Source organism: Rhodopila sp. (genome assembly GCF_965276935.1).
GTDB lineage: Bacteria > Pseudomonadota > Alphaproteobacteria > Acetobacterales > Acetobacteraceae > Rhodopila.
The window spans coordinates 1899434-1957104 of the sequence record NZ_CBDIBS010000004.1; the positions used below are offsets into that span (position 1 = coordinate 1899434).

Sequence of the window (57671 nt, forward strand, 5' to 3'; positions counted from 1 at the left end):
CCTGAAGACGGTTCGACTGGTGAAAGTTTGGTTAAAGGATGCGCAAGAAGCTACCGACCGGGACATTCCCGCGTGCCTTCGGCAGCATTGTCCTTGATGCTGGCTGGAAACCGTCAATCGGAGGCGTGGAGAGTGTGTCGTTGAGGCATGCGGACCGGCAGCGGCAACCGATTAAGAAGCCTCCGCTGCTACCGCAAACCCCGCAAAGGCACAAGTGATGTTTCAGCCTGAGTCCCATCACTCCGCGGTATGATAACCGCCTCGCGTGCCGCGATAGCCAGAAGCTTCGCGTGCATGCCGCGTAGCATTTCCATGACCCAGGGGGATGTCTGGTAGTCTGGCCGAACGTGCCAGACTTTCGCAGCGCGTGGTGTGAACAATCTCCCGTCCGGGTATGGTGGTACCAGGGCCGCCTGGTATTGGCCGGCGATATGCGCCTGCAGTTGCGCGAGACCGGGCACTGCATCATCAAGCGGGATCGCATCGACTTCGCATTTCATCTGCTTGATCAGCCAGAACAGCGGCAAGCTGTCTTTCGCGTCCAGGTAAAACGGGTACAAGACACATTTGCCGTCTCGTGCGCGGGTCCATTCCAGGGCATTCAAGGCGCGGATGATCTCCGTATCCATCATGTCGTTCGAGACGTTGACCCGACCGAGGCCGGGCGATGGCGGATCAGGCCAGTTCAGGAAGTGGCGGCAAAAATGGGTCAGCAGGTCATCGTCTGTTTCCAGCACGCCGTTGTAGGACACGATCCGAAGAGAGTCGTGTCCGAACACCGCAGCGTAGCGGGCCAGCACAAGCTCGAAATTAAGCGTTGGGCAAGTCCATGGATCCTGCAGGCACGACAGGGCAAATTCCGGCAGGGTTCGGAACGAGCCCTGCTTTACCATCTCGTGCCAGCACGATGGGATCAACTCGGACCAGCGCCGGCAATAGAACACAATCGTGGTTGGTTGTCCCGAGAGCAGGCCATGCAATCGCCGTATTTCCGCATCATTGGCATAGGAGAGCGTTTCCGACGAAAGCAGAATTGTCTCCGCGCCGGCATGGTTAAATTCGCTAAACATCGTTGAAAGAGCGCCATCGGTGCCTGATGCAAGCGCCATGGCCAAATCGTGATGTCCGCCGTAGCTGCCCCAGAGATCCGGATAGTTGATGCCGCGCGACGCCAACAGGGCGCGCAGTGCATAGAAGGCTCGCTGCAGGTAGGTCGTGCCGGTCTTGTGCGGGCCGATATGAATCAGATAGCGTGGCACGCTTCCTCCCGCGGGTCGTCGTCCCGGCCGCCGCTTCGGATTGTCCCATTAGCGTTCGGCAAACACTTCACTTGACGTCGGTGCGAACGCTTGATGTTTGACCTCCTGCCGCAAGCAATAGGGACATTAGAGCGATGAGGGTCCGCAAAACCATCAAAACAATTGCATCCGGCGGGCATCATGCGGATATTTGGAAGGAACGCAGAATTCCGCGGCGGGCCGTCTCAAACAGGGTCATGCCAGTGACTTCGTGAACCGCTTGCCCAGGCCGAAACCGGTTTGAACTTCATTGCCTGCTGATCGAATTGAAACGCTCCACGCCTGACAACACGGCTGCCGCCTTTAGATCCGATTGAAGCATTCCAGTTCATGGTCGTCGCGGACAAGAATTCATTCGCACGGTGGTTGTCCACAGCTTTCTCAGACTTGACGCGATTCGGACGTTGCCGTGCGCATACGCAATGGATACTGTATCTAGTAGTTAGTGTCTCTGGGGGGCCAGGATATGGTATGGAGCGACGAAACTATCCAACACCTGAGGGAACTTTGGGAGCAAGGACATTCCACGGCCGAAATTGGCCGCAGGCTGGCGGTCTCAAAGAACGCGATCGTCGGCAAGGCGCATCGCCTTGACCTCACCGCGCGTCCCTCGCCGATTCGACGCGATGCAGCCGATCGGTTGAGTGACCAGTCTCCGGCGCCGCTTCGGATGGAGGGTCCGACGTTGCCGCCGCTGGCCAGCGCGAGGGTGCAAACCGCGCCTTGGCCCGCCAGGGTCCAACCGCTGCGTTCGCCGCCAGTGGTGGAAGCGGACCCGCTCATTCGCCCAACATCCGAGTCTGTGACGGCTCGCCCGGCCACTCCAGCGTCGGTTCGTGTCGTGCTGCCGGTGCACGCGGTCCAGCATCACCGGTCAACGCCATCCTGCTGCTGGCCAATTGGCGAACCCGGCAAAAAGGATTTTCGGTTCTGTGATGACGCTTCCATTCCGGGCAAGCCGTATTGCCAGGACCACGCTCGTCTGGCGTATGTGAAGGTGCGTGACCGGAAGGAAGATGCCGCCTGAGAAATGGCCGTTCGACAACGGCTTGGCGCGGCGGCATGCACACCGCTATAAGGTGCGCCATCGCTTCAGCCGGGTTCGATGATGGCCATCCAAACGACAGCACTGCAGACGAGTAATCCTGGGGCCGAGATGTTCGCCGCGTCCCGCGCGTGCATGGTGAACAGCCAAATTCGTCCGAACAAGGTCAACGACAGCCGCATTTTGACGGCGATGCGGCGCATTCCGCGTGAAGCTTTCCTTCCTGTCCCCGTTGTCCCGCTGGCCTATCTGGACGAGGACATTCCCCTCGGCAACGGGCGCTTCATGATGGAGCCAATGGTGCTGGCCCGCCTACTTCAGGCGGCACTGCTGCAGGAAAACGAACGCGTGCTCGTCGTCGGCGCTGGCCCTGGCTACGGCGCCGCGGTTCTGGCCCACTGTGGCTGCCGGGTTACGGCGCTGGAGGAAGAGCCGGCGCTGATCGCGCTGGCGCGGGCCGTGCTACCGGCGGAAGCGCCAGGTGTGACGCTGGTGACCGGGCCGCTGGCAGGCGGATGGCCGGCCAATGCGCCCTACGATGTCATCCTGATTGAAGGCGCAGTACCGGAGATCCCCACGGCCCTGATTGGTCAGCTGCATGGGGAAAACGGCCGTATCCTGGCGGTCATCTGCGGTGAAGGCCGGACCACGCAAGCAGTGATCGGCGAGGTTTCGCCGGCCGGGCTTGGAACCTGCCCGATCTTTGACTGCGGAACGCCGGCAATCCCATCGCTTCGCCGAGCGCCGGTTTTTGAATTTTGAAACGCCTGGCCGGACATCGACGCCAATTCGCGGTTCCAACGAAGGGAATGGTGGACAGAGCCATACGGTTAGGAGGAAATTTGCATTGCGCACACGATTGTAGTGGTTCCATCCGGATCATCGCGTTAACCGGATGTTTATCGACTCTCTACAAGCTGGCCTGGCATGGCCGGCGGTCTGAAAAGGTGCCGAATGAGTCTGCGTCACGGTCTGCTCATCAGCCTGGGCTTGATTTCCGCTTCAGCCGCGGCGATGGCTAATACAGCCGCTGCGCCAACGATGCCGCCGAAGCGGGTCGTCCCGCCAGTCAAACTTGCGCAGGCGGCCAACAAGCCCGCCACGATGCCTCCAAACGGGCAGGCGGTGTCCGGCACTCCGGCCGCCGTGCCGCGTACCTTGGCCGAGGCACTGGCCGCGACCTATGCTAACCAGCCGGCGCTACAGGCTGAGCGGGCAAGGCTGCGGGCGACGGATGAGAACGTACCGACGGCGCTGGCGGGATGGCGGCCGACCGTGGTGCTGGCAGGTACCGCCGGCTACGGCGACGGTGTGTCGCGCGCCTATACCGCAGCCTTCGACAGGGTGGTGAACGTCCAGACTGATCGCCTGATTGGCACCGCCCAGGCGACGGTGACGCAAAACCTTTACAACGGCGGCAGGACCCAAGGAAACGTCAACCGCGCGAAGAACCAGGTCTACGCGGAGCGCGCCACGCTGCTTGCCCAGGAACAGACCAGCTTCACCAATGTCGTCAGCGCCTATGTCGGGGTCATCCAGGCGAAAGAGCTGCTCGGACTGCAGGTCAACAACGAACAGGTCCTGGCCAAGCAGCTTCAGGCGACCAATGACCGGTTCCGGGTAGGTGAGATCACCCGCACCGACGTCGCCCAAGCGGAGGCCGCGCTAGAGGGTGCCCGGGCAACGCGGGAGACCGCAGAGGGCACATTGCAAACCTCCCGCGGCACGTTCGTGCAGATTGTCGGCTTCGAGCCACCGGGGGACCTGATCGAGCCGCAACCGCTCAATCTGCCGGTCCATAGCGACACCGAGGCATCCGCGGTCGCCGTGATTAACAACCCCAACGTGATCACCGCCCTGTTCAACAATGCCGCGGCCAAGGATGCGATCGATGTCGCGTTCTCGGCCCTGCTGCCGCAGATCAGCTTGCAGGGGCAGACCTTCCAGCAGAACAATTCTGGTGGCCGCAGTTCCAACGCCAACGGCTACGTGGTTACCGCGCAGCTTTCCGTGCCGCTCTATCAGGGAGGCTCGGAATACGCGGCGGTGCGCCAGGCGCGGCAATCGCAGCAGCAGACCCAGCGGCTGATCGACGACGCCAAGCGGACGGCGGTGCAGAACGCGGTGAATGCATGGGACACGCTGGTCGCCGCCAAGGCGGCGGCGGACAGCACCCGGTCGCAAATACGCGCCAACCAGATCGCACTGGAGGGCACGGAGCGGGAAGCAATTGTCGGCAGCCGCACGACGCTGGACGTCCTGAACGCGACCCAGCTTCTGCTGACCTCCCGCACCACCTTGGTGCAGAACCTGTCGCAGGTGATCACCGCCTCCTATGCCGTGGCCGCGGCGATCGGCCGTCTGACCGCGCGGGACATGCATCTGGCCGTGCCGCTGTATGACGACACCGCCTACTACAACGCCGTGAAGGACCGCTGGGCTGGCCTGGGCGACTACGCGACTAGCCAGCCGGGCCGCTGAACCATGTCGCACCGCGGTCTCGCATGACACAGCCTTCATCTCCCCCTTCTTCTGGCAATCCCGCCGGTGCGGAAGGCGCCGATCCGTCGATGGAGGAGATTCTCGCCTCCATCCGTCGCATCCTTAACGAGGAGGAGACGCCGCCCGGGTCGGAGGCGGCCGCGCCCGAGGAAACACCGGCGGAGGATGACGTCCTGCTGCTCGATCATTCCATGCTGGTCGCGGCACCCGAGCCGGAGATTGTCGCGTCCCTGCCGGCCGCTTTGGCCGCTCCCGCAGAGCCGAGCGACGCCGATCCCATCATCCATGAGGCACCATCGGCGGTGTCCCCTGTTGAACCGCCGACGCCATCCCTTCCGCCCGCGTCGGCCCCGGTAGCGCCGTCGCCGACGGAGGGTCATACGCTGTTGGCGCCGGAGACGGCTGCTGCCGCGGCATTATCGGTTGACGGCCTGCTTCGCAGCCTGGCCGCAAGCCGGACGGCGCAGGTCTATCGCGGCGGTCCGACGATCGAGGACGTGGTGCGGGAGGAAGTGCGGCCGTTGCTGAAGGGCTGGCTGGACACCAACCTGCCACCTCTTGTCGAACGTCTGGTGCGTGCCGAGATCGAAAGGCTCGTCGCCAGGGCTGTTCCCTGATCAATCGAACGCTGGTTTACCCAGCACTATGGCAGGCATGACCGGCCCTGCGGCGGCGCCGTCCGGGGTGATCCGCCCCTTGCTGCCGGGAGATTTCCCATGTTGAGACGCCGATGACACTGGACAGCCGGTTCGCCCCCGCCGACGTGGAGTCCCGCCTGTATGCGGGTTGGGAGACGGGCGGCAGTTTCGCCTGCGATCCCTCGTCGAACGCGCAGCCGTTCACCATCATGCTTCCGCCGCCGAACGTGACCGGCAGCCTGCATGTGGGCCACGCGCTGACCTTCACCGTGCAGGACACGCTGGTGCGCTGGCGTCGCATGCAGGGACGCGACGTGCTGTGGCAGCCCGGCACCGACCACGCCGGTATCGCCACGCAGATGATGGTGGAGCGTCTGCTGGCGGCGGAGGGCAAGGACCGGCGGCAGATCGGCCGGGACGCGTTCCTCGACCGCGTCTGGCAGTGGAAGGCGGACTCTGGCGGCACCATCACCCGACAGTTGCGCCGTCTGGGCGCCTCGCTCGACTGGCAGCGCGAACGCTTCACCATGGATGACGGCCTATCGGACGCGGTGAAGGAGACCTTCGTCCGGCTATATTCCGAAGGTCTGATCTATCGCGACCGGCGTCTGGTGAACTGGGATCCCAAGCTGCGAACGGCGATTTCCGACCTCGAGGTCGAGCCGCGCGAGGTCAAGGGTTCGCTCTGGTACATCCGCTACCCGATCGCCGACGCCCCGGATCAGTTCATCACCGTTGCGACGACCCGGCCGGAGACGATGCTGGGCGATACGGCGGTGGCGGTGCATCCGGAGCATCCGGTGCTGGGCCGGCTGATTGGCAGGCGTGCAATCCTGCCGCTGGTCGGACGGGCGATCCCGATCGTCGGTGACAGCTACGCCGATCCGGAAAAAGGCACCGGCGCGGTGAAGATCACCCCGGCGCACGACTTCAACGATTTCGAAGTCGGCCGGCGGCACGACCTGCCGATGCCGTCTGTGCTCGACCGCGACGCAATGATCACGCTGGCGGAGATCGAGGACGTATTGGTTACGATGCCGGGCATCGCCGATCCGGCTTTCGTGCGCGGGCTTGCCGGGCAGCCGCGCATCGCCGCGCGCAGTGCAATCGTAGCGGAACTGGAACAGCTGAGCCTGCTCGACAGGATCGAGCCGCACACCCATCAGGTGCCGCATGGCGACCGCGGCGGGGTGCCGGTCGAGCCGCTGCTGACCACGCAGTGGTATTGCAACGCCGGCATCCTGGCAAAGCCGGCGATCGAGGCGGTGGAGACCGGCAAGATTGCGTTTGTGCCGAAGCAATGGGAGAACACCTTCTTTGCCTGGATGCGCGACATCCAGCCCTGGTGCATTTCCCGCCAGCTTTGGTGGGGCCATCGTATTCCGGCCTGGTATGGTCCCGACGGCAGCGTGTTCGTTGCCAAGGATGTAGCTGGCGCGGCGGCCCAGGCGCGGGATCATTACGGGCGCGACGAACCGCTGGCGCAGGATGAGGACGTGCTGGATACCTGGTTCAGTTCCGCGCTGTGGCCGTTCTCCACTCTTGGCTGGCCGAAATCGACGCGGGAGGTCGAACGTTACTATCCCGGTGATGTTCTAGTCACCGGCTTCGACATTATCTTCTTCTGGGTCGCACGAATGATCATGATGGGTCTGCACATCATGGGCGACGTGCCGTTCCGCACCGTCTACATTCACGGCCTGGTGCGTGACGAGAAAGGCCGCAAGATGTCGAAGACGACCGGCAACGTCATCGACCCGCTGGACCTGATCGACAGCTTCGGCGCTGACGCCCTACGCTTCACCATCTGCGCCCTGACCGGCCCAGGACGCGATGTCAAGCTCGGCGCCGCGCGGGTGCAGGATTATCGCGGCTTCATCACCAAGCTCTGGAATGCGGCGCGCTTCTGCGAGATCAATGACATGCGCCCGGACCCGTCGTTCGACCCGTCACGGGTGACGCTGCCGCTGTCTCGCTGGCTGCTTGACAGCGCGAACATGGCGATCCGCGAGGCGACAGACGCGCTGGAGGCGTATCGGCTCGACGACTACGCAGCCGCTGGATACCGCTTTGTCTGGAATACGTTCTGTGACTGGTTCCTGGAATTCGCCAAGCCGCTCCTGGCCGAGGGTGCGCACCCGGCGGAAGCCGCCGAAATTCGTGCCGTCGGCGCCCATGTGCTGGGCCTGATCCTGCGCCTGCTGCATCCGGTGACGCCGTTCATGACGGAGGAGCTGTGGGACCGCTTCGGCTATGGCGAGCCGTGTGGCTTGATCCGTGCCGCATGGCCGCAACCCGCCATAATTCCAGGGGCCGAACAGGCGCGAGCGGAGCTTGATTGGGTGGTGCGGTTGATCGGGCTGATCCGTTCGGTCCGAACGGAAATGAATGTGCCGCCGTCCAAGCCCTCGCCGGTGCTGCTGCGTGATGCATCGAGCGAAATCCTGGCGCGAGTCGATCGCTGGATCGAAGCAATCCGCCGCCTCGCCCGTACGTTGGACGTACGGCGGCTGGACGACGAGGTGCCGAAAGGCGCTGCGTTGGCGATGCTGGATCAGACCACCGTAGTGCTGCCGCTGGAAGGACTGATCGATATCGCGGCAGAACGGACACGCCTGGTTAAGGAGCGCGACAAGGTGGTGGCAGAGGCGAAGAAGACACGCCAGAAGCTGGCGAACCCCGACTTCGTCGCGCGCGCGAAGGAGGAGGTGGTAGCGGAAAACCGTGACCGTCTGATAACCTTCGAGTTCGACGTTGTTCGGCTGCAGGCCGCGCTGGATCGGTTGGAGTGAGGAACGGCAGTCAATTTCAATATGCCTGTGGGGAAAGGTCCGCCCATCGCTAGGACTGGGTGGTCGACCAGGGCATCGGCTACGCTGCTGCACCAGCGCCAGGACGATCAAGCTGGTCCTCGTCGTTCGCCGGCTGCCCCTCATCCCGAAATCCCATGCTTCGTCATCTGGTTTGAACGCCTTTAAGGGAAATATTGACGTAGTCCCCTCGTCTTCCTATTGTATGAGTCTAATCTTGAATAAACGGCCGCCCCGCTTTCGCATGTGGCGCCTGGAATTCAATTTTCCGACCGGCTGTGATCAGCAGGGCCTCCGTGCCCCTAATCTCCCTCGCCTGATCCTGTTCCCGCATGCACCCGCACGTCCGAGGCTCCTCCCATGCATCTTGCCGAACTGAAGAAAAAGTCGCCAGCCGAACTGGTGAATTTCGCTGAATCCTTGGCGGTCGAGAACGCATCGTCGCTGCGCAAGCAGGACATCATGTTCGCGATCCTGAAGAACCTTGCCGATAATGATCAGGTGATCCAAGGCGAAGGCACCTTGGAAATCCTGTCCGACGGGTTCGGCTTCCTGCGCAGCCCGGAGGCAAACTACCTGCCGGGACCCGATGACATCTACGTCAGCCCCAGTCAGGTTCGCCGCTTTGGCCTGCGAACTGGCGATACGGTGGACGGCCAGATCCGGGCACCACGGGAAGGCGAGCGGTATTTCGCCTTGCTGAAAGTCGAGACGGTCAATTTCGAGCCGCCGGAATCAGTGCGTCATCGCGTCAACTTCGACAACCTGACGCCGCTGTATCCGGAGGAACGGCTGAAGATGGAGATGGAGATCTTCCAATCCGTCGCCAAGGGCCCGACGAAGGACTTCACGCCGCGCGTGATCGACCTTATCTCCCCTGTTGGCAAGGGCCAGCGTGCGCTGATCGTCGCCCCGCCGCGCACCGGCAAGACGGTCATGCTGCAGAACATGGCCGCCGCCATCGCCGCCAACCATCCGGAAGTCTTCCTGATCGTGCTGCTGATCGATGAGCGGCCGGAGGAAGTCACCGACATGGCGCGCAGTGTGAAGGGCGAGGTGATCAGCTCCACCTTCGATGAACCTGCCACACGCCATGTGCAGGTGACCGAGATGGTGCTGGAGAAAGCCAAGCGCCTAGTCGAGCACAAGCGCGACGTGGTAATCCTGCTGGACAGCATCACCCGCTTGGCGCGCGCCTACAACACCGTGGTGCCATCATCCGGCAAGGTGCTTACCGGCGGTGTCGATGCCAACGCGTTGCAGCGCCCGAAGCGCTTCTTCGGTGCGGCGCGCAATATCGAGGAAGGTGGGTCGTTGACCATCATTGCCACCGCGCTGATCGATACCGGCAGCCGCATGGACGAGGTGATCTTCGAGGAATTCAAGGGCACCGGCAATTCAGAGATCATTCTTGATCGCAAGCTGTCCGACAAACGGTCGTTCCCGGCGATCGACATCACCAAGTCCGGCACGCGCAAGGAGGAACTGCTGGTCGAGCGCAGCGTACTGTCGAAGATGTGGGTGCTGCGGCGCATTCTCAATCCGATGGGCACTGTGGACGCAATGGAGTTCCTGTTGGACAAGCTGAAGTATAGCAAGACCAACAATGATTTCTTCGACGCTATGAATACGTGATTCTGGCGGTCTGGACGCTTGTCCAGATAATTGCCCGGTTGCCGCACGGACGGTAACGACCCGCCCGGCCCCGGCGCGCCCTTGACCAACAAGGCAGCGTCGCGCCCAGCGGCCACCTGCTTCTCAGTTGCCGGTGCCGCGCGTACGAAAATCCGGAGCCAGCGGGCGTCCAGGGCGCCGCACAAGCCCACCCAGGCCCATCCGCCTAGGTCCGCCCACCTAGATCCGCCCCTGGCACTCGATGGGCGTTTCGCGCAGAAAACCCGGATGCAACCGCTTCAGTGACATCACGCCGCGCGGCGCCGGGTTGGCAGGCGTGGTCACTCGTTTTTTCGCCGGCGGCAGCGTCCGGCACCTCCGCGACCACGGTTGCGAGCGAGGCCGCCAGGCTGCGTGTGGCGAGCGCACCCGGATGCCAGGGATGCGGGAGGCACCGCCCCGCCGCGGCAGGCTGGTTTGACCAGGGTCACCTTTGTGTTTGTTCATAAAGATTAGGGGAACCCCCGCCACGGGTTTTGCCAAAAACCGCAATAAGGGTCAGGCAATGGACGAGATAATACTGCGGGCTGGAGATGATGATCTACTACACGCCGACCTTCCTCTCCAACGTCGGCTTCGGCGCCTCCGCGGCCCTGATGTCCAGCCTCGGCGTCGCGATGATGTCGTCGGCAACCGGCCGACAAGGCTGCCGTCATTGCTCGACATTGGGACAGTCGTGTAACCTAAGCAATGAGCCCACCGGCCGCCAGAACCAGGTCGGAAGCAAGAATTTTGGCGCAAAGCGCAGGAAAAGGGAAGCAGGGGAGGAAGCAGTGGCCAACCGGAAATCAAGCCTCGATTTCGATTCCACCGCCGGCGCCGAAAGCGCCCCCGCGGACGCGCCCCCGGTCGGGCGCATCATCCTGGTCGCCGGCGCGGCGGCGCTCGGGGGCTTCCTGTTCGGCTTCGACACCGCGATCATTAATGGAGCGGTCGGCGCGATCCGCGAATGGTCCCACGTTGGCGCCGCCCTGCTCGGCTTCTCCGTGGCAAGCGCCCTCCTGGGCTCGGCCGTCGGCGCCTGGTTCGCCGGGCCGCTCGCAAACCGCTACGGCCGCATCGCGGTCATGCAGGGCGCTGCGGTCCTCTTCTTCATTAGCGGCATCGGCGCCGGCCTGCCCTGGGACATCTGGTCGCTGACCTTCTTCCGCGTGTTGGGCGGCCTTGCCGTCGGCGCCGCCAGCGTCATCGCCCCGGCCTACATCGCTGAGATCTCCCCCACCCACCTGCGCGGCCAGCTCGGCTCCCTGCAGCAGATGGCAATCGTCGTCGGCATCTTCGCAGCTCTGCTCACCGACTACGCGCTCGCCGCGGCGGCGGGCGGAGCGGGCGGCAAGTTGTGGCTCGGGCTGGAGGCGTGGCGGTGGATGTTCATCTCCGAGTCGTTGCCCGCACTTGTTTACGGCTTGCTGGCGGGCATGATCCCGGAATCGCCACGGTACCTCGTCGCCAAGCACCGCACCGGAGAGGCCGCCGACATCCTGGGCCGCTTCGTCAGCCGCACACCACCGCCCGAGGTCAAGATCGCCGAGATCCAGCAGACCATGCAGCACGAGACGGCGCAGTCGCTCCGCGACCTCCGCGGGCCGTTCCTCGAGCTCCTGCCAATCGTCTGGACCGGCATCCTGCTCTCGGTGTTCCAGCAGTTCGTCGGCATCAACGTCATCTTCTACTACTCCTCGGTGCTGTGGCAGGCCGTCGGCTTCACCGAAGCCAACTCGCTGGCGATCACCGTCATCACGTCGGTGACGAACATCCTGACGACCGTGGTGGCAATCGTCCTGATCGACCGTGTCGGTCGCAAGCCGCTGCTCCTGGTCGGCTCCCTCGGCATGGCCGCGACCCTCGGCACGATGGCGTACATATTCGGCACCGCCCCGACCGAGGCCACGGCCGCCGGCGGCGTGGTCCCGGTGCTGAGCGACGCCAGCGGCACGGTCGCGGTCGTCGCGGCCAACCTCTATGTCGTCTTCTTCGGCATGAGCTGGGGACCGGTGGTGTGGGTGCTGCTGGGTGAGATGTTCAACAACCAGATCCGCGCCTACGCCCTTGCGGTCGCCGCCGCCGCCCAATGGGTCGCGAACTTCCTCGTCTCCCAGACCTTCCCCATGCTAGCCTCGGCCGGCCTCGGCCTCGCCTACGGCGTTTACGCCACCGTGGCCTTCCTCGCCTTCGTCTTCGTCGCGCGCGCAGTGAAGGAAACGCGCGGGCGGGAGCTGGAGGACATGTAACGGGCAAGCCCGGCCTCCGGCTTTGGCGCCCCGACCGGGCCCCGTCGCATCACCTGAAGGCCATTGAGGCCTGCGACACAGATAAAGTGCTGGCGATCGTCGGCCACATGAAGGCAGAACCGATGGAGGACTTCGTCGCGCGAAATGGCCGCCTGCGGGACGATAGGATGCCTCGAAGAGCGAGCGGGATCTGTATGATGTGCTGGCGACCATATCGGGTGAGCAGGCATTCCGCTCATCCGAGATCATTCTTGATCGCAAGCTGTCCGACAAGCGCTCGTTCCCGGCGATCGACATTACCAAGTCCGGCACGCGCAAAGAGGAACTGTTGGTCGAGCGCAGCGAGCTGTCGAAGATGTGGGTGCTGCGGCGCATTCTCAATCCGATGGGCACTGTGGACGCGATGGAGTTCCTGTTGGACAAGCTGAAATATAGCAAGACCAACAATGATTTCTTTGACGCGATGAATACCTGAACAAGCTTGAGAAAATATTTTGAGAACATGATTACACTGAGCCAAACGTTGAAAGCGTGTCACCCATGCGATCCAGTAATCAGATAGAGCTGTTCAGCATGCGTAATCAGGCTGAAAACGCTCCGGCGGCTTACCTGGCGTAGCTCCAAAGCTGTCAAAGTCGGGCGGTTCGACCGTGCGGATACCAACGAGGTATTGGCTGATGTCGGGGATTCCATCGCGAACGATTACCTCCAGGACGTGGTCGCGCCCGCCACGCTTTCGCCGCCAGTCTGCATAACTCTGCGTCAGTAGCGGCGTCAGGGTATCAGCGCCGCGGCGGGCCGATTTACGAATGGTCGAGCCGGAGTTGATCGGACTGATCTCGACCCGTTCGGCATGGGCACGCACCAACCCAAGCGTGTCGAAGGTTAACACTTCGCGTGATCGTTTGCGGTTCATTTTGGCGCTCAGCAGACGTGCCAGGCTATCAATGCTGGGCCAGAAGAAAACGCGCGTGTTGAGAAGCCGGAGCCAATCACCGGGTAGAAGTCCACCGTCAAGGCAACATGCAAGCGCGCGTTCGCTCAGCGGAAGGTTGTCGTTCAGGATCGCTATGTCATGCACCGAATGCTCGAGACGAACTTCGGCGGCACGCCGCTTCGTGGTCAGCTCGACGCGGCGCGCATCCTCCACCTCGAACACGGCGAGCAGGGCTGACGTGGATAGTAGACCCAGCTTCGAGATCGAGGTCCAGGCGCCTGGCGTGGTCACATGGTGAAGCCTCGGATGCCGAGCGGCAAGCTCTTCGGGTGTCATACTGCACGATCCGGCATCGATTGATGGGAAAAGCAAGTTTAGATTAACGCCACCCAATTTGGATTCAGGCATCAGCCTGCGCCCGGGAGCGCAGATCGAACTTCTGGATCTTGCCCGTCGAGGTCTTCGGCAGCGGCCCAAACGTCACAAACCTTGGACATTTGTAGTGCGCCAGATGCTGACGGCACCAGGCGATGATCGCTGTCTCGGTGACTGCTTCCGTCCCTGGCTTCAGGGTTACGAACGCCTGCGGTGTCTCACCCCATTTCTCGTCGGGCCGAGCGACGACCGCCGCTTCCATCACATTTGGATGCTTGTACAGCACCTCCTCGACTTCCAATGACGAGATATTCTCGCCGCCGGAGATGATGATGTCCTTGGCCCGGTCCTTGACCTCGACGTAGCCATCCGGATGCATCACCGCGAGGTCACCGGTATGGAACCAGCCGCCGGCGAAGGCCTCTTCGGTGGCGGCCGGGTTCTTCAGGTAGCCCTTCATGATCGTATTGCCGCGCAGCATCAGCTCGCCCATCGTGGCGCCATCCGGCGGCATTGGCGCCAGGGTCGCGGGGTTCAGCACCGCGGCTTCCTCCAGCATCGGCGTGTTGACGCCCTGGCGTGCCATGAAGGCGGATTTCTGCTCGACCGGCAGCTCGTCTAGACCGGGTTGCCATAGGCAGACAGTGGATGGGCCGTAGCTTTCGGTCAGGCCATACAGATGGGTGACCGCGAAGCCCATCACCTCCATCTGCGCGATCACGGTGGAGGGCGGCGCGGCGCCGCCCGTGGCGATCTTCACCGTCTGGTCGAACACCTGCCGAACCGCGGCCGGCGCATGGATCAGCATTGACAGCACGACCGGCGCACCGCACATGTGAGTGACGCCGTGTTTGGCAATGGCGGAAAAGATTAGCGCGGGTTCCATCCGCCGCAGGCAGACATGCGTGCCGCCGGCCAGGGTCACCGCCCAGGTATAGGTCCAGCCGTTGCAGTGGAACATTGGCAGCGTCCACAGATAGACGCTCCGCGGCGACAGGCCGAAGGTCAGCGCGTTGGCGCAGGCGTTCAGGTAGGCGCCGCGATGATGCGCCACCACACCCTTCGGGTTGCCGGTCGTGCCGGAGGTGTAGTTCAACGCGATCGCCTGCCACTCGTCATCCGGCAGTCGGACGGGATGCGACGGATCGCCACCGGCAATGAAGCTTTCGTAGTCGATCGAGCCGCATCCAGGTCCTTCTATATCGCGGATATCCACCACCAGCCGTTCGAGACCCGCTGTCGCCGGCGCCATCACCGCAGTGAACTCGGTATCCGTCAGCACCACCTTGGCGTCGGAATGTCGTAGGATGAAGCCCACCGCCGGCGCGTCCAGCCGGATATTGATGCAGCACAGGACGGCCCCCAGCATCGGCACGGCGTAATGCGCCTCCAGCATCTCGGGGGTGTTGGGCGCCATGATCGCGACGGTGTCCCCCTGCCCCACGCCAGCCCACGCCAGCGCCGAGGCCAGCCGCCGCGCACGGTCGAGGAACGCCGCGTAGGTGATGCGGCGGGTGCCGTGGATGACCGCCACGCGCTGCGGATAGATGCGCGCGGCGCGCGACAGGAACGACACCGGCGACAACGGAACATGGTTCGCGGGCCGGCGATCGAGGTTTTGCTCGAAGATGGACATGCTGCTTCCTCCCGGTCCGCAAGCTGGACCCTGGGCGGAAGCTATGGCACAGCCGGGACGAACGCCAATCCAGGGGGAACCGTCATGGCGGAACTGATCAACGTCACCGTGCAAGATTTCATCGCCACCGTCGTGATGGATCGCCCGCCGGTGAATGCCCAGAGCAACCGGTTCCGCGAAGAGCTCATCGCTGCCTTCGACAGCTTCACCGATCGTGACGACGTGCGGGTGGCGATCCTGACCGGCTTTGGCCGGATGTTTTCCGCCGGCGCCGACATGAAGGAACGACCGACCGGCGAGAATGCCGGCGAGTACTGGAAGTTCAACCGCCTAGTGCGGGAGATGTTCAACGCCATCCACGAATGCGCCAAACCGGTCATTGCCGCGGTGAACGGCCCCGCTCTGGGCGCCGGTCTAGGTCTGGCGGCACATTGCGACATCATCCTTGCCTCCGACAACGCCGTATTCGGCATGCCGGAGATCGATGTCGGCCTCGCCGGCGGTGCCGCCATGCTGCAAACCCTGTTCGGCCACTCCCGCGCCAGGCGCATGTTCTTCACTGGCTGGCGCGTCCCGGCCGAGGAACTTTACCGCACCGGCGTCATCGAATGCTGCGTGCCGCTGGAGCAGTTGCTGCCGGAGGCGATGAAGATGGCCAGCGACATCGCCTCAAAAAGCCCGACCGGGATGCGCGCGGCGAAGCACTCAATGAACACGACGATGCACATGCCGGCCCGCGACGCCTATCGGTTCGAGCAGGGGATCACGGTAATGCTGTCGAAGACCGAGGACGCCAGGGAAGCGCGTCTGGCGTTCATGGAAAAGCGCAAGCCGGTGTTCAAGGGGCGCTGATCTCGTCGCTCCCCGCCAAGCTCCGCCGGTGGGCGAGCCTGATTGGCAGAAAATGCTTCAACACCAGCGATGACAATGGTGAAGATTGTGTTGAAGGCGATCTGATGCATCTGCTGATCCGCACGTGCCGGCGGAGTGTCTGGTGCGCCTATGGGCACCTGAAACCATCCGGGCTATGAAACCCGGTCGCGGGCAGGCGCATCGGGGGAACGGCAAATGGATTTAAAACTCAAGGGCAAGACCGCTCTGGTTACTGGCGCCAGCATGGGGATTGGCAGGGCGATTGCAAAAGCGCTAGCGAGCGAGGGCGTTCAGGTGGTCGCCGCCGCTCGGCGGCTTGAGCTGATGCAGGCCATGGCCGATGAGGTCGAAGCCGAACGGCATCCGCGGCCTGTGTTGATCCAGCAGGATGTGATGGAGGAACACGCCGCGGCAAAGTTGAGCAGCGCCGCGCTGAATGCGGTCGGCCGGATCGACATCCTGCTGAACAACGCCGGCGGCAGCCGCGTCGTGCCGATCGATGCGCCGGAAGAACGCTGGACCGAGGCAATGACATTGAACTTCACGCGTCCGCGCCAGCTCGCCCATGCCCTGCTGCCAGGCATGATCGAGAACCGCTGGGGTCGGATCATCAACATTACCGGCAAGAGCGAGCCGGAGAACCTGAACGCCGCGTTCTCCGCCAAGGCCGCGGTCCATGCTTGGGCGAAGGGCCTGTCGCGGGAGGTCGGCAAGTATGGCATCACGGTAAACTCGATCCCGCCCGGCCGGATCATGAGCGAGCAGATCCGGCGCAACTATCCGGACGACTACCGCAAGCACTTCGCCGAGACGGAAATTCCGGTTCGTTTTTGGGGTGATCCGGAGGACTTAGCGGTGATGGCGGTGTGGCTGGCCTCACCGCTGGCGCGTTACGTGACCGGCACAGTTATTCCGGTAGACGGTGGACTGCGGCGGTATCAGTTCTAGATTTTCCACAATGACGTCGTTATAGCTTGTTGAATGGCGGAAATGGCCATGGCAAGCAGAGACCCGACGGCAGTATTTTTTTGTAGAGAATTATTTCGTATCTGATTATTGGTCCGCTCTTTAATGGAGCGAGGGCCATGAGCGATCTGCGCGAAAGGGGAACCCACGTCTCGTTCATAGCGCGCCGGGAGTCGCTATATCTGGATCTTGCGCGTGTCTTCGCATCGGTTGCTGTTTTGCTCGACCACACTTTGGCCGTGTTTGATCTGCCTTGGGCACCAGATCTCGGCCACCAGGCCGTCGTGATTTTCCTTGTTTTGTCCGGTTACGTGATCGCCAACGTGGCGGAAACCCGCGAAGCGACACCGCGCATGTTCCTTGTCGCCCGCTTTGCCCGGCTCTGGTCGGTGTTGGTGCCTGCCATGGTGCTGACGGTTATCTGTGATCTGATCGGACATAAATTCGGGCTCTACCAGCAATCCTATGTCTGGTCTCCTATCGACCATCCGCTGGTCAGGCTCGCCGCGGCGCTTAGCTTCCTGTCTGAGAGCTGGGTGAGCATTCAGCCGTTCTCGAACTTCGCCACGTGGTCGCTGTCGATTGAGTTCTGGTGCTACATGATCTTCGCGGCCTGGATATTCACGCCGCCGGGGCGTATTCGCGTGATCACGGTCGGGGTTGCCATGTGTTTCGCTGGGCAGAAGGGTTTGCTGCTGCTGCCGATCTGGCTGATGGGCGTGACGTTGCAGAAGTCGAGGGTGCTGCGCAGTTTGCATGCCGTGGCGGGAATTACACTCTTCTTCGGCGGCTTTGTGTTGTTCTGCTGGACCCTTGGGTCCGGAATGTATGCTGATATTCAACATGCGATGGAACGCGTTGAAGGACCGTGGCTCGCGCGCCAGCTCGACGAAGCGCGTGCCTTTCCTTACGATTGGTTGCTAGGCCTGAGCCTGGCTGTCCACCTCGCGGGCGCGCGAACCGTGGTGAACCAAATTCCCCTGGAATGGATCGGCGGACCTGTTCGCTGGTGTGCCGGCATCAGCTTCGCCGCATACTTGTTCCACATGCCGCTGCTCCACGTGTTCGCTGCTTTTCTGCCAAGAGATCAGGGCCTGCTTGGGTTGGGCCTGACGGTCGCTATCATTGCCATGCTTGGGTCCTACGTTGAGCGCACCAAGCATTGGTGGCGGCGGTGGCTAAATCGTTTGGTGGACGGACTGCTGGAGGCGAGGCAGGCGCACGCGAGCCAGACAGAAGGCGTCTAAATCGTGTTCAGGCTGACCGTACAGCCTGAACACAGTCCAGTTTACTAAGCTAGAAGGTCGCCATAGCGGGCGAACCTCCGGTCCTGGCTATTAGCTTTTCGTTTCAGTGGTCTACTCATCACCTCATCCGTCACAAGATGCGACGAACTTTGGGGGCAGGATATTAGATAGATCAAGCCTATGAGGTATGCGGCGAGCCCCGGCATTACTCCACGTCGCCCAGGATCGCCTTGCACGCCGCGAGCGGCGGCGGCGGATGATAGGGTGCCGAGGGCTTGGCAGGCGCATCGAGCTGATCGAACCACCACTGCAACGTTCCGTCGCAACCGTCGCCCGCCGGAGGTGGTGCCGCCTGTACGCAATCCACCTGTCCCGCCGGACAGCGGAAGCGGATGTGCATATGCGCGGCGTGGCCGTACCACGGTCGGATCAGCCGCAACCACGACCGGTCATCCGTCACCTCCCGGCAAAGCTGCTGCTTGATCGCCGGGTTGACGAGTATTCGGTCCACCGCCGGCAGCGCCGCCGTCAACCGCAGCAAGGTCATCACGCGCGGCGACCAGACGGCGGGGTCAACGCCGCGGCCATCCGGTTGCACGAGGCTGACCAGCGTGATCGTGTCCCGCCGATCGGTGTCCAGATCCGCCCGAGGCCGCACGTCCAGCCCGATATCGGCATCCAGGCCAATCTGATGGCTGACATGACCACCCGGCAGAGGTCCGCCACGCGGCCGCGAGATATCCTCGATCAACAGCGGCGGCAGACCCGCCGAACCAGCCTCTCTCGCCAGCGTCTCAAGGGCGGCGATAGTCTCGGGCGCACCCCAAAAGGCGCTGCGGTTGATGTGGATGGTCTGGAAACCTGGTCCATTTGCCGGCAGGCTGATGGCGCCGGCGATGCAGCCACCGGTGGCGGGACCGCCAATGATGTGCAGCGGGCCAGGCACCGGATCGGCCTGTCCATTTGACCGCCCGTGGGCCTGCAAAGCGCCCCATGCCAACGACGACATGCTGAACAAGATGAACCAGACAATCCGAAGGATCAAAACCTGCGCTCGAAGATCGTGATGACGTCACCCGGCTGAACGAAGGTCTGCCGGTAAACCTTTCCCTCGGCGGCCACGCCGTTCCGGGTCCGCACCACGGCAGCATAGTCGTCAACGGCGCGATATGTGAAGCCGCCCGCCACTGCCGCGGCCGTCACCATGGTCATGCCTGGCTGATAGGGATACTGGCCGGGCTTGTTGACCTCGCCGAGAACGAAAATTGGCCGGTAGGCGATGACCTCCACCGAAATGGATGGTGCCTTCAGCAGGTTGGCCTTGACCAGAGCCTGTTGCACCTGGGCGCCCAATGCATCCGGCGACAGCCCGGCGGCCTGTAGCACCCCGACCAAAGGCAGCGCGATCGTGCCGCTGTCGCTAACTCGGAATTCACCGGTCAGCGTATCCTCGCCAAAGGTGATCAGCCGCACCACGTCGCCTGGTCCGAGACGATAAGCCGCGGGTTTGGCTGCCGGAAGATCCGGCAAATCGTGTCCAGGCGCGCAGGCGGTGGACAACAGGCAGCAGAATATAGCGATGAAGATGCGCACCAGGAAGGAAACCCTGTTTTAGGGTTACTGTCTCGACACCGGATTTCCCGGACGCCCGTAAGTACCAAAAGGTTCTTAATTTTTGGTTAACGCCGCGGCACCATCATCGCCGCTCCGTGATGGTCCATCCGGCGGCGCACCGTCATCAATCTGACGGCGCGGCTATTAGCGAAGTGTTAAGCATTTTCGGAGTACCCGATCGCTTCTGCCAAAAGCCAGATGAAAATCGTCTGGTCACGACCAAAAAGGCCGACCATCGCGGATGCTCGACAATCCAACGGACCTCGCGGGTTCGGCGCCGGCCCCGGACTGGGGGTCTCGCCGCGGTTCCCCTGATCAGGGGCGGACCAGCGTGCCAGTCTTCCTGGCGGCGCTGCGCCAGCGCCGGTGGACCCTGGTCGCGACGATCGTCCTGGTGCCGCTTTGCGCGTTCCTGACGCTGCGCCAGATCACGCCGCTGTACACCGCCACCGGATCGCTGATCTATGAGCCCAGCGAATTCACCCTGCGGGAACTGCAAAGCATCCTGCGATCCGATCCCACCACCGAAGCCATGATGGCCAGCCAGGCGGAGCTGCTGCACAGCCTGCACATCGCGGAGAGCGTCGCCCGGCGCGGCAATCTGTTCAGCAACCCGGAGTTCAACACGGCGCTTCGGCCGCCCGGCCTGCTGCACCGCGTCCTGCTCGGCGTCCGCGATCTTCTGGGCATGGAAACCGCGGTGCCCCAGGAGGATCCGGTCTACGGCCCGGTGCCCGACCCGGCCCGCGATCGTACCATGATGGCCGTGCAGGACGCACTGCATGCCAGCCCGGTTCGGTTCTCCCACGTCGTCGAGGTCACCTTCACCGCCGCCGATCCGTCAGTCGCCGCCGCCGCCGTCAACAACGCGATGGACGTCTACATCAAGGACCAGTACGCGGCGAAGCACCACCTGGTGGAGCATGCGAACGAACTGCTGGAGAAGCAGGCCAGGGAACTCCGCCTTCAGGTCCGCCGAGCGGAAGAAAAGATGTCATTCTATCGAGAGGCACATGGCCTGTCGCACGGCATGCACGCCAGCACCGACAGCGAAGAAATCACCCATCTGACCGAGGATCTGGTCAAGGCGCGCGGCGAACGCGCCAACGCCGATGCTCGCCTGGATGCCGCCCGCGGACGCACCGGGGCGGCGGCCCAGGCTGCCGTCGCGCCGTCGGTGGTGCAGCTGCGTGCCCAGCAGGACCAGTTGGCGGCGCAGATCCAGTCGCAGCAAGGTCGCCTGGGCAGCGCACATCCAGAAGCACTGAGCTTGAGCCGGCAATACGCCGAGGGCCAGCGCGCCCTGTCGGCGGAGGTCGCCCGTGTGGTCGCCGCGACCGAGGCCGAACAGCGCGCCGCGACCGACCGGGTGGCGGCGCTGGAGCAGAACCTGCGCGACGCCGAGAAGGACGCTGACCAGTCGGCCCGCGCGCAAATCCCGCTGGATGCGATGGCGCGTGACCTGGAGGCAGCCCGGTCGCAGTTGCAGGCGGTGCTGGACCGTATGCAGCAGACCGCGCAGCAGGCGGCGGTCGAATCCTCCGAAGCGCATGAGATCTCTCAGGCCATTCCGCCGGGACAGCCAAGTTCACCGCGGCCGGTGCAGACAATGGCGGCGGCGGCGGCCGGCGGGGTCTTCCTGGGACTGATGCTGGTCTATCTGCTGCATCTCGCCGACAACACGCTGCACAGTGGTGACGAGGTCCGTTCGGTTACCGCCCTGCCTTGCTTCGCGCTGATCCCCGAGGTCGGCAAGCGCGCGCTTGGACATCTACGCGTGCATGACTATGTCGCGCGTCGGCCGCTGACCGCGTTCGCCGAACAGGTCCGCGCGCTGCGCGCCGGCCTGTGGTTCGGCGTGGAAATACTTGGCACCAACACTCCGGGCACCGGCATATCCGGCACCGGCATACCCGGCGTCGCCCCGCCCCGCATCATCGCGGTGACCGCGGCTCGCCCGTCCGAGGGAAAATCCGTCCTGACCCTGGCGCTGGGCCGCTCCGCCCAGCTCAGCGGCAATCGGGTGCTGGCGATCGAGTGCGACCTGCGCCAGCCGTCCTTCATCCGCCGGTTCGGCGGCAATCAGGGGCCGGGCCTGGCGGACATCCTGAAAGGCCAAGCGGTCTGGCGGGACGCGGTGCAGGAGGATCCGCTCACCGGCATGGAGTTCATTGCGTCGGGCAAGCCGGGCGGTGACCTGCTGGGGCTGTTCCTGTCGCCTGCGATGGGTGTGCTGTTGAACGAGGTCCGGCAATGCTACGACTTGGTGCTGCTGGATTCTCCACCGATCCAGGCGATGACCGAGGCGCGAGCCGCCGCCGCCGCCGCCGACGCCACGCTTCTGTGCGTCCGCTGGCGCTCCACGCCGCGGGCAACGCTGCTGAACGCGCTGGAGATGCTGCACGACGCTCGTGCCAAGGTGATCGGCACCGTACTGACACGGGTTGACCCGCGCGCACATCTTCGTTCCGGTCATGCCGACGCCGAGGTATATCATCGCCGCTACAAATCCTATTACCGAGGATAGCGCACGATGATGCAAACCTTTCTGGTTACCGGCGGCGCCGGCTATGTCGGCAGCCATCTGGTGGCGGCGTTGGCCGAACGGGGCGCGCGTGTCACGGTGCTGGATAATCTGTCCACCGGCCACCGGCACGCCGTCCCGGCCGGTATCAAGTTGGTTCAAGCGGACCTGTCCGACAGCGCCGCCGTGGAGGCTGTGTTCGCGGCGAACCCATACGATGCGGTATTTCATTTCGCCGCCCTGTCGCAAGTGGGTGAGAGCATGCGCATGCCAATGCGCTACCTGCTGGACAACGCCGCCAACGGCATCCGCCTGATCGATGCCTGCGTGCGGCACGGGGTTGGGCGCTTCGTGCTGTCCTCCACCGCCGCGCTGTTCAACCAGGCCGGCGACGCGCCCATTCCGGAAACCGCGCCGATCGATCCGCAATCCGCCTATGGCGACAGCAAATGGATGATTGAGCGAGCCCTGCGCTGGGGCGGCCAGGTGCATGGGCTGCGCACCGCCTGCCTACGTTACTTCAATGCTGCCGGCGCTGATCCCGCGGGGCGCCTGGGGGAGGATCATCGCCCTGAGTCCCACCTTATTCCCCTGGTGATCGACGCCGCCCTCGGCCGGCGGCCGGCGCTGGAGGTGTTCGGCGACGACTACCCGACGGCTGACGGCACCTGCGTACGCGATTACGTGCATGTGTCGGATCTTGCCACGGCGCATCTGCTGGCGGTGCGGCGGCTTGATCAGGGGTCGGTTACCTGGAACCTGGGTAACGGCGCCGGCCACTCAGTCCGCCAAGTGATCACATCCGTGGAGCGGATTTCTGGCTTGACCGTGCCGTATCGAATTGTCCCGCGGCGTCCAGGTGACGCGGCGGTACTGGTGGCGGCGTCGGAGCGGGCACAGGCGGCTGGCTGGCAACCCGTGCATGGCAATCTAGATGACGTCGTCAGCACCGCCTTTGCCTGGCGAAAGGTCCATCCGAATGGCTATGGAGATTGAGCGGCCTGGGGTCGACGGCCAAGTCGCGTCGCCGGACGAGGTAACCGCCATTTTCTTGGCGGGCAGCACTATGCCATCCATGCCATTGACCAAGCCAATGTCGCAAGGCGTGGATGACGCGCCGCTCGGCCTTTGTCGTCAGCCTGTTTCGGCCGTCATGACGTGGCGCGGCAGCCTGACGATTCTGCTGGCCGCACCGTTCCTGCTGTGGCCGGCGATCTGGAACGGCTACCCAATCGTCTTCGCCGACACCGGCACCTATCTGTCGCAGGCCATCAACCACTACGCCGGCTGGGACCGACCGATCTTCTACAGCCTGTTCATGCTGCCCCTGCATGCCACGGTGACGGTCTGGCCGGTGGTCGTCGTCCAGGCACTCATGGCGGCGTATGTGCTGCACCTTGTCTGCCGCCTACTGGTTCCCATTGCGCCGGCATGCCTGTTCGTCGCCGGCGTCGCCATCCTGTCCTGCGTCACCTGGCTGCCGTTTCTGGTCAGCGAGCTGATGCCCGACCTTTTCACGCCGCTGCTGATCCTGCTGCTCGCGGTTCTGGCCTGGACGCCGGACCGTCTTCCTTGTGTGGAGCGGCGGCTGCTGATTCCGCTAATCGCCTTCATGATCGCCAGCCAGCAATCCAGCCTGCCGCTGTCCTGCATCCTGATCGCCGCCCTGACGCTGCTGACATGGTGCCGCGGCAGGCGCCGACCGATCCTGCCAAGGGAGCGGATACTGCTGATGCTGTTGCCGCCCGCCGTCGCGGTTGTCAGCCTCTGCACCGTTAACCTGGCGGCGCATGGACGCTTCGCGATCTCGCCGTTCGGCAATATCTTCCTGCTGGCACGCGTGATCTACGACGGTGAGGGGATGGCGGTGCTGCGGCGGGATTGTCCGGCCGCGGGTTGGCGGCTGTGCCCATTCCTGCGCCAGTTCCCGGCTGACTCAGACGGTTTTCTTTGGACGAAGGACAGCCCGCTGAACTTGGCCGGCGGTCCGAAACTGGTGTCGCGGGAGGCCGATGCGATCATTTTGGCCGCCTTGCGCGCCGATCCGGCCGGGACTGCCTGGGCCGCGCTGAGGAATACGCTGGAGCAGGCGCGCCGCTTCGACAGCGGCGACGGACTGCAGCCCTGGCCCGCCAACGTCACTCCCTGGATCGAGCGCGATTTTCCGCTACGGGAGCAGGCCGCTTACGCCGCCGCTCGTCAGCAGCAGGGCATCTTGCTGCTACCGTTCAGTCTTGCAGCGATCCATAAGCTGGTCGCGCTGCTGGGCGTGATCGGCTGCATCATTCTGCTGCCTCAGGCGGCACGGCGCCGATCATCCTGTCTCGGGTTCCTGGTCGCAGTGCTGCTGGCCGTGCCTGTCAGCGCCGCCATCACGGGGGGATTGTCCGCCCCGCACGATCGCTACCAGAGCCGCATCATGTGGCTGCCGCCGTTCGTCGCGGCGGTCGCCGCGCTGTCCGCCCGGCGTTCCCGATCGGCTAGAGGCGAGGATCAAGATGCTCCGGCCGTCGGCATCTAGAGAGCATCAATTGTGTGCGTGGACAGCTTTGTCCGCTGAAGCCATCCTTTTCGTGGTGGCCATGACCCTCGGTGGTGTTGCAGGAAGGTTGCGATTCAGGGGTGGCATAATACTTCATTGAGATGATGTCTTTCTTCAAGACTGGCCTGTTTCTGTTCGTGCTTTTCTATCTGCTGCCGCTTGGGATCGCAGCGTTTCGCTACTGCGTTGACGGCACCGGCACCGGCTGGCGAACAGCGGACCGCTCCAGCATCGGTCTGTTGCCGCCGCCGGCGCGCAATCCAGCCGCGGTCGTGCGAATTTTCTCCGCCCAGACCGTCCGTTGGCGTGGCATTTTCGCGACGCATTGCTGGATCGTCTTCAAGCCGAACAGCGCGGCATCCTATACTCGCTACGATTACACCGCCTGGGGCGAGCAACCAATTCGGCTGAATGGCTTCGAGCCGGATGGACGCTGGTTCGGTCGCAAGCCAGACGTTGTCTTCACGGCGGATGGAGACGCCGCCGCGGCGCTGCTGCCGAAAATCCAGATGGCCATAGCCGGCTACGCCTGGTGTAATCCGGGAGATTACCGAGCTTGGCCGGGACCGAACTCCAACACGTTCATCGCAGCCATCATGGATGCGGTGCCGGAGATCAGCGCGGTCCTGCCACCGACCGCCATTGGCAAGGATTTTCCCTATGATGACCGATGGCTTCGCCCGACAGCGTCCGGCACCGGGTTCAGGCTGACGTTCGGGGGCTATGGCGGACTGACGCTGGCCTGGACGGAGGGGATCGAAATCAACATCCTGGGTGCCGTTGCCGGCTTCGACATTCGTCTGCCGGCGTTGAAGCTGCCTGGGCTTGGCCGACTTGGGATGCGGTCGAGCGTGGGTCGGTTTCCGCTATTCAGGTAGTGCCGCTCGCGGCGACTTGGCTTTGGGCTGCACCGCGTTAACGGTGCGTTTACCCAAAGCTTTTAAACCGTCTTGAATGACCGACGCCGATCCGTTGCTCGCCCCCATCACCGCCTGGCTGATTGGAATCATGCCTTCTTTTTGCGGCGGACAGTCCGCCCACCTCTACCACGGCGCTGTTTCGCTTGGTTAATTTCGCACTCCGTCGTCGGACAGTCCGCCAGCCTGTCTTAGATCGTCTTGGGCAACCGGCATGAAGCGCAACGCGGTCTGGTCCGGCCTTGAAGCCGGCGTATCAGCCGTCCTGTCGGTGCTGGCTTCGTTCGCCGTCGCACGCATCATCGGCCCGGCGGAATTGGGCATCGGCGCCGCGGCGACCGCCGTGCACATCCTGCTGTGGGTGGTGGTCAACGCGCTGTTCGCCGACGCGCTGGTGCAGCGGCCGGCTGTGAACGACCGCATGCTGTCCAGCGCCTTCTGGGCATCGACCGCCGTCGGCTGCTTTGCGATGTTGCTGCAGGCCGGCTCCGGCTGGGGTTTGGCCTGGCTGCTGGACGACCGGCGCCTTGTGCCGATGGCGCTGGTGCTGGCGGCGCCGCTTCCCTTGGTGGGAGGCGCTGGCGTGATCCAGGGCCTGCTGACCCGCGAGCGCGCCTATCGCGGCCTTGCTCTGCGCACTCTGATCGGCCAGAGCCTGGGCACCGCCACCGGCATCGCGCTGGCTTTCGCCGGCGCGGGTGGCTGGGCCCTGGTGTTGCAACAAGCCGTCACCTCGCTGTTCGGCGCCCTGACCCTGCTGCTGGGCCGCGGCTGGCGGCCGGCGTGGTGCCTGGACGCAGGCGCTGTTCAGTCACTGCTCAAGTTGGGCGTGCCGCTGACCGCTTCCACCCTGGTGCTGATCGCGCGCTACCGGTTGTTCGCCATACTGATCGGCGGCTCCGCCGGTTCGGCCGTGCTGGGACAGGTGCACATCGCCTTCCGTCTGGTCGATACGGTGCGGGAGCTGACTTTCACCGCGCTGTGGCGTCTGATGCTGCCGGTGCTGTCCGAGCATCAGCACGACCGCGCCGGCATGCTGATCCAGGTGGACCGCTGGCTGCGCGGGTCGGTTTGCGTGGTGTTTCCGCTTTGCGCTGTCCTCGCACTGCTGCTGATCCAGGTGGTCGCGTTGGCGATGGGTCCGAGATGGGCCGCCGCAGGTCAGGCGGCGGGGCCTCTGGTCGGCTTGATGGCGCTTTCCACGCTGATGTTTCCCTCTGGCGTCGCGCTGATCGCGGTGGGCAAGGCGCGGTTCGCGCTATACGGGAACATCGCCGCGCTGCTGGTGGGATGCAGCGGTGCGATGGTGCTGCGGCCAGCCGATCCATGGCACGCGGTGATGATCTGGACGGTCAGCCAGCTCATTGTCTGCCCCTACACGATGGTGGTGAACGCGCGGGCGCTTGGGGTGAGCCTGCTCCGGCCCTTGAGTGGCGGCTTATGGCTTCGGCCCAAGGCAAAAAAGGTCCTGGCTCAGCTTCAGATTCTACTCTAAGTGTTGCGGAACTGGGAGCAAGGCGTGAAGGCGTCTGATCACGCGGCATCCGCTTGTCTCACGTCATCGTCGCGATGCCGCGACCCTATCGCGGACACCGCAAGCCGCTAGTCCGCGATTGGCAGGCTGGTCGCCTTCGCATCACTCATCGTGGGCAAGCCGAGCGCAGATCCACCGGTTCATGTTGCTCATATCACCGCGCCCAGCCAGTGTGGTTTTCCCATGCGCGTGGCAGCATGATAGGTATCCATATCGGAGGAGATTCATGAAACTTCTTCCCATTCCCGCTGTCTTCATGCGCGGCGGTACCAGCCGAGCGGTGATGTTCCACGCGCGTGATCTGCCGGAGAGGGCGATGTGGGACCCGATCTTCCTGGCCGCCATGGGTAGCCCCGATCCGAACGGGCGGCAGTTGAACGGGATGGGCGGCGGCATCTCGTCGCTGTCAAAAGTCTGTATTCTCGCGCCGTCCGACCGGTCCGATGCCGATATCGACTATACGTTTGCCCAAGTCCAGATCAAGCAGGCCGCGGTCGGGTATCGCGGCAACTGCGGCAACATGTCCTCCGCCGTCGGGCCGTTCGCCGTCGATGAGGGACTGGTGCGGCCGAACGGCGATACCGCGGTGATCCGCATCTTTAATACCAACACCCAGAAGATCATCCGCTCAACGTTCCCGCTACGGGACGGCCGATCGGCGGTGGATGGGACACAGGCGATACCGGGAGTTGCCGGCACCGGCGCACCGATCCGGCTGGACTTCCTGTCGCCCGGGGGCGCCATCACGGGGCGGCTGCTGCCGACCGGCCGGGTCGTCGACCGGCTGACGGTTGCCGATCTCGGCCCTGTCGAGGTTTCCATCGTTGATGCCGGCGCCGCCTGCGTCTTCGTTCGCGCGACCGATGTCGGCCTGACAGGATGCGAATTGCCGGACGCGCTGGACGCCAACCACGCCGTGCTGGAGCGTCTGCAGGCGATCCGCCGCGCCGGCGCTGTCGCGATGGGATTGGCGCGGGATGAACAGGAGGCCGCTCTGAGCATCGGCATTCCCGCGATTGGCTTCGTTGGTTCGCCGATGGACGCGCCGACCCTGTCCGGTGAACCGATCCGCGCCGAACAGGTCGATCTGACGATGCGCTTCATCTCCAATGGGCAGCCGCATCGAGCTCTGCCGGTGACCAGCTCGTTATGCACTGCCGTGGCCGCACGGATTGCCGGAACGTTGCCCAATCAGGCAATGGGTCCTGCCGCGACAGCCTCGATCCGGATCGGCATGCCATCCGGTATCCTGAAGGTTGATGCCGACGTGACGCACGATGCTTCGGCCCACTGGACGGCGCATAGCGGGGCTTTCTACCGGACGGCGCGAAGGCTGTTCGACGGGCGGATCTACGTGCCGATGAATGGCTGATCTCTTGTCACCCGACCGTTGGTATTTTTCGCATCAAGCAATTCTATCAGAGTGAAATGAGCAGCGGCGGCAGACTGCGGTGAGACTTGAAGAATCACCCATCCCGGTCGCACGCCGGCTATCCCTTGACGCCGCCCAGCGTCAGACCCGCCACCATGAAGCGTCGGAGCGCGAAATAGATCGCGATCGGCGGCACGGAGTAGATGATCGCGATCGCCATCATGTAGTTCCACGGCGCTTCGTCGCTATCAAAGAACTGGTTGATCGCCACGGCCACTGTCATGTTCGAGGTCGATGACAGCAGCAGGTATTGGTAAATGTATTCGTTCCACGAGAGCAGCAGCGCATACAGGCCGACGGCGACCAGCGCGGGTGACATCAGCGGCAGGTAGATTCGAAGATAGACCTGAAGTGGCGATGCGCCATCGATCTTCGCGGACTCGTCCAACTCCATCGGGATCAATTTGCCATATTGATGCAAGATCAGAATGGCGTAGGGCGTGGCAAATGTCACCATCGCCGCCACGACTGCCCAAAGGCTGTTGGACATGCCGTATTCGTGCATGATGTGCACGAACGGAATGACCAGGAACGCCGTCGGGAGCACGTATGTCAGCAGCGCGAGGTCCGTAATGATCCATCCCTTGCGCAGGCGCATTCGGCCCAACGAAAAGCTGGCCAGCGAACCGATCAGCACGGTCAGCAACATTGTCGCGACGCCCAGATAGATGCTGTTGGCGAACTGGTGCCAGAAATGCTCCAGCAGCCAGTAGTCTTCCGTCCAGACCGAGCGGAAACTATCCAAATCAGGATGCGGCGGCCAGATGCTGCCAGTGAACTCGTCAGCGTCGGCATCGAGCGCCATCAGCAGCATGTTGTAGACCGGCAGCAGTGTCCAGATCAGCAACCCGATACCAAGGATCGTACCCCCCGTCTTCGTCCATGGCCGCCGTCGGCGGAGGCGCCGCCGGAATGTTGTTTGGCTGGAGGCCAGTGCGAAGTTCACAATTGGACTCCCGTGGCCCGGACGCGTCGCATGAGCACGATCACCAGCGGGATCAGCACGGGAAGCGCCGACATCATCGCCGCCACGCCGAGGTTCGGGTAGCCGAAATCGAAGGCTTCGTGGAAACCGTAAGTGGCCAGCACATCAGTCAGCTTTCCCGGGGCGCCACTGGACACGAAATATACCGTCGGAAAGTCTCCAAGCGTCCAGACGGTGGAGAGCAAGGTGCAGATGAGGTAGACATTCGCCAGCAAGGGAAACGTAACGTAGATCAGACGTCTGTAGCCGGTCGCACCATCAATCTCGGCTGCCTCATAAAGATCCCGCGGGATCGCCATGCGGGCAGCAAGGAAGATCAAGGTCCAGAATGGCATCCATTTCCAGATGTAGGAAACGATGTTCGCGGTCATGGCAATCCATTCCGAGGTCAAAAATAGCGGTCCGTCGTGGCCAGTGACCGCGCGCCACAGGCTGTCAAGCAGGCCCCATTGCGTGACGAGCATGAAATGAATTGAGGTGAAGACGACCAGCGCCGGTAGCGCCCAAGGTATCAGGTAGATGGCCAGCAGTGACCTGATCCACCAACTCCGGCTCATGAAGTAGCCTGACAGCAAGAACGCCAGGAACATCTTGACGTTCACGCCGATGGCGACGAACAGCAGCGTATTTACCGCCGTGGTCACATAGAGCGGATCGGAAAACAGCAACGTATATAGCGCTGGATTGCTGCCCATCCAAAGCCCGTAGACAGCCGGATAGATGACGAAGGCGGCAAACACCGCCACATAGGGGATGACGAAGGCAATCGCCCAGGCGGTATCCGATCCTTGCAGCCGGAAGCGCCAGGACTTGTGCCTTGGCTGGCTGATCGCCATGGCCCGACCGGGCCCGAGAGCCTGCTGCGTGCTGCTCATCGTCGTATCCCCGCGTGGCCGCGGCAGTGGCGCCTACCCCTTGACGCCGCCCATGGTCAGGCCCGCGGCCATGTAACGTCGGAACCCGTAATACAGGATGATCGGAGGAAGCGCGTAGATGATGGCGGTCGCCATCATGTAGTTCCATGGCGATTCATCGCTGTTAAGGAACTGCGCCAGCGCCACCGCCACCGTCATGCTTTGAGGTGTGGATAGCAGCAAGAAATTGTATAGATACTCGTTCCACGCAAGCAACAGTGCATAAGTGCCGACGGCAACCAGGGCCGGCGCCATCAGCGGCAGGTAGATCCGGAGGTAGATCTGCAACGGGTTGGCGCCATCGATCCGCGCCGATTCGTCGAGCTCCATCGGGATCGATTTGCCGTATTGCGAGAAGATGAAGATGGCATAAGGCGTGGCGAACGTCACCAGCGCCGCGATCACTGACCAGAGGTTGTTCGTCAACCCATAGATCTGCATGATCCGATAGAAAGGTATCGCCAGAAACGATGCTGGGATGACATAGGTCATCAGCGCCGCATTGGTCAGCATCCATCCGTTGCGAAGGTGCAGCCGCCCGACGGTGAAGCTGGCCAGCGAGCCAATCAGCAACGTCAGGAACATCGTCGTCAGGCCGACATAGAAGCTGTTGCCGAACTGATGCCAGAAATTTGCGAGGTACCAGAAGCCCTGGGTCACCACAATGAAAAAGCTGTGCAGAGAGGGATGTTCCGGCCAGACCGCGCCACTGAACACGTCATCGTGGCTGTCGAGCGCGATGATCCACATGTTGTAGATCGGCGCGATCGACCAGATGGCGATCAGAACGGCAAGCACGACCGTTATCGCTTCCACCCCGTAGCGTCGCAGCCGATAGTGCTGTCGCGATCTCCGTCGAGGAACCGCTCGTGCGCCACCGGCACTTGTCTCCCGCGCTACGGTGGCGCTCGCGCCGACCGTTCCGCCGTAGCTTGCGGTCATAGCTGCGTCTCCGACATGCGAAGCTTACGCATCAGTATGTAGACAAGTGGAACCAGCACCGGCAGCGCGGTCATGACCTCCGCCACGCCGAGGCGCGGCAGCGCGACGGTATAGGCATAGCGGATGCCGAGCGTGGCCAGCACCTCGGTGGACATCGCCGGTCCGCCGCCGGAGACGAAGTATGTTGCGTTGAAATCACCGAGGGCGAACACGGTGTCGAGCAGCACACAGACGAGATACAGGTTCGCCAACAGCGGAAAGGTTATATGCGTGAACCGGCGCAGGCCGGTCGCGCCATCGACGTCGGCGGCTTCGTATAGCTCCTGCGGGACCGCCATTCTGCCGGCCAGCAAGATCACCGTCCAGAACGGCAGGTTCTTCCAGATGTAGGCTGCGATGTTTGATGCGAGGCCAAGCCAGTGCGAATTGAGATAGATGGGTCCGTCAAAACCGAACAGCATCCACAACACGTTGTTGAGCATGCCCCATTGGCCATTCAGCAGCCAGTGGATCGACATGTAGGCTGGCAGCGCAGGGGTTGCCCAGGGCAGGATATAGACCACCAGCAAGGCCTTGATCCACCAGCGCTTGCGCATGAAGAAACCCGACAGCAGCAGGGCCAGGAACATCTTCACGTTCACCCCGACGCCGACGTAGATCACCGTGTTGATTACCGCGGTGAAATAGCGGGGATCCGAGAACAACTGGCTGTAGAGTTCTGGTTGGCTGCCCATCCAAAGCCCATAGCCGATCGGGTAGACGACAAATGCGAAGAACACCGCCACGTAGGGCAGGGCAAAAGCCACCGCCCACATATGCTCGGTGCCACGCAGCCCACCGAACCACGTGCGTTGTCGCGCCAGCCGCGTGGGAGTCTGAGCCGATCCGACCGTGAGTGCCGGCTGCGTGACGCTCATGTTTACCTCCCAAGTGCTACCCGGAGATGCGCGCGAAGATCTGTTCGGCCCGTTTGAACGCCTTGTCGATCGCCGCGCTTGGCGTCATGGCGTTCTTGATGACATCGGCATGGGCCTGGCCCCAGAGTTGCTCGGCGTTGAGCTGTCCCCAGGCTGGCGTGTAGCCTTCGAACACCGGGATGGTTGGATCCAGCACGGCTTCCTTCACGTAAGGCGCCAGGCACGGCTCGGAGGATTTAAGCCAGAACGGGTCGTCCTTGACGAGCTGCCCGATCGCCGGAACCCACCGACCCAGGCCGCCCTTCAGATTCTCGTTCATGACGTTCGGCTGCATCCAGTACTTCATGAAGTCCTTGGCAACCTCGACGTTCTTTGCTCCCTTCGGGATGAATCCGCCGCCGGTGCCGACCTGGGCCGGAATCGGCTGGCCGTCATTACCGAGCGGAAGGCCCATCGTCACCATGTCGTGATAGAACGCCTGCTTGTCGTTGATCATCGCCAGCTCGGTCGACAATGTGCCGTCAAAGTCCACCACGAACAGCTTCTCGTGGAAGCCGTTGTTGTCGTCGGCATCGTTCCAGCTCAGGGCCTCCGGCGGAATGTAGCCATCCTTATAGGCGGTTGTCAGATACTCGACCGACTTGATCGCCGCTTCGCGGATCTTTGGATCGTCCGTGTGCAGCTTGCCGTCGGGCGTGACGATCCCCTTACCGCCGTTGGCGATCAGGAACGCCTGAAACAGGCCGTTGCCGTCGTTCGGCCCAACAGTGGTAATCTGCAGGCCGAGCGCATAGATCTTCCGCATACCCTTGGCACGCAACGCTTTCTGTGTCGGCTTAAAGAAATCCCAGAACGCATCCCAGGTCTTCGGGGCGTCCGACATCTTGAAGCCGGCTTTCTCGATCAGACTTCCCCAAATATGGAACGGAGCGCATCCCTGCTTAATCGGACAAAGGTAGTAGCTGCGCTTGTTCGTGGTCTTGTTAAAGAAAGTGGAGCCTGCCTCCGCGGTTTTGGTGAGCTGAGATTGGTAGGCGGACACGACGTCGGACACGTCGACCAACTTGTCGTCCCAGGCGTTCTGCGGCAGGATCGTTGCCGGCGCATCCATGAACACGAGGTCAGGGACGTCTCCGCTGGTCAGCGCGGAGATGGTTTTTTGATTTTGCGCCATGAACGGCATGATGCTGTAGTCAAGTGTATTGCCGCTGGCCTTCATGTAGTTTTCAGCCACCTTTTTAAAGGCGGCATCTTCCTGCGGAATGAAACCTTGGTTCATCCACACGACGGCAGTCTTGGCTGCGGCGTTAGCGATGAAGGGGCGGGCTAGCGGCACGGTTGACGCCAGGTACAGGGACCCGCGCAACACCGAGCGTCTGCTCAAGTGGCTCATGTTCATTCTCCCTGCGCCCTGTTCGGGCAGCGTCGTCCGTTTTTCTGGACAACTTTTATGTCAGGGCATTCAAATGCGCGTCTAAAAAGCTGTCAAGTCAATTTCTTGAACTTGATAGGCATGAATTTGACCGCATCAGGGGTGTTAAACGTTAGACCATGATCGTTCGAGGTTGCACCTTCGCCCGTGTTTGATCATGGCCTAAACTCCTTGTTTCGATTCTGATCACACAAGGAACGGTTTCGGCTCCGGCGTCTGAGCGGCAGGGCACACTGTCATAAGGATGTGCAAAATCCTGTTCGATCAGGCGCAGAAAACGTCACAGACAATCACGCTACCCTGCCGGCTCGCTTCATCTCCGGCTTGATACCGACAGCCGCTTGCGTCAGACCGATCCCGCGACATAGGCCGTCAGACTTTCAACAACCGTGTCCTGGTGCATGATCCTGGCCTTAACCACGTCGCCGATGCTGATCAGCCCGACCAGCGTATCGTGATCCATTACCGGCAGGTGACGGAACCGGCCGACGGTCATCATCTGCATGGCCTCGGCGACCGTTGTATCGGGCCGGGCAACCAGAATCGCGCGGGTCATCAACTGCCCAGCAGTCATTTCAAGGGTCTTCTCCCCGTTCGCCGCCAGACTGCACACGACGTCCCGCTCACTGACGATACCCAGCAACTGTTCCGTCTGATCCATCACCAGCACGGCGCCAATGCGGCGGTGCGACAGCAGCGCGACAATCTCGGAGACCAAGGCGGTCGGCGTGACTGTCGTAACCTGATAACCCTTGTGTTTTAGAATCAAGGCGACCGTTGTCATTTTATTGCCTCCCATTTCAGGAAGCTACGACTCCGGCGGTATTTGGTCGCTTGTCGAAGGACGTCTGCGTGGCCGGATCGCGCCCCTGTATCCTTTAGAGGAATACAGGATGCGCCTTCCGGTTGCAGAAATGCAAATTGTGACTGTGCGGTGCAGCAAATTCGCTACCAGAGAGTACTGCCCGCCATCAAGCCGGCAACCAGAAGCACAACGAAGATGACGATGGCAATAAAGAACAGGATGCGTGCGATATCAGCCGAGGCCGCGGCAACCCCGCCGAAACCGAATATGGCAGCGACGATTGACACCACGAGAAAGAATAAAGCCAGTCGCAGCATGACGTTGTTCCACTTCAAGAAAAGGAGGGCATGACTTCCTCAGGATAGTCAGCACTGGTCATTTCGCGTGTCACACGTTGTTGACTAGACTGCTTTCAGTCTGACTGTACAGCCCCAAAAGCGGTCCAGCTTTCTGTTTTATCGCATGATTCACATGCGTTGGGCGTGCCGCTCAGCGCAACCATGCTCTGGAACTCACTCCGCCGCCACCAACTGCGGAATAGTCGGCGCAAGCTGGGTCTGAACAAGCTCCGCGAAACGGCCGTTCTGTGCGATTAGCGCGTCAAAGCTGCCGCTTTCGACAATCTGGCCACCATCGAACACCAGGATCTCGTCGGCATCACGAACAGTCGACAAACGATGCGCGATGATGAACGTCGTGCGGCCGGCCATCAGAGTCTTTAATGCTCGACTGACCCGCGCCTCGGTCGCCGCGTCCAGCGCACTGGTCGCCTCGTCCAGGATCAGGATTGGCGGGTTCTTCAACAGTGCGCGCGCGATCGCCAAGCGCTGCTTTTGGCCGCCGGACAGGCTGGTTCCCCGCTCCCCGATCATTGTATCATAGCCATTCGCCTGGCGGATGATGAACTCGTGCGCGTCGGCCATCCGGCAGGCCTGCTCGATCTCCTCGTCCGTCGCGTCCGGGTGTCCGACCAACAGGTTGTCGCGGATGCTGCGATTGAACAGCAGACTTTCCTGAAACACCACGCCAATGTTGGCGCGCAGGCTGTCCAGCGAGACCTCCCTCAGGTCCTGGCTGTCGATCGTGATGCGGCCGTCGATCGGGTCCCACAGACGTTGCAGCATCGCCATCGCGGTCGACTTGCCAGCGCCGGTGTGGCCAACCAACGCCACGCAAGTGCCGGGCTTGGCGGTGAATGACATATGACTGAGCACCGGACCGCCGCCGTTTGGATAAGCAAACGACACGTCATCGAAGCGGACTTCCCCACGCGGCGCCCATAACGTGCGCGCGTCCAATTTCTCCGGCACACTGCTGCGGGCATCAAGAATATTGAAGAAATCCTCCAGCGCCGGCAGCTTGAAGAACAGCGACGAAACGAATGACGCGGCGGTTTCCAGCCGGCCGATCAGCAGCATGGCAAAGCCCATGAAGCTGACGATTTCGCCGACGCTTGCGTGGCCGTTCACATGCAGCCAAGTGCCAATCACGACGATGGTGATCACCGCCAGTGTGCTGGAGGCACGGGTCATGACGTTGACCAGCGCCCACCAATTGAGCACCGGGAACTGGTGCTTAATCACCTGCTGGGCGATGTCGCCGAACAGCCGAGCCTCGGCTGACAGGCGGGTGAAGGACTGCACCACCATGACGTTGGACAGCGCGTCCTGCGCGGTGCCGGCGAGCGAGGAGTTCAAGCCCTCGACCCGCTGCTGCGCGGTTTCCGTCTGCTTCACGACAAAGCCAGTGATGACCAGGAAGATCGCCACCAAGACAATCAGCACAAGGCCGAGGCGCCAGTTCAGGATCAGCGTCATCGGCAGCAGCACGAAGGCGGACAGGATGGTGGAAAGCTGATCGCGGAAGAACACTAGCCAAGTGCCAAACAGGCCATCGGTGCCGGTCAGCATCGCCTTGATCAAACGACCGGAGTGGGTGTCGCCATGGAACGACAGCGGCAACCCAAGAACGTGGCCAAAATAGGTGCCCATCGTCCGGATGCGGTGGCGATGCGCCAAACGCTCCGTCTGCAGCGAGACGGCGATGTTGCTGATAATTCCGCCAACGCCAACCGCGGCCCAGATGCCGAGCAGAAGTGCAGCCTGATGCCACAGCTCCGCGGGCTGCAGACGATCCGACCGCGAAAGCAGATTGACGACGCGGCCAAACAGCACCGGGTCGAGGAACTGCAGTCCCGCCACCATCAGGTTCGCGCCGGCGAGGAAGCCCGCTATCCGGATGTCACGGCCAAGCAGGCCAAGTACTCGTCCATACACTCGAAAGAAACGCATCTGCCCATCCCTGTGGGAAGGCAACGTGCCTCCCGTCTGTGCTCACAATCAAGGATGGGGGACGCATGTGGCATTAAATGGGCAATTTCATAAAAAACTGGTCACAACGAAGGAATCACGTTTTTTTGGTCCTGGCACGTGCACGGCGTTTCACCACGGGGGTCGGCTGCTCTTCACCCTGGTCGGTAAATCGGCCTGGGAATTCACCCAAGTTTTCCTGAATCTCGGCTTCCTCGATGCCGCTTTCCCGCCGTGAGTCGGGTGTGGTCTGCGGGTTGGGCAACAAACCACTGCCGGCGCTATTCTCCATACCGATCAGCTCACGCGCCCGCTCCCAGTACTCTACATCGCGGCCGTGCGGTTTGCCGTCAGCTTCCCATAGGTGATAAGCCCGCTCGCGAACGCGCTGTTCATGGGCGGGATCGGTGGTTAGTGGATTTCGTGCCATAAAGCCTCTCAGTCCTATCAATCAAGCCACGATACTAATGAGATCGGTTGGGCGGCGTTGCACTACGTCAGCCGTGATATTCGGGCGTGGTCTGCAGCAGCGGGAAGCCGCTGTGCGCGTGAGGCGACGTGACCCCCGGCGCATCGCGAAACAGGTAGCCTGGATGCAGCTCCGCCAACCTGCGTGCGCCGGCCAGCGCCATGGCCACGCCGAATTCGTGCTCCAGCAGTTCAAGCATCTTGTGCACCCCGGCCTCGCCATCGGCGGCGAGTGCGTAGCAATACATCCGCCCCATCGCCACCGCGTCCGCCCCCAGCGCGATCGCCTTCACGATGTCCGTGCCGCGGCAGATGCTGCCGTCGACGATGACCTTCGCCCGTCCGCGCACCGCCGCCATTACCTCCGGCAGCACGTCCATCGAGCCGCGGCCGTGATCGAGCTGCCGTCCGCCGTGGTTTGAGACGTAGATCCCGTCCACGCCATGCTCACAGCACAGCGCCGCGTCCTCGGCGGTGGCGATGCCCTTCAGGATCAGCGGGATGCGGTGGTTGTCCTTGAAGTGCCTGACGTTGTCCCAGGTGAAGCCGGCCTGGTAGTTCTGTCCGGTGGCGACGGCGCGCCAGGGCTTGACGAAGCGTCCGGCGATGTCGCGCTCGCGACGGGAGTAGGCGGCGGTGTCCACGGTGATGGCGAAGGCGTCATAGCCGGCGTCGACCGCGCGCTTCGCGACGTCGTCGACCCAGGCATCATTGCCGCGGACATAAAGCTGGAAGATCTTCGGTCCGGTCGCGGCGGCGGCGGCTTCCTCCAGGCCCGGATGCGTCACCGAACTCACCATGATCGGCACGCCAAAGATTGAGGCGGCTCGCCCGGCGGTCGCGGCGCCACCCGGATGGAACGACTCCAGGGAGCCGACCGGCGCCAGGATCACCGGCATGCGCAGCTTGCGGCCGAACAGCATGGTGCTCAGGTCGATTCTGGAGACATCGACGCAGACGCGCGGCCGCAACGCCAGGCTGTCGATCGCCAGGCGGTTGCGGCGAAGCGTGGTTTCCGTTTCGGCCGCGCCGACGAGGTAGCCCCAGATGTGGTCGGACAGCTTGGCGCGCGCAGCGGGAATGAATTCATGCAGGCACTGGAAGTCGCCGGTGGGTTCGAACAGGTGCTTGGCCTCGGCTTGATCCATGATGTTCCCTCCGTCGATGTCAGTCGTATCAGGCACCGGCGGGCTGGTCCAGCCGAGAGCGGCCGGCGGGCGCGGGGCGGGTTTCCGGCATTGTCAACCACAGCAGGACGGTGCCGGCGGCGCCCACCGCGGCGAGGGCGAGAAACGCCGCCTGCGTATCGATCCGGTCGGCCAGCCAGCCAGCGATGGTGGTGCTGAACGTGGCCCCCAGGCCGGAGGCAAGGCCGAACGTGCCGATCGCAAGGTTGAGGTAGCCGGTACGCTCGGTCAGGTCGGCGGCGATTAGCGGGATCATCAGGCCCAGCATGGTGGCGCTGACCCCATCCAATGCCTCGATGGCGATCAGCGGCAAGGCGGATGGCAGCGTGGCGAAGAGCAGCGCGCGGGCCGGCACAGCGACGAAACCAGCCAGCAGCACCGGCCGCCGACCGATCCGTTGCGCCAGCGCGCCCGCCCGAGGCGACAGTACGGCGGTGATCAGCTGGGGCAGCACGATGCTCGCCGATACAACATAGCCCGGCGTGCCGCCGCGATGCGTCAGGCCGCTGAGGGCCAGGGGCAGCAGGGCCGCGTTGGCCAACTGGAACAGCACCACGCCGATGGCGAACATATGCAGTGGCGGGTCGGCGAAGATCCGCCAGAACGGGTGCTCACGTTGATGCGGCGGACTGAGCGCCTTGTGCCGGCCCTCGGGGTCAAGGTGGTCCGAAGGCCGGATCAGCAGCAGGGAACCCAGGGCCGGCAGGACCAGAACGGCGGTGAGGATGAAGACTGACCGCTCAGAGGTGTAGGAGGCGACGCCGCCGAGGACGGCCGCCGTCGCCGCGGTCCCCAGCGCGGCGTAGCGGGTATTGACGCCGAGCCGTTCGCTGAACGCAGCATGACCGCAAAGCGACAGGGTCAGCGCCGCGATCACAGGCGTCATGACGCTACTGGCCGTTGCATGCTCGACCTGTGAAGCCCAGACCACAAGCCGTGACGGCGGCAGGCACAGCAGAAGGGCCCCCAGACCCAGGGCGATCAGGCCGCCGGCGGCGACGTTGCGCTTGGCGTGGATATGATCCACCAGCATGCCGCCGGGGAGTTGGCTGGCCAAGCCGGCGACGGTGCCGATGCTAAGAGCTACGCCGATCGCGGTGAAGTCCCAGCCTTGCTGGCTTAGCCAGACGGCAATGAACGGGCCGAAGCCAGTCTGCACCCCCGCAGTGAAAAAGTTCAGGCCATTTAGTGCCAGGCTGCCGCGCGTCACGTTCCCCACCATGAAAAGGCTCGGGCGGCGGACCGCTCCAAACCGATGGAGATCATAGCAAGCGTATTGCCGCAAGGTACTTGGTGAAAAGGCGACGCGCCAGGGCTGTGTCCTGAACTCGCAAAGGGAGCTAGCTCAAGACCTAATGGGCTCCAACGGCATCCGCCCTTGGCACGGTCAAGGGGCGGAGCTTGTGCCTTGCTTTCTACCGATACACCGTCGGCCGTGGCACTCGTACCGCACGTACCGCACCCACGACCTCAGGCCGTCACTGCCCGTAACCGGGACACTGGCTTTGCCAGGTTTCGATAGGCATCCACATAGTCCTCCGCCATGCGGCGGGCGGTGAAACGGCGCTCAAAGGTGGCGCGGACGCGGCTGCGATCCAGCGCATGAACGCGGCCGACGGCGCGAACGGCTTGGTCGATGTCGTTGACGATGAAGCCGGTCAAACCGTCGTCGATCACCTCGGACACCGAGCCGGCGTTGAAGGCAATGACCGGCGTGCCGCACGCCATGGCCTCGATCATGACCAAGCCGAACGGCTCGGGCCAGTTGATCGGAAAGATCAGGGCGTGCGCGCCGGACAGGAACGCAGGTTTCTGCGCATCATTGATCTCACCGATGAACTCGACGTTCGGGTTATCAAGGATCAGCGGCCTGATCAGCGTATCGTAGTAGTCCTTATCGGCGTTATCGACCTTGGCGGCGATCTTCAGCTTCAGCCCGGCCTTGCCGGCGATCCGGATCGCTCGGTCCACACCTTTTTCAGGCGAGATACGGCCGAGGAAGGCAGCATAATCCTGCTTCACAGGTTGTGGCGCCAGCAGATCGGCCGGGATGCCGTGCAGCACCGTGCGGATCCAGTTGAGGTTCGGAATGGGCCCGCGCTGGCTGTCGGAAATGGACACGAACGGCGCGGTATCGAAGGTACTGTAGGTCTCCTGGAACTCCGGCAGGTCGAGGCGGCCGTGCAGGGTGGTCAGGAATGGCACCTTCTGGCGGCTGAACAGCGACAACGGGAAATAGTCGGTGTGGAAGTGCAGCACATCGAACGCGTCCTTGTGGCGATAGATCAGTTCCATCATGCGGTGATAGATGGCGACCCAGTCCTTGGCGGTCGGATCGAGCCGCAGGGCCTGGTCGCACATCGGCGCCAGGTCGGCGGAGGTCAGTGAGTCGCCGCTGGCAAACAGGGTGACGTCGTGGCCCATCGCAACCAGTTCCTCGGTCAGAAAAGAGACCACACGCTCAGTGCCACCATAAAGTTTGGGAGGAACCGCCTCGAATAGAGGTGATATTTGTGCAATACGCATGAACAACTGGCCTCAAACTGGACTTGACGTTTAGTCGCACATCTAAACTATTGCTGTATCGCTGTCAGGAAAACTGTATTTGACTTCACGAACTTGTTGCTTTTATCACCTGTCAGTTATAGATTTTGAATGTGGCGAAAAATCGGCGGCTCGCTGGCCACCCTTGACTTCCTGTCCCGAAATAAAACTCAGTCACTCCGAAACCAGCCCGCCGCGAAACCACATCCATGCGTCCGGGTCGGCATCCTTTTCCCGAAGACAGGAGCACGCCGCCATCATGGGGCATAGCCGAGAAGCCTACACTCAGTCGGACCTAGAAGCCTGCGCCGCGCCGCCTGCCTCCAACCCTTGTTCTGGCGCTCTCCCTGGCGGCCCCTCTGGCGCTCCCTCTGGCCTTGGTGATCCAGGGTCATTTGCTCCGCACAATTTCGACTTGCCGGCATTGCGCGGCCGGCCGCTGGTGTTTCTGTTTTCTTATATGCGGCGTCATCCCGGCGGGCATCTGACGGTGGTCCTGTCTGTCATCATCGCGGTGGCGAGCGGCGTGTCATCGCAATATGGCGTGAAGCACCTTATCGATATCGTCTCAACCGGCCGAGATACGAGACCGGATTGGGTATGGGGCGCCTTCGCGCTGCTCTGCGGGCTGGTTGGGGCGGACAACCTGGCATGGCGTGTGGGAGGATATGCGGCGCACCGCAACTTCATCAGGGTAACCGGCGACATCCGCCGCGACCTGTTTCGACATCTGTCCGGCCATTCGCCGAGCTACTTCTCTGAACGCCTGCCCGGCGGATTGGCCAGCCGGATCAGCGCCACCGCGAACGCCGCCTTTACGCTGGAAACCACGGGGGCCTGGAACGTAATGCCGCCGATCATCGGGGTTGCCCTGTCGATCGGCTTCATCGGCTGGGTCAACCTGACGCTGGCCGCAGTTCTGGCCGGTGTGTCGGCGATCCTGGGGGTGCTGGTCTTCGGCCTTGCTCGCCGCGGCACCGACCTGCACATTGATTATGCCGAAAAAGCCGCCGCGGTGGACGGCGAACTGGTCGATGTCATCGGCAACTTCGGCGTCGTTCGGGCGTTTGGCGCAACGCTGCGGGAGCAGGCGCGGATCGGCGCCACCATGGCCATCGAGATGGCATCGCGCCGGCGCAGCCTGTACTACCTTGAGCATATACGCATGGTGCATGCGCTGCTGACCGCGCTGCTGACCGCGGGCGTGATCGCCTGGGGGATTCTGCTGTGGCAGCATGGTCAGGCCAGCGTGGGCGATCTGGTACTGATCACCACGCTGGCCTTGGGCATTCTGCACGGGACCCGCGACCTCGCCGTCGCACTGGTCGACCTAACCCAGCATGTCGCTCGGCTGGAGGAAGCCATCGATGCGGTGCTGATCCCGCACGAACTGCCCGATCGGCCTAATGCCCAGCGGCTGCCTCTGGGTCCCGGCGCGGTCGCGTTCGAGCACACCAGCTTTGCTTACGCGGGCAGAGAGGCAGTGCTGGAAGACTTTGATCTGGTGATCGCGCCGGGGCAACGCGTCGGACTGGTCGGCCACTCGGGCGCCGGAAAGTCCACCGTCATGGCGCTGCTGCAGCGCTTCTACGAGATTGGCGACGGCCGCATCCGCATCGACGGACACGATATCCGTGATGTGACACAGGAAAGCCTGCGCACCGTGATGGCTATCGTGCCGCAGGACATCGCCCTGTTCAATCGCACGGTAATGGACAACATTCGCTACGCGCGTCCCGACGCGACGGAGCAGGAGGTGCTGGCCGCGGCCGAGACAGCGCACTGCCGTGACTTCATCGAGGCGCTGCCTGACGGATTTACAACCATGGTTGGCGACCGCGGGGTGAAACTATCAGGCGGACAGCGGCAGCGCCTGGCAATCGCGCGGGCGCTGCTGAAGAACGCGCCGATCCTGCTGCTGGACGAGGCGACCAGCGCGCTGGACACTACATCCGAGCAGGCGATCCAGCAGGCGCTGGACCGGCTGATGGTCGGACGCACCGTGATTGCCATCGCTCACCGGCTATCCACGCTGCAAAGCTTCGACCGCATCATCGTCATGGACAAGGGCCATATCGTCGATGACGGTCCCCCCGCCATGCTGGCGGCTCGGCCGGGCCTGTATCGCGACCTGCTGCGCAAGCAGCGGATGGGGATGGCGGAAGCAGCGGCGGCCTGAGCGTCCCAGCCGTCAAAGGCGCCGCAGTCAGGTCCGTTGATTGTAAACCTATCGCCGTTCCTACATACGTTGCCACATGGTGCGCTTCGCCTGCCCGCGATGGCAGCCCTGCGCAAGACTTGACGATGGACCCGCCGCCCTGCCGCGCGCGATTCGGTCGCGACAGACCCGAACGTTCGATTCAGCGACTTTCCTGTAACCGCGGACAGGGCGGGCTGTCAGCGGATCAACAGATGCACCGGCTGTTGCAATCCGATGGCCGCCTCCGGCCCTAATTCGAGCGCAGGCATCCCGGGTGCATCAACCCTGGTTTTCCGCACATCGACCGCCGGGTTTGGTGGGAAGCGGCCACTTTGCTAGGCTTCGGTGCATCGTCACCACGAGGATCCCGGCCGCGATGCTGTCCAAGTTTGCCCGCTACAAGCTGACCTTTGGACCTACCCCGATCGAAAAGCTGTCTCGCCTCACCGCGCATCTCGGCGGCGATGTCGAAATCTACGCCAAGCGAGAGGACTGCAACTCAGGACTGGCATTCGGCGGCAACAAGCTGCGCAAGCTGGAGTACATCGTCCCAGACGCAATCGCGCGCCACGCGGACACGCTGGTCTCGATTGGCGGTGTGCAATCCAACCACACGCGCATGGTCGCGGCCGTCGCCGCCAAGATCGGGATGAAGTGCCTGCTCATCCAGGAAAGCTGGGTACCGCACGAGGATGCGGTGTACGACCGGGTCGGCAACATCCTGCTGTCCCGGATCATGGGCGCCGAGACGCAACTGGTTGACGAGGGCTTCGACATCGGCATCCGAGAGAGCTGGACCCGCGCGCTGGCGGAAGTGAAAGCCAGAGGCGGCAAGCCATACGCCATTCCGGCCGGTGCATCCGTGCACGAATTCGGCGGCCTGGGGTATGTCGGATTTGCCGAGGAGGTGCGCGCGCAGGAACGCGAGATCGGACTTCGGTTCGACTATGTGATCGTCTGCACGGTCACCGGCTCAACCCATGCCGGCATGGTTGTCGGATTTGCCGCGGACGGGCGGGAACGCAACGTCATCGGCATCGATGCCTCCCGCACCCCGGCGCAAACCAAGGCGCAAGTGCTCGACATCGCGCGGAAGACATCCGAGTTAGTCGGCGGCAAGCCGATCACCGCGGACGATATCGTGCTGCAGGAGGAGTACGCCTACCCGGCCTACGGCGTACCTTCCAAGGAGACGGTGGAAGCAATTCGCCTATCCGCCCGGCTGGAAGGCATGATCACCGACCCGGTATATGAGGGGAAGTCGATGCAAGGCATGATCGACTTGGTGCGGAAGGGCTTCTTCCCGAAAGGCTCCAAAGTCCTTTACGCTCACCTGGGCGGCGCGCCCGCGCTGAACGGTTACAGCTACACATTCCGCAACGGCTGATAGTCGTTTGCCCGTGCAGCTTTGTTATGGGATCGACGCAGGTTGTAAAAGCCAGCCGGGCAACCTTGATCGAATGCTCGGTTCCGCTGTGACCAAATTCCTATCGCAGCCGGGCGTGCGTTCAGCGGTCGCGGACAGCCGCGACGAAGGCCTGACCGTCAGCCGTCGTGCCTTTTCACGCGGCGATTGACCGAGCCGCCGCGGCACTGCGGGTATTGCCGCGGTTCCAGCCGCGTCCAGCGGCCCCCAGGATCTCGTGTCCCTGTTCGCGGACCAGGACGGTGTCTTCCAGCTTGATAAAGCCGCGCCGCGGATGACGCAGGGTGGTTTCGATCGACAGCACCATGCCGGAATCGAGCGGGCGGTCGGCATCCTCGGCCGGATAGGGCACCGGCCCGGTAGCGGTCAGGTGCGGCACCTCGTGGCTGACCAGCCCCATGCCATGGGCAAGGAAGGCAATGTCGCCGGCGTGCGGCGAACGCCGCCGCACCGCCTCCGCCAGATCATAGATCGTCTGCCCGGGGACGCCGCCTCGAACCGCCTGGAACGCTGCCTGCTGGATCGCGTCCACCTCGCCCAGCAGGTCGACAAGTTCAGTGTCCGGCTCACCCAGAATGCCCATGCGGCAAACGTCGCCAATATAGCCCTGGAAGTTGCCGCCGGAATCGAGCGACAGGATCTCGCCAGCCTGCCAAGGCTGATCCGAAGCCGCGCGGTTGAGACTGGAACCGGCGGTGATCAGGCAGTAATCGAAGTCCAGACCGCGCATCACCTGCTCGCGCCGCAGTGCCTCCACAAGCTGATGCTTCGTCGTCCCCGGGCCGTGGCCTGCGATGACCGCGAGCATGGCATCGATGACGCGGTCGGAGGCAAGTCGCAGCTTGTCGATCTCGTGCGGGCGCTTTCGAGCCCGAAGACGTTCCAGTGCCGGCAGCGCGTCCAGTGTCTGACTGCCAGGGAAGCCATCGCGCAACACCTGGAACGCATCGGCCGGCAGGAAGCCCAGCTCGGCGGCGATGCGGCGGGCGGGCAGGCCGGCGGTCTTGATGAACTCGACAGCCTGCCGCATCGCATCGCCGGAGCCCGAGGATGCAGTACGAACCGCCGAAACCCAAAGTGGACTGACCTCCTGCTGGAATGTCTCCATCTTGTGGCCGATATAGGCGGTCTGGTCTGCCCTGCCCCTCGGGTAGATCACGATGGGCAGATAGCGGCTGAGGCCGATCGCGTCGGCGTGCTCGAAAAAGCCGGAGCGGTGTCCGCCGAGCAGGTACTGGACATTCGGCTTTGATGTCGCCAGCAGCAGGTCCACGCCGGCTGCTTCCATCAGCCGGTCCAGCAACAGGGTGTCGAACGGAGCTGATGGTGGGTTCTGCATGGGCGGCTCCTTGCTATGAACCGCTAACGGCAGGCCGCCCGCGCGGTTGCTGCCGCGCATGGTGAATGTCCGGCTAACATAGTGGCGCGAGCTACGTGGTGCGCTTGGCCCAGCTTGGCAATCAGCGCCAAAGAAAGCTGGGCTGTTGATCAATCCGGGCCAGCGAACGGCGGGCCAAGGGTGCGGGTTCCATGGCATCAAGCTGCTGCGCGGGTCAGGCGAAGAGCATCGCCGGAGGCTGCCCCGGCGGATGGGCATGGTCGAAGACAACCCAGGCGTGGTGGTGCTGTGCCGCCTTAGTGTCCTCGCCCCGATCAAACCACCGGATGCGCTGCGTCAGCACCACGGTGGCGGCGAACGGAGCGGCGGACATCATGGCGGATGCTCTTCGACCGGCAATCCACTGCAGGCGCACCAGCAGCGCGAGTTGGCCTTGAACGGAAGCGGTCAGCATCAGTGCGTGGCGCAGAAAGCCCAGCATGGCGGTGGGTGATCGCGACTGTGCCGCCTGCGAGCCGGAATCGCCATAGGGCGGGTTCGTCACCAGGCTTCGGCAGCCCCTTGGCACCTCGCGGCAACTGAGGAAGTCGACACCGGCGGTGCCGAAGCCGCGGTTGACGATGTCAGTGGATATCACATCATGGCCGTGCGCCCCGAGCACGGCGGACATCGCGCCATCGCCGCAGCAGGGTTCCCATACCGGGCCGCGCAAGCGAACGTGCCCAAGCAGTGCTTCGGTAACCCAGGATGGAGTGGCGTAGAAGTCCTGACCGATGCGGTCGAAGCCTGATGCATGAATGGCTCGGGCCTCCGGCCGAGCGGGTTTGAGTTGGGGCGGCGATGCATTGATCGTGGCGACCGGCAGACCGGGGCGCGGCACGCTCACCTGGGCGGCACCATGTGAAGGACGCTGCTGGCGACGTTGGCGGGCATGGGATCACTCCGGCTGGGGGTAAGGCCTGATTGGACCAAGACTCTTCGAAGCTGCTTGGTGCGACTCGCGCGGGACAGCTGGCACGAGATTTTATCGCGTTGCGGTTTCCGCAAACAACCGCGACGGCATTTTGGCCGGCCGGTGAGGTGTGAGAGTGATGTAGCAAGACCAGCCGGCCGGGGATGCCGATGCCCGGAGTCAGCCTTGTTTGGGCTTCAACAGCCAGTGACAGCCATTCCATTCCAGGCTTGCAGAAAGCACGGGCTCGTCGTATCGACGCTCGCTGAGCAAGGCAGTTTCATCTAGCTCGCAGCAAACGTTATATACGGATCAGGCGATGCTGCATGTGGTATCCGTCGCGGCACACCATGCCGGGTTAGCACAGCGGTAGTGCAGCGGTTTTGTAAACCGAAGGTCGGGGGTTCAAGTCCCTCACCCGGCACCATGTCGTCATAAGACTCTTGCTTCGAACCTGGTTTTTCAGAAGCAACGCGGCCCCGGCGGTCAGACCGATGACCAAGTCGAAATGGCAAACAGCCGATCCCGACGACATCGGCCGATATGCTGCTCGCCCAAGGCGTTCGACGCCGATGTTGACGAGCATGCCTTCATCTCAGCAAAGGGCAGCGGCAAAAAGCCTCGCAGCGACGACGCCTTTACAAGGCACCCCGCCTGATCAAGAACGCCTTGAAATCCCGAACCACATCACGGCGTGGCAACGCGCGATGAAGAGCTAGCGGGAATCTTGCTGCCGACGTCCATTTGCCGCCAGCGTCATCTGACTCGGTTGACGATGCACCCGAGTGACGACGGCCCCAGCTAGCGACGATGGACTGGTAACGCCTTTGCGGTAGACCTATCTGCCAGTCGAGTCACAGCAAGTGGGTCACAAGAGGCACCGTAGTCCGCCAGCAAAGGGCATGAACATGTACGCCGACGTTTCGCTTTTCATCGACGGCACCTGGACCAACGCCGTCGCGGGTCGCACCATACCAGTCGTCAATCCGGCCACTGGTGAACCGATTGGCAGCGTTGCCCATGCCGATCGGCCTGACCTCGACCGCGCATTGGACGCTGCCGACAGGGGCTTTCGTCAGTGGCGGAAAGTCTCCGCCTTTGAACGCTCCAAGCTCATGCGCAAGGCCGCCGACATCCTGCGCGAACGGGCGGACGCGATCGCTGGATTGATGACGCTGGAGCAGGGGAAGCCGCTGCCGGAGGCAAAGCTGGAGGTGCTTGCCGGCGCCGACGTTATCGACTGGTTCGCCGAGGAAGCTCGGCGGGCCTATGGCCGCGTTATTCCCGCGCGAGCGGAGGGCGTCTACCAGCTCGTGATCAAGGAACCAGTTGGTCCCGTCGCGGCCTTCACGCCATGGAATTTCCCGATCAACCAGGTGGTGCGGAAACTTTCCGCCGCACTGGCAGCCGGCTGCTCGATCATTGTCAAGGCGCCGGAGGAAACGCCGGCCTCACCCGCCGAACTGGTCCGCGCTTTCGCCGATGCCGGGGTGCCGGCTGGCGTGATCAACCTGGTCTATGGTGTCCCGGCGGAGATCTCGGAATATCTCATCCCGCACCCGATCATCCGAAAGATGTCGTTCACCGGCTCGACCGCGATCGGCAAGCAGTTGGCGGCGCTGGCTGGACTGCACATGAAGCGCATCACGATGGAACTCGGCGGCCACGCACCGGCGATTGTATTTGATGACGCGGATATCGACAGCGCGAGCCGCCTGCTCGCCGGCGCGAAATACCGCAATGCCGGCCAGGTCTGCGTCTCGCCGACCCGGATGCTGGTGCAGGAAAGGGTCTATGACCAGTTTGTCGAGGGGTTCGTTGCTCATACCAAGACAGTGAAGGTCGGCGACGGTTTGGAGGCCGGCACCACAATGGGCCCGTTGGCGAACGCGCGTCGCATCAACGCGATGGAGAGCCTGATTGGCGATGCCATGCAGAAGGGTGCGACGGTACGCACCGGTGGCAGCCGCATCGGCAACAAGGGCAACTTCTTCGAGCCAACGGTGCTGACAGACGTACCGTTGGAAGCGCGCGTCATGAACGAGGAACCTTTTGGCCCCTTGGCTATCATCACGCCGTTCCGCAGCTTTGATGATGTGGTGGCCGAGGCGAACCGCTTGCCATACGGCTTGGCGTCATATGCCTATACGCGGTCGGCAAGGACAGCGAATGCAATTGCCGCCGCGGTGGAAGCTGGCATGATGTCGATCAACCACCATGGCTTGGCGCTGCCGGAGGTTCCGTTCGGCGGTGTACGGGATTCGGGTTATGGCTCCGAGGGCGGATCCGAGGCGATCGAAGCCTATCTCAACACCAAGTTCGTCAGCCAGGCGGGGCTATAGGACATCGCTTCCGAAAGCGTCTGCCGTTTTTTCCCGTCATGGCCAGATCTGGCCATGACGGGGCAGTTCTTGTTACGCAGGCAACTCGTTACAGCGGATCCCAACCAAACACTTCGCCCGAGCGGTCCAACGGCATGAACGCGGCTTTCATCGCTGGAATGCAATGATCGGCAATGCTCTCGGGCGTCCAACCATCGGCGCGGTGCACAATGCGAATTGGGCGGGGCGAGCTGAACAAGATCATTTCGTTCATCCGGCAACCAAACACCTGACCAGTCACGCCCTCGGATGCATTCGAAGACAGGTAGACCGCCATTGGTGCGTTCTTGTCGGGTGTCATCTGCTGGATTTTCGCTACCCGCGCCTGCTGTTCCGGCGTCGTCGCGGGGATCGAGCTGGTCATCCGGCTCCAGGCGAACGGCGCGATGCAGTTTGACCGTACGTTGTAGCGTTGCATATCCAGCGCGATTGATTTTGATAGCGCGGTCATGCCGAGCTTGGCGGCGGAATAGTTGGCCTGGCCAAAATTGCCGATGAGGCCGGATGTGCTGCTCATGTGCACGAACGTGCCGCTCTCCTGCTTGCGGTAGTGTTCGGCCGCGGCGCGGGAGACAAAGAAGGACCCGTTCAGGTGCACGGCGATGACGGACAGCCAGTCATCCTCGGTCATCTTGTGGAAGATCACGTCGCGAAGGATGCCGGCGTTGTTGACCACGGCGTCGATGCGGCCAAAATGATCCAGCGCCGCCTGGATGATCTTTTGTGCTGATCCCCAGGCCGCGACGGACTCGGTGCAGATTTCGGCGACGCCGCCTTTCTGCGCGATGATCTGCTTGGTCTGTTCAGCCGGGCTGGCCGATCCGCCCTCTCCGGTCAGGGAGGCGCCGATGTCCGCCACGATCACGCGGGCGCCCGCGGCCGCCATCATGATCGCGATCTCTCGTCCGATGCCTCCACCGGCCCCGGTGACGACCGCAACCTTGCCTTCCATCATACCTGGCATTGATTTTCTCCTGAACGCGAAGCGGCTAACGCTAGACAAGTCAGCGGTGATTGTGAACCCGGCATGCCGGCTGGCCAGGCAACCGAAACAGGCGTGGGTTGGGTCGTCGCTCAGCCCCCGTTCGGCAGGATTACCTGTTTCAACGGCGGCTGGGAAAATACCCACCCAAAGGCGACGAACCCCTTGACGCTGCTCGTTGGGTACGCCACTTCCCATCAATCAGGACTACATCGGTCCTTTATCCCCAACCGGTCGTTCGCGAGGGTTCGCACGCCATGCTCAGGCTTTCGAAGCTCACTGACTATGCCGTCGTGGTGCTCGTGCGCCTGTCCCGCCTGGACGGCGTCCAGACGTCCCCTGGTATTGCCGCGGCTACCGGCATTCCGGAGCCGACGGTCGCCAAGGTGCTAAAAATTCTTGCGGGCAGCAACCTGGTTACCTCGCAGCGCGGCGCGCGCGGCGGTTATCGGCTAAACCGCACCCTGTCGAACATCCCGGTTGCCGACGTCATCGCCGCGATTGATGGACCGATCGCGCTGACTGCCTGCGTTGATGGCTCCGCCACCGAATGCGAGTCACTTGGTCTCTGCCCCATGCGTGGGCGGTGGGATCCGGTGAACGATGCGATCCGGACGGCGTTGTCCCTGATAACCTTGGCCGATATGCAGGTCTCAGCCATTCCGTCGATCTTTCGGGTGCCCGCCAAGGCTGCCCACGCATCAAACGCCGTTTCCCTGCCGGCCGCCGAATAGGACGCCATGCCAATGACCGCTGTTGCCGAAACACTTGACACCCTCCAGTCCGTCACCCAGTCCGGCTACAAATGGGGTTTCGAGACCACGATTGAGATGGACTTCGCGCCCAAGGGGCTGAACGAGGACATCATCCGGCTGATCTCCGCCCGCAAGGAAGAGCCGGCCTGGATGCTGGAGTGGCGGCTGAAGGCCTATGCCGCGTGGCTGAAGATGGAAGAACCGAACTGGGCCCGCGTCGACCATCCGCCGATCGACTACCAGGACCTGCACTATTATGCCGCGCCGAAGAAGAAGGCCGGGCCGAAGACCCTGGATGAAGTCGATCCCGAACTCCTGAAAATGTACGAAAAGCTCGGCATTCCGCTCAAGGAACGAGCGTTGCTGGCCGGCGTCGATCCGGATAGCGTGGAAGACCGGCAGGTCGCGGTCGATGCCGTGTTCGACAGCGTGTCCGTCGCCACGACATTCCAGCAAACCCTGCGCAAGGCCGGCGTGATCTTCTGCCCGATCAGCGAGGCGGTGCGCGAGCACCCCGATCTGGTGAAGCAGTACCTCGGCACGGTCGTGCCCACGGGCGACAACTTTTTTGCTGCGTTGAACAGCGCCGTCTTCACCGATGGCAGCTTCGTCTACATTCCCAAGGGCGTGCGCTGCCCGATGGAGTTGTCGACCTACTTCCGCATCAATGCCCGCAACACCGGGCAGTTCGAGCGGACCCTGATCATTGCTGACGTCGGCAGCCATGTCAGCTATCTGGAAGGCTGCACCGCACCACAGCGCGACGAAAATCAGTTGCACGCGGCGGTGGTCGAACTGGTCGCGCTGGACGACGCCCAAATCAAGTATTCCACCGTGCAGAACTGGTATCCCGGCGATGCCAACGGCAAGGGCGGCATCTACAACTTCGTGACCAAGCGTGGCGCCTGCCGCGGCGCGCGTTCGAAAATTTCCTGGACGCAGGTGGAAACAGGGTCGGCGATCACCTGGAAGTACCCATCGTGCGTACTGCATGGCGAGGATAGCGTGGGTGAGTTCTACTCGGTCGCGGTGACCAACAATCATCAGCAGGCCGATACTGGAACGAAGATGATCCACATCGGCAAAGGCTCGCGCAGCACGATCATTTCCAAGGGCATCAGCGCCGGCAGGTCGGACAACACCTATCGCGGTCTGGTGCGGATGCTGCCAAGTGCGGCGCACGCGCGCAACTTTACCCAGTGCGACAGCCTGCTGATTGGTGACCAGTGCGGCGCGCATACCGTGCCGTATATCGAAAGCCGCAATCTGACGGCGAAGGTAGAACACGAGGCAACGACCTCGAAGATCGCCGACGATCAATTGTTTTATTGCCGTCAGCGTGGGTTGTCGGAGGAGGATGCTGTCAGCCTGATCGTCAACGGCTTCTGCAAGGATGTCTTGAAGGAACTGCCGATGGAGTTCGCCGTGGAGGCGCAAAAGCTCCTGGCTGTGTCTCTTGAAGGATCTGTGGGATAAATCGGATGTTGGAAATTCGCGGCCTGACGGCGTCGATCGGCGACAAGCCGATCCTCAATGGTATCGACCTGACGGTGCCTCCCGGGGAAGTGCATGCCCTGATGGGTCCGAACGGTTCAGGCAAATCCACTCTTGGTTACGTGCTGTCCGGACGTGAGGACTACACCGTGACCGGCGGCACGGCGACGTTCAGGGGCGTTGACCTGTTTGGCATGGAACCAGAACAGCGCGCCGCCGCCGGCGTGTTTCTGGCATTTCAGGCGCCAATCGAACTGCCTGGCGTGAACAACGCCAACTTCCTCCGCACCGCGCTGAACGCGCTTCGGCGCACGCGCGGCGAGGATGAACTGGATGCGGTGCAGTTCCTGAAATTGGCGCGGGCTGAAACCAAGCGGCTGGCAATGCCGGACGACATGCTGAAGCGCAACGTCAATGTGGGCTTCTCCGGCGGCGAGAAGAAGCGCAACGAAGTCCTGCAGATGGCGCTGCTGCGCCCGAAGCTGGCGATCCTGGATGAGACCGACAGCGGCCTCGATATCGATGCGCTGAAGATCGTTGCCGATGGCGTCAATACGCTGCGCAGCCCGGATTTTTCCGCACTGGTGATCACTCATCATCAACGGCTGCTGGACCATCTGGTGCCGAACCGTGTTCATGTCCTGCTGCATGGCCGTATCGTTCGCACCGGCGGCCCTGATCTGGCCAAGGACCTGGAAACGAGCGGCTACGCCAGCTTGATCGCGGAGGCCGCATGAGCGCCGCCACGTTCCTGCAGCGGTATGAAGACCTGATCGGCCGCCTGCCGGGCGATTCCGCTCTTCGGGCCGCCGCCGCTGCTGCGTTTCGTGCTGCCGGCTTGCCCGGCGGGACGCAGCAACGCCGGATCGAAGCCTGGAAATATACCAGCCTGCGTCCGGTCGCCGAGGCGAATTTCATGCCCGATACGGCGCCGCGGCATGAGGCCGAAACGATCCTTGCGGGCCTGCCACTGCTAGACGCGCCTCGCATCGTCTTTGTCGATGGCAAACCTCGCATGGACCTGTCTCATTTGCCCTCTTCGGCCGTTGTGGCGGGCGAAGGGGCGCCATCAACGCTTTTGCGCGACATGACGAACTTGAGCGTCAGCCGCTTCGCCGATCATCCGGATTTCGGCACCCTGACGTGGCCGGACCGGGAGCCCATGGTGGCGTTGAATACCATGCTCGCGATGGATGGCGTGACATTGAATGTGTCCGCTGGTCAGGATGCCGGCGTGCTGCAACTCGTCAGCATTGCGGTCAGCGACGCTGATTTTCACCCTCGTCACAGCATTCGCATGGCCCCCGGATCCCGGCTGACACTGGTGGAAGTTTCCGCCGGCCAAGGCACCTACCTGCTGAATACGGTGGCGGAAATCCATGTCGCGGATGGCGCGCACCTGACGCATATACGACTGCAGGACGAAGCCAGTGCCGCCTTTCATGTCTCCACCACCTATGCTGACGTGCAAGCCGGTGGAACCTACGACAGCTTTACGCTGAACCTGGGTGCCCGTCTGTCCCGCACCGAGGTTCACGCCGACCTGACCGGCGCGGGTGCCACTGTACACTTGAATGCGGCACAGCTTCTAAATGGATCGCAGCATGGCGACTTCACCACCGTTGTCGGTCATACCGCGCCAAACTGCACGTCACGCCAGACGGTGAAGAATGTGCTTGCCGGCCGCTCCCGCGGGGTTTTCCAAGGCAAGATCGAGGTCGCTCGCCATGCGCAGAAGACCGACGGCTACCAGATGAACCAGGCGTTGCTGCTGTCGCCGACCGCTGAGGTCGACTCCAAGCCCGAGTTGGAAATCTTCGCCGATGACGTGAAGTGCAGTCATGGCGCCACGGTGGGTGAGCTGGACGCCGAGCAGATGTTCTATTTGCGCAGCCGCGGCATTCCGGATGCCGAGGCACGGTCCATCCTGGTCCGCGCCTTTCTGGCGGAGGCCCTGAACGCGGTTGCGGATGATGCGATCCGCGGCCGACTTGAAACCGCCGTCGAAGGCTGGTGGCAGAGGCAGACAACATGAACGTGATGACAAACCCCATAGTCGAATCTGTTGGGCTGGACGTCGAGCGCATTCGTGCTGACTTCCCGATCCTGACACAGACCATTCGCGGCAAGAAGCTGGTCTTCCTGGATAGTGCCGCTTCCGCTCAGAAACCGCGTGTGGTGATCGACGCCATGGTGCACGCCATGGAGACGGAGTACGCCAACGTCCATCGCGGCCTGCACTGGATGAGCGAGCGCATCACGGAAGCATACGAAGCCGCGCGAGACGCCGCTGCATTGCTGATGAACGCGGCCGATCGGTCGGAAATCGTTTTCGTCCGCAACAGCACCGAGGCGATCAACCTGCTGGCGCACAGCTATGGCCGCGGCGTGATGAAGCGCGGACAGGCAGTATTGATCTCCGACATGGAGCACCATTCCAACATCGTGCCCTGGCAGATGCTGCGCGACGCACACGATATCGAGCTGCGCGTGGCGCCGATCACCGACGCCGGCGAACTGGACATGGCGGCGTTCGAGGCGTTGCTGGAAGACGGCAAGGTCGGGCTGGTCGCCATCACGCATATGTCCAACGTCCTCGGTACCGTCACGCCGGCGGAACGGATTGTCCAGATCGCTCACGCGCATGGCGCCAAGGTGATGTTCGACGGATCGCAGGCGATCGTGCATCGCAAGGTGGATGTGCAGGCGCTGGACTGCGATTTCTATGCCTGGACCGGGCACAAGCTGTATGGCCCGACCGGGATAGGCGTGCTGTGGGGCCGGCGCGAATTGCTGGAGCGGATGCCGCCGTTCCTGGGAGGCGGCGACATGATCTCGTCCGTCACGTACGAGCAAACCAACTGGGCAGCCGTGCCGCACAAGTTCGAGGCCGGCACGCCGGCGATCCTGGAAGGCATCGGCTTGAAAGCAGCGATTGATTACGTTCAGGCGATTGGCTACGACGCCATGGCGGCGCATGAAGCATCGCTGACCGAACATGCCTTGGCACGGTTGTCGGCCGTGCCTGGCGTGCAGATCCTGGGTCAGGCGCAGGACCGCGGCGGCGTGGTGTCTTTTGTCCTGGACAAGGCCCACGCGCACGACGTCGCGACCCTGCTGGACCGCCAGGGTGTCGCCGTTCGCGCCGGTCATCACTGTGCCGAACCACTGATGCGCCGTTTTGGCCTGGACAGCACTGCCCGCGCCAGCTTCGGCATCTACACCACCCACGGTGAAATCGATGCATTGGCGGATGGGTTAACCCGCGTCCGGGATTTCTTTCAATGAACCAAGTGGATGATTTCGCTGATCTGTATCAGGAAGTGATCCTGGATCACGGTCGGAGGCCGCGCCATGCCCAGCGGCTGGCGGCATTCGATGCCACCGCCAAGGGCGACAACCCGATGTGCGGCGATCGAGTACAGGTGTGGGTCGCATTTGACGCCGATACCGTGAAACAGGTTGGCTTCGAGGCACGGGGCTGCGCGATCAGCGTCGCTTCCGCCGACCTGATGGCGGAAACCGTTCAGGGTCGAGGCAAGACCGACACAAAAACCCTGTTCGCCGCTTTTCGCGACATGGCTCGAACCGGCACCTGCCCCGATTGCGGCCCGGCTCTCGCCGAACCGCTGGAACGGTTGGCGCCGCTGTCCGGGGTCCATGAGTACCCATCGCGGGTGAAATGTGCGACGCTACCCTGGCATGCGCTAATTGCCGCATTGGACGGCACCAAGGAGGCAAGCAGTGAATGACATAACTCCTCCCACCATATGGACTCCCGATGGCGAAACACCGGTCGAGACCTCTGGTCCGCCGTCCGAGGAGGCCTTGATCGAAGCCATCGCGACCGTCTACGACCCGGAAATTCCGGTCAACATCTATGAACTAGGACTGATCTACACGATCGAGATCGCTGATGATGGTGCCGTGAAGGTGGAAATGAGCCTGACCGCTCCCGCCTGTCCCAGCGCGCAGGAACTGCCCGTGCAGGTGCAGCAGGCTGTGCTGACTGTTCCAGGCGTCACCTCTTGTAACGTCGAGACCGTCTGGGAGCCGCCCTGGGATCCGTCTCGCATGACCGAGGAAGCTCGGCTGCAGTTGAATATGTTTTGATCGATCGCGACATAGGTTGCACCATGAGCACAACAACGACCGCGCCCCGCAGGACTCGCGCCCTGCCGCCATTGATGAGCCTGACCGAGACCGCCGCCGAGCGGTTGCGCAATCTCTACGCCAAGGGCGAGCAAGGCAAACTGCTGCGCATCAGCGTTAAAACCAAGGGCTGCTCCGGCATGTCCTATGACATGTCCTGGACCAATGAGGCCGCCGCGACTGATGAGATCGTCAAGGACAAGGATCTGACTGTCCTGGTGGACCGCAAGGCCTCGCTGTTCCTGATCGGCACTGTGATGGACTACGAGGTAAAAAACCTGACCGCCGGCTTTACCTTTACCAACCCGAATGAGAAGGGCCGCTGCGGCTGCGGTGAAAGCTTTCACGTCTAACACTGTTAGGTGAAGCAACGATCAAGCAGGGTGACGAGGTTTCGTTTCCGTAGTATTGAGAATTTATCCGGCGTAGGGAGATTCGGGTGAATAACATAATCTATATCGTAGGGCTCGTTGTCGTCGTTATCGCGGTACTGAGTTTCTTCGGTTTGCGGTAGATTGGACGGGTTCGTGTTGGCGGCTGGTCCCGCCATCACGGACCGTTCAACCGATTGACTGCGTCGGCTGTGCGCAGGCACCGCATTGAGCTTACAAGTCACTACCCTAACTGGTTGATAGTATCCGTGGTATTGCCAATCGTTCGGTTTGGGCAGGGCCGCTGTTCGTTCATATAAC

At 62.7% G+C, this 57671-nt stretch carries 50 protein-coding genes, 1 tRNA gene and 1 pseudogene (2 of these 52 running past the window's edge); 31 read left to right on the forward strand and 21 right to left on the reverse strand.

Features of this window, described 5'->3' with window-relative positions; all coding sequences use genetic code 11:
• Positions 1-5, forward strand: partial view of a hypothetical protein gene (locus tag ACQY4S_RS25195; RefSeq protein ID WP_428487917.1) — the end only. 460 nt of this gene lie to the left of the window's left edge; 5 of the gene's 465 nt are visible here — the last part of the coding sequence; its start codon lies beyond the left edge, outside the window; its stop codon occupies positions 3-5.
• Positions 6-188: 183 nt separating this feature from the next.
• On the opposite strand, the gene ACQY4S_RS25200 is transcribed toward ACQY4S_RS25195, so the two are convergent.
• Positions 189-1175 carry a hypothetical protein gene (locus tag ACQY4S_RS25200; protein WP_428487918.1) on the reverse strand — a complete coding sequence of 329 codons (987 nt, stop codon included), beginning with the start codon at positions 1173-1175 and terminating at the stop codon, positions 189-191.
• 589 nt (positions 1176-1764) lie between these two features.
• Between ACQY4S_RS25200 and ACQY4S_RS25205 the strand changes: the two genes are divergently transcribed.
• From ACQY4S_RS25205 to ACQY4S_RS25240, 8 genes and pseudogenes are all read left to right on the forward strand, one after another.
• Positions 1765-2325, forward strand: coding sequence for a GcrA family cell cycle regulator (locus ACQY4S_RS25205; protein WP_428487919.1), 561 nt, complete (start codon positions 1765-1767; stop codon positions 2323-2325).
• A gap of 78 nt (positions 2326-2403) precedes the next feature.
• Complete coding sequence (locus tag ACQY4S_RS25210; RefSeq protein WP_428487920.1) at positions 2404-3105, forward strand: protein-L-isoaspartate O-methyltransferase family protein; 702 nt, start codon at positions 2404-2406, stop codon at positions 3103-3105.
• Between the two features lie 192 nt (positions 3106-3297).
• Positions 3298-4824 carry a TolC family outer membrane protein gene (locus ACQY4S_RS25215; RefSeq protein ID WP_428487921.1) on the forward strand — a complete coding sequence of 509 codons (1527 nt, stop codon included), beginning with the start codon at positions 3298-3300 and terminating at the stop codon, positions 4822-4824.
• A gap of 89 nt (positions 4825-4913) precedes the next feature.
• Positions 4914-5462 carry a DUF2497 domain-containing protein gene (locus tag ACQY4S_RS25220; protein WP_428487922.1) on the forward strand — a complete coding sequence of 183 codons (549 nt, stop codon included), beginning with the start codon at positions 4914-4916 and terminating at the stop codon, positions 5460-5462.
• A gap of 113 nt (positions 5463-5575) precedes the next feature.
• Entirely contained in the window at positions 5576-8275 is a 2700-nt protein-coding gene (locus ACQY4S_RS25225; RefSeq protein WP_428487923.1) for a valine--tRNA ligase, read from the forward strand.
• Positions 8276-8653: 378 nt separating this feature from the next.
• On the forward strand, positions 8654-9928 hold the full coding sequence (gene rho / locus ACQY4S_RS25230) for a transcription termination factor Rho (protein WP_428487924.1): 1275 nt from the start codon (positions 8654-8656) through the stop codon (positions 9926-9928).
• A 572-nt stretch (positions 9929-10500) separates the two neighbouring features.
• Entirely contained in the window at positions 10501-12198 is a 1698-nt protein-coding gene (locus tag ACQY4S_RS25235) for a sugar porter family MFS transporter (RefSeq protein ID WP_428487925.1), read from the forward strand.
• A 235-nt stretch (positions 12199-12433) separates the two neighbouring features.
• Positions 12434-12673, forward strand: a pseudogene (locus ACQY4S_RS25240) (transcription termination factor Rho); the annotation flags it as partial.
• A gap of 93 nt (positions 12674-12766) precedes the next feature.
• Here the strand turns inward: ACQY4S_RS25240 and ACQY4S_RS25245 are convergent.
• Complete coding sequence (locus ACQY4S_RS25245; protein ID WP_428487926.1) at positions 12767-13543, reverse strand: DUF7002 family protein; 777 nt, start codon at positions 13541-13543, stop codon at positions 12767-12769.
• On the reverse strand, positions 13536-15146 hold the full coding sequence (locus ACQY4S_RS25250; RefSeq protein WP_428487927.1) for an acyl-CoA synthetase: 1611 nt from the start codon (positions 15144-15146) through the stop codon (positions 13536-13538). Before ACQY4S_RS25250 ends, ACQY4S_RS25245 begins: the two co-directional genes overlap by 8 nt.
• A gap of 84 nt (positions 15147-15230) precedes the next feature.
• Here ACQY4S_RS25250 and ACQY4S_RS25255 point away from each other — a divergent pair, with 84 nt between their 5' ends.
• From ACQY4S_RS25255 to ACQY4S_RS25265, 3 genes are all read left to right on the forward strand, one after another.
• Positions 15231-15998, forward strand: a complete 768-nt coding sequence (locus tag ACQY4S_RS25255; RefSeq protein WP_428487928.1) for an enoyl-CoA hydratase/isomerase family protein — start codon at positions 15231-15233, stop codon at positions 15996-15998.
• Between the two features lie 216 nt (positions 15999-16214).
• Positions 16215-16967 carry an SDR family NAD(P)-dependent oxidoreductase gene (locus tag ACQY4S_RS25260; RefSeq protein ID WP_428487929.1) on the forward strand — a complete coding sequence of 251 codons (753 nt, stop codon included), beginning with the start codon at positions 16215-16217 and terminating at the stop codon, positions 16965-16967.
• A 137-nt stretch (positions 16968-17104) separates the two neighbouring features.
• Positions 17105-18232 carry an acyltransferase family protein gene (locus ACQY4S_RS25265; protein WP_428487930.1) on the forward strand — a complete coding sequence of 376 codons (1128 nt, stop codon included), beginning with the start codon at positions 17105-17107 and terminating at the stop codon, positions 18230-18232.
• A gap of 205 nt (positions 18233-18437) precedes the next feature.
• On the opposite strand, the gene ACQY4S_RS25270 is transcribed toward ACQY4S_RS25265, so the two are convergent.
• Together ACQY4S_RS25270 and ACQY4S_RS25275 are read right to left on the reverse strand one after the other, a co-directional pair.
• Entirely contained in the window at positions 18438-19277 is an 840-nt protein-coding gene (locus ACQY4S_RS25270) for a penicillin-insensitive murein endopeptidase (RefSeq protein ID WP_428487931.1), read from the reverse strand.
• Entirely contained in the window at positions 19274-19825 is a 552-nt protein-coding gene (locus tag ACQY4S_RS25275; RefSeq protein ID WP_428487932.1) for a polysaccharide biosynthesis/export family protein, read from the reverse strand. Before ACQY4S_RS25275 ends, ACQY4S_RS25270 begins: the two co-directional genes overlap by 4 nt.
• A gap of 262 nt (positions 19826-20087) precedes the next feature.
• On the opposite strand from ACQY4S_RS25275, the gene ACQY4S_RS25280 reads away from it, so the two are divergent.
• The 6 genes from ACQY4S_RS25280 to ACQY4S_RS25305 all read left to right on the forward strand — a co-directional run bounded on the left by ACQY4S_RS25280 (position 20088) and on the right by ACQY4S_RS25305 (position 28735).
• Entirely contained in the window at positions 20088-22373 is a 2286-nt protein-coding gene (locus tag ACQY4S_RS25280) for a GumC family protein (protein ID WP_428487933.1), read from the forward strand.
• Positions 22374-22382: 9 nt separating this feature from the next.
• The gene (galE, locus tag ACQY4S_RS25285; protein ID WP_428488499.1) at positions 22383-23366 is read left to right on the forward strand and encodes a UDP-glucose 4-epimerase GalE; all 984 of its coding nucleotides are present in this window, start codon (positions 22383-22385) and stop codon (positions 23364-23366) included.
• A 79-nt stretch (positions 23367-23445) separates the two neighbouring features.
• On the forward strand, positions 23446-24891 hold the full coding sequence (locus ACQY4S_RS25290) for a hypothetical protein (protein ID WP_428487934.1): 1446 nt from the start codon (positions 23446-23448) through the stop codon (positions 24889-24891).
• Positions 24892-25013: 122 nt separating this feature from the next.
• Positions 25014-25790: a DUF3750 domain-containing protein gene (locus tag ACQY4S_RS25295; RefSeq protein ID WP_428487935.1), complete on the forward strand. Its 777-nt coding sequence runs from the start codon at positions 25014-25016 to the stop codon at positions 25788-25790.
• A 253-nt stretch (positions 25791-26043) separates the two neighbouring features.
• Positions 26044-27324 carry an oligosaccharide flippase family protein gene (locus ACQY4S_RS25300; RefSeq protein ID WP_428487936.1) on the forward strand — a complete coding sequence of 427 codons (1281 nt, stop codon included), beginning with the start codon at positions 26044-26046 and terminating at the stop codon, positions 27322-27324.
• A gap of 265 nt (positions 27325-27589) precedes the next feature.
• Entirely contained in the window at positions 27590-28735 is a 1146-nt protein-coding gene (locus ACQY4S_RS25305) for a 2-methylaconitate cis-trans isomerase PrpF family protein (protein WP_428487937.1), read from the forward strand.
• A 118-nt stretch (positions 28736-28853) separates the two neighbouring features.
• On the opposite strand, the gene ACQY4S_RS25310 is transcribed toward ACQY4S_RS25305, so the two are convergent.
• The 12 genes from ACQY4S_RS25310 to ACQY4S_RS25365 all read right to left on the reverse strand — a co-directional run bounded on the left by ACQY4S_RS25310 (position 28854) and on the right by ACQY4S_RS25365 (position 41280).
• Positions 28854-29642 (reverse strand): carbohydrate ABC transporter permease, encoded by a 789-nt coding sequence (locus ACQY4S_RS25310; RefSeq protein ID WP_428487938.1) that lies wholly within the window; start codon positions 29640-29642, stop codon positions 28854-28856.
• 95 nt (positions 29643-29737) lie between these two features.
• Positions 29738-30655, reverse strand: a complete 918-nt coding sequence (locus ACQY4S_RS25315) for a carbohydrate ABC transporter permease (protein ID WP_428487939.1) — start codon at positions 30653-30655, stop codon at positions 29738-29740.
• A gap of 33 nt (positions 30656-30688) precedes the next feature.
• Positions 30689-31636: a carbohydrate ABC transporter permease gene (locus ACQY4S_RS25320; RefSeq protein WP_428487940.1), complete on the reverse strand. Its 948-nt coding sequence runs from the start codon at positions 31634-31636 to the stop codon at positions 30689-30691.
• Complete coding sequence (locus ACQY4S_RS25325) at positions 31633-32553, reverse strand: carbohydrate ABC transporter permease (RefSeq protein WP_428487941.1); 921 nt, start codon at positions 32551-32553, stop codon at positions 31633-31635. Before ACQY4S_RS25325 ends, ACQY4S_RS25320 begins: the two co-directional genes overlap by 4 nt.
• Positions 32554-32569: 16 nt before the next feature.
• Positions 32570-33946 (reverse strand): ABC transporter substrate-binding protein, encoded by a 1377-nt coding sequence (locus ACQY4S_RS25330; protein ID WP_428487942.1) that lies wholly within the window; start codon positions 33944-33946, stop codon positions 32570-32572.
• A gap of 385 nt (positions 33947-34331) precedes the next feature.
• A complete protein-coding gene (locus ACQY4S_RS25335; RefSeq protein WP_428487943.1) occupies positions 34332-34769 on the reverse strand; it encodes a CBS domain-containing protein in 438 nt (145 codons plus the stop codon).
• A gap of 164 nt (positions 34770-34933) precedes the next feature.
• Positions 34934-35107, reverse strand: a complete 174-nt coding sequence (locus tag ACQY4S_RS25340) for a DUF1328 domain-containing protein (RefSeq protein ID WP_428487944.1) — start codon at positions 35105-35107, stop codon at positions 34934-34936.
• Between the two features lie 195 nt (positions 35108-35302).
• A complete protein-coding gene (locus ACQY4S_RS25345; RefSeq protein WP_428487945.1) occupies positions 35303-37081 on the reverse strand; it encodes a glucan ABC transporter ATP-binding protein/ permease in 1779 nt (592 codons plus the stop codon).
• 115 nt (positions 37082-37196) lie between these two features.
• The gene (locus ACQY4S_RS25350; RefSeq protein ID WP_428487946.1) at positions 37197-37529 is read right to left on the reverse strand and encodes a DUF2934 domain-containing protein; all 333 of its coding nucleotides are present in this window, start codon (positions 37527-37529) and stop codon (positions 37197-37199) included.
• Positions 37530-37596: 67 nt separating this feature from the next.
• On the reverse strand, positions 37597-38715 hold the full coding sequence (locus tag ACQY4S_RS25355) for an alpha-hydroxy acid oxidase (RefSeq protein WP_428487947.1): 1119 nt from the start codon (positions 38713-38715) through the stop codon (positions 37597-37599).
• A gap of 28 nt (positions 38716-38743) precedes the next feature.
• Positions 38744-39964 carry an MFS transporter gene (locus ACQY4S_RS25360; protein ID WP_428487948.1) on the reverse strand — a complete coding sequence of 407 codons (1221 nt, stop codon included), beginning with the start codon at positions 39962-39964 and terminating at the stop codon, positions 38744-38746.
• Positions 39965-40224: 260 nt separating this feature from the next.
• Positions 40225-41280, reverse strand: a complete 1056-nt coding sequence (locus ACQY4S_RS25365) for a glycosyltransferase family 4 protein (protein ID WP_428487949.1) — start codon at positions 41278-41280, stop codon at positions 40225-40227.
• 433 nt (positions 41281-41713) lie between these two features.
• Here ACQY4S_RS25365 and ACQY4S_RS25370 point away from each other — a divergent pair, with 433 nt between their 5' ends.
• Together ACQY4S_RS25370 and ACQY4S_RS25375 are read left to right on the forward strand one after the other, a co-directional pair.
• A complete protein-coding gene (locus ACQY4S_RS25370) occupies positions 41714-43477 on the forward strand; it encodes an ABC transporter ATP-binding protein (RefSeq protein ID WP_428487950.1) in 1764 nt (587 codons plus the stop codon).
• Between the two features lie 397 nt (positions 43478-43874).
• Positions 43875-44885 carry a 1-aminocyclopropane-1-carboxylate deaminase gene (locus tag ACQY4S_RS25375; protein ID WP_428487951.1) on the forward strand — a complete coding sequence of 337 codons (1011 nt, stop codon included), beginning with the start codon at positions 43875-43877 and terminating at the stop codon, positions 44883-44885.
• A gap of 175 nt (positions 44886-45060) precedes the next feature.
• Here the strand turns inward: ACQY4S_RS25375 and ACQY4S_RS25380 are convergent, their stop codons facing one another.
• Together ACQY4S_RS25380 and ACQY4S_RS25385 are read right to left on the reverse strand one after the other, a co-directional pair.
• Positions 45061-46263: a M24 family metallopeptidase gene (locus ACQY4S_RS25380; RefSeq protein WP_428487952.1), complete on the reverse strand. Its 1203-nt coding sequence runs from the start codon at positions 46261-46263 to the stop codon at positions 45061-45063.
• A 214-nt stretch (positions 46264-46477) separates the two neighbouring features.
• Entirely contained in the window at positions 46478-47149 is a 672-nt protein-coding gene (locus ACQY4S_RS25385; protein WP_428487953.1) for a hypothetical protein, read from the reverse strand.
• Positions 47150-47567: 418 nt separating this feature from the next.
• Here ACQY4S_RS25385 and ACQY4S_RS25390 point away from each other — a divergent pair.
• From ACQY4S_RS25390 to ACQY4S_RS25400, 3 genes are all read left to right on the forward strand, one after another.
• A tRNA-Thr gene (locus ACQY4S_RS25390) sits at positions 47568-47642 on the forward strand.
• 67 nt (positions 47643-47709) lie between these two features.
• Positions 47710-47934 (forward strand): hypothetical protein, encoded by a 225-nt coding sequence (locus ACQY4S_RS25395; protein ID WP_428487954.1) that lies wholly within the window; start codon positions 47710-47712, stop codon positions 47932-47934.
• Positions 47935-48123: 189 nt separating this feature from the next.
• Positions 48124-49557, forward strand: coding sequence for an NAD-dependent succinate-semialdehyde dehydrogenase (locus tag ACQY4S_RS25400; RefSeq protein WP_428488500.1), 1434 nt, complete (start codon positions 48124-48126; stop codon positions 49555-49557).
• A gap of 88 nt (positions 49558-49645) precedes the next feature.
• Here ACQY4S_RS25400 and ACQY4S_RS25405 read toward each other — a convergent pair whose 3' ends face one another.
• Positions 49646-50560 (reverse strand): SDR family NAD(P)-dependent oxidoreductase, encoded by a 915-nt coding sequence (locus ACQY4S_RS25405; RefSeq protein WP_428487955.1) that lies wholly within the window; start codon positions 50558-50560, stop codon positions 49646-49648.
• 275 nt (positions 50561-50835) lie between these two features.
• Here ACQY4S_RS25405 and ACQY4S_RS25410 point away from each other — a divergent pair, with 275 nt between their 5' ends.
• From ACQY4S_RS25410 to ACQY4S_RS25445, 8 genes are read left to right on the forward strand one after another with little or no spacing between them, the layout of a single operon-like run.
• The gene (locus ACQY4S_RS25410; RefSeq protein ID WP_428487956.1) at positions 50836-51312 is read left to right on the forward strand and encodes an SUF system Fe-S cluster assembly regulator; all 477 of its coding nucleotides are present in this window, start codon (positions 50836-50838) and stop codon (positions 51310-51312) included.
• A gap of 12 nt (positions 51313-51324) precedes the next feature.
• Positions 51325-52809, forward strand: a complete 1485-nt coding sequence (gene sufB, locus ACQY4S_RS25415) for a Fe-S cluster assembly protein SufB (RefSeq protein WP_428487957.1) — start codon at positions 51325-51327, stop codon at positions 52807-52809.
• A gap of 5 nt (positions 52810-52814) precedes the next feature.
• The gene (gene sufC, locus ACQY4S_RS25420) at positions 52815-53564 is read left to right on the forward strand and encodes a Fe-S cluster assembly ATPase SufC (protein ID WP_428487958.1); all 750 of its coding nucleotides are present in this window, start codon (positions 52815-52817) and stop codon (positions 53562-53564) included.
• Positions 53561-54862, forward strand: a complete 1302-nt coding sequence (gene sufD, locus ACQY4S_RS25425; protein WP_428487959.1) for a Fe-S cluster assembly protein SufD — start codon at positions 53561-53563, stop codon at positions 54860-54862. The genes sufC and sufD overlap by 4 nt, the downstream gene beginning before the upstream one ends.
• Before the next feature lie 5 nt (positions 54863-54867).
• Complete coding sequence (locus tag ACQY4S_RS25430) at positions 54868-56115, forward strand: aminotransferase class V-fold PLP-dependent enzyme (RefSeq protein WP_428488501.1); 1248 nt, start codon at positions 54868-54870, stop codon at positions 56113-56115.
• On the forward strand, positions 56112-56579 hold the full coding sequence (gene sufU, locus ACQY4S_RS25435) for a Fe-S cluster assembly sulfur transfer protein SufU (RefSeq protein WP_428487960.1): 468 nt from the start codon (positions 56112-56114) through the stop codon (positions 56577-56579). Before ACQY4S_RS25430 ends, sufU begins: the two co-directional genes overlap by 4 nt.
• On the forward strand, positions 56572-56940 hold the full coding sequence (locus tag ACQY4S_RS25440; RefSeq protein ID WP_428487961.1) for an SUF system Fe-S cluster assembly protein: 369 nt from the start codon (positions 56572-56574) through the stop codon (positions 56938-56940). The genes sufU and ACQY4S_RS25440 overlap by 8 nt, the downstream gene beginning before the upstream one ends.
• 23 nt (positions 56941-56963) lie before the next feature.
• Positions 56964-57332, forward strand: coding sequence for a HesB/IscA family protein (locus tag ACQY4S_RS25445; RefSeq protein ID WP_428487962.1), 369 nt, complete (start codon positions 56964-56966; stop codon positions 57330-57332).
• A gap of 330 nt (positions 57333-57662) precedes the next feature.
• On the opposite strand, the gene ACQY4S_RS25450 is transcribed toward ACQY4S_RS25445, so the two are convergent.
• Positions 57663-57671: the final stretch of a CaiB/BaiF CoA transferase family protein gene (locus ACQY4S_RS25450; protein ID WP_428487963.1), read on the reverse strand. It continues 1194 nt past the right edge of the window; the window shows 9 of its 1203 coding nt (coding positions 1195-1203); its start codon lies off the right edge, out of view — the gene reads right to left on this strand; its stop codon occupies positions 57663-57665.

What these genes read in the sequence shown, in the direction of transcription:
- ACQY4S_RS25210 (WP_428487920.1), top strand. Translation starts at nt 2,404, where the DNA reads ATGATGGCCATCCAAACGACAGCACTGCAGACGAGTAATCCTGGGGCC.
- ACQY4S_RS25400 (WP_428488500.1), top strand. Translation starts at nt 48,124, where the DNA reads ATGTACGCCGACGTTTCGCTTTTCATCGACGGCACCTGGACCAACGCC.
- ACQY4S_RS25395 (WP_428487954.1), top strand. Translation starts at nt 47,710, where the DNA reads ATGACCAAGTCGAAATGGCAAACAGCCGATCCCGACGACATCGGCCGA.
- ACQY4S_RS25330 (WP_428487942.1), bottom strand. Translation starts at nt 33,946, where the DNA reads ATGAGCCACTTGAGCAGACGCTCGGTGTTGCGCGGGTCCCTGTACCTG.
- ACQY4S_RS25215 (WP_428487921.1), top strand. Translation starts at nt 3,298, where the DNA reads ATGAGTCTGCGTCACGGTCTGCTCATCAGCCTGGGCTTGATTTCCGCT.
- ACQY4S_RS25430 (WP_428488501.1), top strand. Translation starts at nt 54,868, where the DNA reads ATGACAAACCCCATAGTCGAATCTGTTGGGCTGGACGTCGAGCGCATT.
- ACQY4S_RS25365 (WP_428487949.1), bottom strand. Translation starts at nt 41,280, where the DNA reads ATGCGTATTGCACAAATATCACCTCTATTCGAGGCGGTTCCTCCCAAA.
- ACQY4S_RS25355 (WP_428487947.1), bottom strand. Translation starts at nt 38,715, where the DNA reads ATGGATCAAGCCGAGGCCAAGCACCTGTTCGAACCCACCGGCGACTTC.
- ACQY4S_RS25260 (WP_428487929.1), top strand. Translation starts at nt 16,215, where the DNA reads ATGGATTTAAAACTCAAGGGCAAGACCGCTCTGGTTACTGGCGCCAGC.
- sufU (WP_428487960.1), top strand. Translation starts at nt 56,112, where the DNA reads ATGAACCAAGTGGATGATTTCGCTGATCTGTATCAGGAAGTGATCCTG.
- ACQY4S_RS25220 (WP_428487922.1), top strand. Translation starts at nt 4,914, where the DNA reads ATGGAGGAGATTCTCGCCTCCATCCGTCGCATCCTTAACGAGGAGGAG.
- ACQY4S_RS25380 (WP_428487952.1), bottom strand. Translation starts at nt 46,263, where the DNA reads ATGCAGAACCCACCATCAGCTCCGTTCGACACCCTGTTGCTGGACCGG.
- ACQY4S_RS25345 (WP_428487945.1), bottom strand. Translation starts at nt 37,081, where the DNA reads ATGCGTTTCTTTCGAGTGTATGGACGAGTACTTGGCCTGCTTGGCCGT.
- ACQY4S_RS25340 (WP_428487944.1), bottom strand. Translation starts at nt 35,107, where the DNA reads ATGCTGCGACTGGCTTTATTCTTTCTCGTGGTGTCAATCGTCGCTGCC.
- ACQY4S_RS25280 (WP_428487933.1), top strand. Translation starts at nt 20,088, where the DNA reads ATGCTCGACAATCCAACGGACCTCGCGGGTTCGGCGCCGGCCCCGGAC.
- sufD (WP_428487959.1), top strand. Translation starts at nt 53,561, where the DNA reads ATGAGCGCCGCCACGTTCCTGCAGCGGTATGAAGACCTGATCGGCCGC.
- ACQY4S_RS25315 (WP_428487939.1), bottom strand. Translation starts at nt 30,655, where the DNA reads ATGAGCAGCACGCAGCAGGCTCTCGGGCCCGGTCGGGCCATGGCGATC.
- sufC (WP_428487958.1), top strand. Translation starts at nt 52,815, where the DNA reads ATGTTGGAAATTCGCGGCCTGACGGCGTCGATCGGCGACAAGCCGATC.
- ACQY4S_RS25325 (WP_428487941.1), bottom strand. Translation starts at nt 32,553, where the DNA reads ATGAGCGTCACGCAGCCGGCACTCACGGTCGGATCGGCTCAGACTCCC.
- ACQY4S_RS25290 (WP_428487934.1), top strand. Translation starts at nt 23,446, where the DNA reads ATGCCATTGACCAAGCCAATGTCGCAAGGCGTGGATGACGCGCCGCTC.
- ACQY4S_RS25320 (WP_428487940.1), bottom strand. Translation starts at nt 31,636, where the DNA reads ATGACCGCAAGCTACGGCGGAACGGTCGGCGCGAGCGCCACCGTAGCG.
- ACQY4S_RS25250 (WP_428487927.1), bottom strand. Translation starts at nt 15,146, where the DNA reads ATGTCCATCTTCGAGCAAAACCTCGATCGCCGGCCCGCGAACCATGTT.
- ACQY4S_RS25350 (WP_428487946.1), bottom strand. Translation starts at nt 37,529, where the DNA reads ATGGCACGAAATCCACTAACCACCGATCCCGCCCATGAACAGCGCGTT.
- ACQY4S_RS25225 (WP_428487923.1), top strand. Translation starts at nt 5,576, where the DNA reads ATGACACTGGACAGCCGGTTCGCCCCCGCCGACGTGGAGTCCCGCCTG.
- galE (WP_428488499.1), top strand. Translation starts at nt 22,383, where the DNA reads ATGCAAACCTTTCTGGTTACCGGCGGCGCCGGCTATGTCGGCAGCCAT.
- ACQY4S_RS25405 (WP_428487955.1), bottom strand. Translation starts at nt 50,560, where the DNA reads ATGCCAGGTATGATGGAAGGCAAGGTTGCGGTCGTCACCGGGGCCGGT.
- ACQY4S_RS25410 (WP_428487956.1), top strand. Translation starts at nt 50,836, where the DNA reads ATGCTCAGGCTTTCGAAGCTCACTGACTATGCCGTCGTGGTGCTCGTG.
- sufB (WP_428487957.1), top strand. Translation starts at nt 51,325, where the DNA reads ATGACCGCTGTTGCCGAAACACTTGACACCCTCCAGTCCGTCACCCAG.
- ACQY4S_RS25265 (WP_428487930.1), top strand. Translation starts at nt 17,105, where the DNA reads ATGAGCGATCTGCGCGAAAGGGGAACCCACGTCTCGTTCATAGCGCGC.
- ACQY4S_RS25205 (WP_428487919.1), top strand. Translation starts at nt 1,765, where the DNA reads ATGGTATGGAGCGACGAAACTATCCAACACCTGAGGGAACTTTGGGAG.
- ACQY4S_RS25375 (WP_428487951.1), top strand. Translation starts at nt 43,875, where the DNA reads ATGCTGTCCAAGTTTGCCCGCTACAAGCTGACCTTTGGACCTACCCCG.
- ACQY4S_RS25335 (WP_428487943.1), bottom strand. Translation starts at nt 34,769, where the DNA reads ATGACAACGGTCGCCTTGATTCTAAAACACAAGGGTTATCAGGTTACG.
- ACQY4S_RS25255 (WP_428487928.1), top strand. Translation starts at nt 15,231, where the DNA reads ATGGCGGAACTGATCAACGTCACCGTGCAAGATTTCATCGCCACCGTC.
- rho (WP_428487924.1), top strand. Translation starts at nt 8,654, where the DNA reads ATGCATCTTGCCGAACTGAAGAAAAAGTCGCCAGCCGAACTGGTGAAT.
- ACQY4S_RS25295 (WP_428487935.1), top strand. Translation starts at nt 25,014, where the DNA reads ATGATGTCTTTCTTCAAGACTGGCCTGTTTCTGTTCGTGCTTTTCTAT.
- ACQY4S_RS25245 (WP_428487926.1), bottom strand. Translation starts at nt 13,543, where the DNA reads ATGCCTGAATCCAAATTGGGTGGCGTTAATCTAAACTTGCTTTTCCCA.
- ACQY4S_RS25300 (WP_428487936.1), top strand. Translation starts at nt 26,044, where the DNA reads ATGAAGCGCAACGCGGTCTGGTCCGGCCTTGAAGCCGGCGTATCAGCC.
- ACQY4S_RS25235 (WP_428487925.1), top strand. Translation starts at nt 10,501, where the DNA reads ATGATGATCTACTACACGCCGACCTTCCTCTCCAACGTCGGCTTCGGC.
- ACQY4S_RS25445 (WP_428487962.1), top strand. Translation starts at nt 56,964, where the DNA reads ATGAGCACAACAACGACCGCGCCCCGCAGGACTCGCGCCCTGCCGCCA.
- ACQY4S_RS25305 (WP_428487937.1), top strand. Translation starts at nt 27,590, where the DNA reads ATGAAACTTCTTCCCATTCCCGCTGTCTTCATGCGCGGCGGTACCAGC.